The organism is Hyphomonas sp. (assembly GCF_036964145.1).
Lineage (GTDB): Bacteria > Pseudomonadota > Alphaproteobacteria > Caulobacterales > Hyphomonadaceae > Hyphomonas.
In genome coordinates this window covers 170,875-228,545 of the sequence record NZ_JBALUC010000002.1, presented here as the reverse complement: position 1 = coordinate 228,545, position 57,671 = coordinate 170,875, and the positions used below count along the sequence as shown (strand labels likewise).

Here is a 57,671-nt window from a genome sequence, read left to right as displayed (position 1 = left end):
TGCAAGTCTAGCTCCCCCCTCGTCAGCGTTGTGTCACGGATTGTATAGCAGGCCTGATCCGGGGCGAGATTGGCGCGATAGGTCAGGATCCATCCAAGTCCACGTGGAGCTGAAATCAAGTCTCTGGAGTGACGTTTAACGTTCATTGGCAGATCCTGACCATTTGTCGAATAAGCTTGTGATCCTTCCGAAAGGGCAGAAAACTAGAGCTTTAGAAAGACCGATTTGGTTTGCAGGTAGGCATCCAGACCTTCCAATCCGTGTTCCTTGCCGAGCCCGGACTGTTTGAACCCGCCTGACGGGATTGAAAGGTCAGAAGCAAGCTGGCAGTTCAACCAGATTTGGCCCGCCCTCATCCGGCGTGCCATTGTGTGGGCAGTGTTCACGTCCTGCGTCCATATTGCCGCGGCCAAGCCATAATGTGTATCATTTGCCCACTGAGTTACCTCGTCGATCTCATCGAAAGGCGTTACAGCTACAACTGGACCAAATATTTCTTCCCGCATGACACGCGCAGTAGAAGGTGCGTTTGCGAGAACGGTCGGCTCGACAAAGAATCCCTCCTCGCCCCATCTCTTACCCCCTGTGACGATTTCAGCTCCCTGGGGCTCTGCACTGTCAAGAAGGGAGGACACGTGTTTGAGCTGCTTGGCGGACACCAAGGGGCCTAGGTGTACCGAAGGATCGAACCCGCTGCCAAGCTTCAGATTCCTGGCATGCAGGCTCAGGCCTTCCACGATCTTGTCATAGACGTTGCGATGAGCATATACTCGCGATCCGGCCACGCACATTTGTCCGGAGCCCTGGAAAACGCCTTGGGCTGCACCAGCAAGAGCGTTTTCTATGTTCGCATCCTCAAAGATAATGACCGGTGATTTTCCACCAAGCTCAAGTGTGAGATGCTTTAGCGTCTCAGCCGACGAGTGAACAATCTTTTTTCCGACCGCAGTCGATCCCGTGAATCCGATCTTGTCGACATCAGGGTGATTGACCAGGGTTTCGCCTGCGATATCTCCCAGTCCCTGAACAATATTGACGACCCCGGCGGGTATGCCTGCTTCAATCAGGATTTCGCCAAGCATCACGGCGCTCAAAGGCGTTTCTTCTGACGGCTTAAGCACACAGCTGCATCCTGCTGCAAGGGCGACAGCAAGTTTGGCGCAGGCAAAGTAGAATGGGCCATTCCATGGTACGATCAAGGCGGCCACCCCCATCGGTTCACGAATGGTATAAGCATGGAAGTTGCGTTGAGGCGTATCGAGATTCGTGGTGATACCCTGGATCTTCGAGATCCACCCGGCATAGTACCGGAAGACATTGGATGACATGCCGAGCGTCCATTGCGCGACATAGGCCGGCATCCCTTGGTTCAGGACTTCGATTTCGATAATATCGGCGGCTCGACTGTCAATAATGTCGGCGATCTTCCACAAGATCTTGGCGCGTTCGGCGGGGTCAATTTCCAGCCAGACGCGGTTATCAAAGGTGCGTCGGGCTGCAGCCACAGCGCGATTCACATCTTCGGCCGTCGCTGCGGCACTTACGGCAATCTGCTTGCCTGTCGCAGGATCGTAGACCGACAGGGTTTGAGAATCGTTTCCTGAAGTCCATTCTCCATCGATCAGCAACTGCTTCTTATGTTTGAGAAAGCTGGCGGATTTTTCGGAGATTGGCGAGGGGTGCCGGATTTTGTGCATCGTATCATCCCGAGATGTCTGTTTGGTGCTAATGTGCGCACGGCTTCATGCAGTGAAGATGGTTGTGTTCCTAACCTCTCCGCGTGGACCTGAGACCTGTACGTTCTTGAGTCGGGGAGGGCCCGTGAAATTATTCAAACATAATCTGGCGGCACTTCAGACATGGTGAAACCCCGTCATTCATGTCATTTTGAGGGTTCGGCAAATCAATGCGCATGATCCCGTGCCTTGATGGTCCTTTGCGCGCTTCCTCTATGTTTGAATCTGGTTGTCACCCTGGTCGGACCTGACCTGATTGATCAGATCGCGCAATCCTTCGGAAAAGGTCATTTTGCACGGACCCGTAATACTCCTGCGGAGTTCGGCACTCGCGGCATTGCCCTTGGGCACGCCGACCTTCGTCTCGGTCCGATACTGTGCCTTTCGACCGTAAGCTGCGCCGATCTTATCCAGTGTCTCTTGTGATGAAACGGTGTCATCACCGCACCAGTTGACAGTCAGAGCCGAAGTCGCGGCTGCGTCGAGAAGCGGTTCCATATGAGCGATCATGTCTGTGATGTGGATCGGTGAGTGAAGATTCGGATCCCCAGGTAGAACTGTCTCCACGCCATTCAGGACATTATGGCACAAATGACCATGATAGGCGCTCACCGGGCCCAGGACAGTGTTGAGTCTGGCAATTGTGACAGGCAAGTTGAAGGCGCGGGCGCAAAAGCGAGAGACTGCCTCCAGACCAAGCTTGGTGACCGGACTGGTTGCGGCATAGGCAGAGCTGCCTCGACCCAGCGGATCACTTTCCTTGAATTTGTGATACGGGTCTTCATGTGCAGAATAGATCCCCATTGAGGATGCAATCAGGGCCGCCTTGGCGCCGACACAATGCTGCAGAAGCAGTCCGGCGCCAACGACATTGACGGCGATGGCCCTGTCGAGTTCACCAAGACCGGCTCGCATCCACGCGAAATGCAGAACGAAATCGGGCTCCTTGGGAACGTTTGAGAAGTCACCCGTCGCAAAATCGGCAATACAGGGTTTTATGCCAGCCGCGAATATCCGGGCTCGGTCGCGTTCATCGGAAAAGCGCGCAACGCCATATACCTCGTTGCTTTGTGCCAATACACGCGCGAGCGGCTCGACAGCTTTGCCAGTCACCCCCGTAATAACAATTTTTCTGTCAGTGATCATGTGTGGTCCGGGGCTCTCTTAATGCCAGTGCTCCGGAGAGCCCTGAAGGGGACAAGACACGCCATCAGCGAGGGACTTGCGTCAGAACTCGGGATGAGCCGAAGTTCAGCGTCCGGCGTTCAGCACGCGTACCCTAAGACGGGATCGGGAATTGCGTTAATGCCATGATGGCCATGGACTGTTTGTGAACCACCTTAGCCCTCTGGCCGGCGAACTCTATAGTGCAACCAGCCGATATTGGCATCGGATGGCCAGACCGTCGGCAGGTCTGGGCAATAATTATTACCGCTGTGTAGTGCGATGGGGTGTAAGAGGTGAATGAAATGCAGAGCGGGCATACGAGTTACCGCTGGTATGTCCTGTTCATTCTGACGGCGATATTTACCACTCACTATATTGATCGTGCGGTAATTTCTGTCCTGATCGAGCCGATCAAAAAGGAATTCGGTCTATCCGATTCCGCGCTGGGTTTATTGTCGGGTCTGGCCCATTCCGGCGCGCTCGCTGTGGTCGCCCTGCCAATCGGGCGGCTCACTGACAGCACGAACCGTGTGCGGCTCATCGCAATTGTGGTGACCGTGTGGAGTGGGCTGACGGCTCTGGGGGCACTGTCAACGGGATTTGTTTCGCTCCTGCTGATGCGCATCGGCGTAGGCGCGGCTGAAGCCGGAGGACCTCCAGCCAGCGTTTCAATCATCGGAGATCTGTTTGACCGCGAAGAATTGCCCAAAGCCATGGGAATATATTACCTGGCCATGGGCTTGGGAACCGGGCTTATCTTCCTGGTCGGCGGATTTGTCGCTCAATATTATGGATGGCGTGCCGTTTTTCTGATTGCAGGTATTCCCGGCTTTGTTTTTGCCCTTCTGGTGTTGACCACCATCAGGGAGCCGGCGCGACGCGCTGCAAACAATTCCAAATCAGCAAAACCCTCATTCGGTAAAGCTATCCGTGAAATGTCCCGGAACAGAGCGTTGCTATATATTGTAATTTCCGGAACGTGTGCCTCTCTTGCGCACGCATCCCTAATCACATGGCTGGGACCGTTCCTGATACGGGTGCGAGAGTTCAGCCTTGGTGAGACGGGAATTATCATGGCGGTGGCGACAATCGGCGGCAATACGCTTGGCTCAGTCGTGGCCGGATTCGCAACACCGGCATTGGCTCGCGGAAGCATCACAGGAACCTACCGATTTCCGGCACTATTGTTATGCCTGTCCCTGCCCGTGTGCTGGCTCATGGCGACGGTGCCGGGTCAACCGGCCACGATTGTGCTCGTCATCATGCTCAGCGTCATTCTGGGGGGGTGGTCCGGTCAGGTGACCGCTGTTGTTCTGGCATCATCCCCCACCAGTATGCATGGAACGGTCAGCAGTTCATACTGGATGCTCGCCAATCTCGTTGGCGTGGGCGTTGGGCCGGTCGCGATCGGGCTGATCAGCGATATGGCCGGCTCGCTTGGCGTGGCCATGACGATTGGCGCGTCGATCAACCTTTTTGCGGCATTGTTCTTTTTCATTGCTTGCCAAAATTTGAAGGCCGGGAGTGCCGAGGCATAGTTGCTGATACCTGGCAGCCTACAGTTATTTATGCCTGTCTTGAGTTCGCGTGAGTAGAATCAGCATTTCAGGGGAGGGGCAACAAATGCTCTCTCCGGGAGAGCGCGTTCCGATTTCGGTGAAAGGGGACGCCCTGGCTTGGATCTGAGAATATACAAACCACTATATGGTTGCAGGGGAAATATGCTCGTCACCCAATATGTGCAGAGAATCATGATTATTTGCTCGGCAGGCTGTGTTTTGTTTGCTCTCTGCAGCTGTTCTCCTGATTCTGCGCAAACTGACGGAGGGCGGGCAACAGGTCGCCCGGATCCGATTGATTGGCCAGGCTATGGTGGCAGCTCAGGCGAGCAGCACTTCAGTCCGGCAAGCGAGATCAGTCAGAATACTGTAGGTCGTCTCGGGCTTCTGTGGTCGTATGATCTCGACATCGAAAACTCCGTATCGCAACCGCTGGCGATCAACGGGATGCTTTACGTCACGACCGGTCGAAGCAGAATTACGGCCTTTCGCGCCGTCTCCGGTAACGTTGTCTGGCAGTTCGATCCGGACGTAACGGAGACAGCCGGACGGAAGCTCAGGTCAAGTTGGGGAAGCCGTGGCATCGCCTATCGGGAAGGGAGACTGTACACGGCGACCGTGGATGGCAATCTAATTTGTATGGACGCCGAGAGCGGTCAGCAATTATGGTCAGTGCCGACCGTGGATCCGGCAAGCGGGCTGTATGTCACCGGTGCGCCTCGCATTATGGACGAGATGGTAATTATAGGGAATGGCGGCGCAGATGTCAGTGATGCCCGTGGATATGTCACGGCTTATGACGGCAACACCGGCGAACAACTCTGGCGATTCTATACAGTGCCGGGAAATCCGGCCGACGGCTTTGAAAATGATGCCCTGGAGCTGGCTGCCAAAACATGGAACGGCGAATGGTGGCGTTATGGCGGCGGTGGCACTGTCTGGAATGCCATCACCTATGATGACAAGTACAAGACAGTCTATCTCGGGGTTGGAAATGGGGCACCGTGGAACCACGAGATCCGCAGCGAAGGCGAGGGTGACAATCTGTTCCTCGCTTCGATCGTGGCGCTCGACGCCGACACCGGCGCTTACAAATGGCATTATCAGGTTAATCCAGGCGAGACGTGGGACTATAATGCGTCAATGGATATCGCCTTGGCAACGCTCACAATCGGTGGTGAAACGCGCGATGTGCTCCTTCAGGCGCCGAAGAACGGTTTCGTTTACGTAATCGACCGGGTAAATGGCGATTTCATCTCGGCTAGACCCTTCGTGAAAACGACCTGGGCTTCAAAGATCGATCCAGAATCGGGCCGTCCGGTCGAAGACCCCGCGGCCCGGTTTCCAGATGGCGGAAGTTTTGACCTTTTTCCTGGAACGTTCGGCGCTCATAGCTGGATGCCGATGGCATTCAGCCCGCAAACCGGATTGGTCTACATACCGACCAGCTTCATAGGTTCGCGGATTTCGAGCGGCGATGTCAAAGCTGACGACTGGGCACGCTATCCCGGGTTTGGGTCGGATGGCGGCATGTCGGCCGCGCCGATCTGGGACGAGACGAACCCGTCAAGAAGCGCGTTGACGGCTTGGAATCCCGTTGATCAGGAACTTGCCTGGCAAGTGCCGACAACCGGTGTAACCGGCGGCGGTGTGATGGCAACTGCGGGCGGTCTCGTCTTCCAGGGCGAAATCAATGGGACATTCAATGCGTATGATGCTTCGTCGGGGGATCGTGTCTGGTCATTTGACGCCCAGGCACCCATCCTCGCTCCCCCCATTGCGTTTGCTGCAGGAGGCAGGGATTATATAGCAATTCAGACGGGCAGCAGCACTGGAGCGGCTGCGCTGGGAACGTTCTTCGAAGACATAAGCATTGACTACCGCAACATGGCCAGGCGCGTACTCGTCTTTGCTCTGGACGGTGACGCCAGCCTGCCTGCCCGAAAACCGCTCCCATTGGTTGCAATCGAAGACCCGGACTTTGACGCCGGATCCCGTCCTTTACTGGCTGGCGCAATTGCTTATGGTCGCCGATGCGCGCATTGCCACGGCCTTGAGGGTGTTGCGGCAGGATCAGCACCGGACTTGCGAGCTTCGTATACTATTCTGAACGACGAGACATTTACCGTGATTGTCCGTGAAGGTGCATTGGTAAGGAATGGAATGCCACAATTTGAAGAGCTCGCGGACGAGACCTTACTCGATATGCGTCACTATCTTAGATTTGAAGCAAGCCAGATGCGCCAGTGACCCCGGGGCCGCCCGCCTACAAATAGATGCAGTCCGTGTCGTCCATATCAGAGGAATACTAGCGGGAGCGACTCCAGTGCGATCACGCCCGAGCCCGAACTTCGGGGGATTGTGGCCTCCTTCAGGCGAAACATCGGAAGACGTGTCGTCCATGCGGTGAGGGCGGCTGTCAGTTCCCGGCGGGCAAGATGCGATCCGATGCAGCGGTGCGGGCCGAACCCGAACGCGCTGTGCCCGGCGCTCTCGCGATCGAGGTCCACTTCTGAGGCATGCGGGCACTCATTCGGATCGCGTGACGCGAGAGTTGTGGGCAAGGCGAGCAAGTCACCCGCGCGGATCCGGACACCTGCAATTTCGACATCCCGTGTCGCCCGGCGCCCCGTGGTCACGACATTGTAAACACGAAGTAACTCCTCAACAGCCCCAGGTATGAGCGAGGGATGGTTGCGTAACCGCTGTTGCTCTTCTGGGTGTCGGGCCAAATGCAAGAAATGGTAGCCGAGCGTACTCGTAACGGTGTCCAGACCGCCGATAAACATCATGACGCAGATCCCCATCACTTCATCGTCAGTCAGCGGCCTGCCAGCGACCTCCGCATGAACAGCAAAACTGATCAGGTCGTCGCCTCTGTTGCGCCGACGGTCGTCAATCTGACCTGCGAGATAGTCGCGCAGCTGCCGGATCGCCGCAATTTGTGCGTCACCGGAGTTTTGCAGAATATTTTCCTCGATCTCGATGAAATCTTCCATCCCGTCGAGGGGCAGACCCAGCAACTCGAGGAAAATGCTAACCGGGTAGGGGCGCGCAAATACGGGGACGAAATCCACCTCCTTCTGGTCAGTAAGTGCTGTGGTCATCTCTTCTGCCCGCTCAAGGATCACCAGTTCCATGCTTTTCATCGACTTTGGCGAAAAGACGGGATTGAGCAACGTCCGAAACTGGCTGTGGATCGGAGGGTCAAGATCTACGGGAATAAGCGTCCAATCCTCTCCAATTGCCTTCGCGAATGGCCTGAGACCACCACTGGCAAATGTTTGAGGATCCTTCAGGACCGCGCGAATGTCTTCTGCCCGGGTAAACACCCAGACCCCCTGGCCCCCCATGCCTCGCGGAAAAGGGGTGTAGAAGGCGCGGTGGTGGTCTCTGAGCGAGTCGAGACGTTTGTGAGGATCATTGGAATATTCTTTGTCACCACGAAAGTCGAACGGAACAATGAGTTCAGCCGGAATGTGTGGTGGTGCCTTTGGCATGAAGGGGTCAGTCTGCATGTTGTCTGTTCCCAAGTCTGATGGACGAGGAATAGGAACTGTTTCGTTGCAACATTAGTGTGAATTTCTGACCGCTTAGGGGAAACCCGCCTAGCTGAACTCCAGCTTCAACATTGTCTTCGGGGTCAGTTCGGTTTTCGTTGGGGGCAAGGGTTGCAGTCTAAACAAGTAGCGATTCAGGATTTTGACGCCGGGTGCCGACAGAGGATTGACCTGGCATTCTGTGAATGACGCGTAGGCGACCGAGGACGACATCGGGCTCATTCGCAGCTCGCAAGGGGAAAGACAGTGAACTTGAAGCTTGAGGATCGCCTTTTCATCAACGGGGAATACTTGCCTTCGGGGTCTGCGGGACGCGAAGCAATCATCAATCCGGCGACTGAAGAAGTGCTAGGGGAAGTCTGCGTGGGCGGGGCGGAAGAACTGGATGCCGCCCTCGATGCTGCACGGGACTCGTTCAGCGCCGGTGTCTGGCGCAAGCTCCCGCTAAGGTCGCGCATCGAAACGATGAAACGATTCTACGATGCATTGGAGCGACGCCGCGAAAACATCGTGGCGCTTCTCGTTGCCGAAGCCGGCTCGACTGTTGGGCTCGCGAATTTCGGGCAGTATGGCCTCCCGATGAAGCATTTCCGCTATTATCTGGAGGCTGCCTCACGCGACTTCACATGGATGAGCACACCTGAACTGACCCCATCGGCAGACGGTCGCACCGTGCTCGGTACAAGTATCGTTAAGTACGACCCGGTTGGCGTCGTCGCCGCGATTACTCCTTACAATTATCCGTTCATGCTGAACATCGTAAAAATCGTGCCCGCCTTGCTGATGGGCAACTCTCTCGTCCTCAAACCGTCGCCATACACACCTTTCTCAGCACTGTTTTTGGGCGAGATTGCACGTGAGGCCGGGTTGCCACCTGGCATATTGAATATTGTGACCGGCGGGCTCGATGTCAGCCGTGACCTCACCCGTGATCCGCGCGTCGACCTCATTACCTTCACCGGTTCGGACCAGGTGGGTGCGTCCATCATGGCCCAGGCAGCGCCGACCCTGAAGCGAGTCGTCATGGAACTCGGAGGTAAGTCAGCATTCATCGTTCGAGCCGATGCGGACATAAACAGGGCGGCCGCGATCGGTGTTGGTAGCTTCACTGGCCATTGCGGACAGGGATGCGCCATCCTGACCCGGCATATTGTTCACAACTCCGTTCGAAAGGCCTATGTCGCAAGGGTTAAGGAGCTCGTTGAAGCGATCATGATCGGAGACCCCTCCGATCCCAAAACAATGATGGGCCCATTGATCCGCGAGTCCCAGCGCCAGCGGGTTGAATCCTATTTTGATCTGGGGCGCGCTTCCGGCGCCCGCCTCGTCACAGGAGGCGGACGCCCAAAAGGTCTCGAGCGCGGTTTCTTTGTTCAGCCCACGGTTTTCGATAACGTTGATAATCGTTCGCGCTTGGCACAAGAGGAAGTCTTTGGGCCGATTGCCGCAGTGATAGGGTTTGATGACGATGATGAAGCTCTCGACCTCGCGAATGACAGCCAGTTCGGCCTCGCCGGTGCGGTGATTTCAGCGGATGCGGGCAAGGCGTACGAAATGTCTCTGGAGATGAGAACCGGTGGCGTGGCGATCAATGGAGGTGCCGGCACAATGCTCTCGGATGCCCCCTTTGGTGGCATCTCGCGGTCCGGATTTGGGCGCGAGAACGGCGTCGAAGGTCTGAAGGAGTTCACCTACGCCAAGAGCATCCTCATCCATGCCGGCTGACCCGTGACCAGACTAGTCTCGAACCGGTGGGCATGCGTGATGCCTTTCGGATCTCAGGGAACGATGGCAGACGGCGGTTTGCCTGCTTTACCGCGCGACTTCCAACTGCGCGTCGTCCATTCGTCCGGTTTATGGCGGTTCGGCTCCGCAGCGCATAATGAAGGCCATTTTGACACACCGGAGCTTAACATATCCGCAGGCCAGAAATTTCTGGTCAGGTGCCCGGTCCGCGCCTGTCAGGAACACATCCTGTCTCTCGATGAGGAGGTGGAGATCAGGGGCGGAGCACCTGCCCACCATCTACACACCAGGTCTGTCCGGTCACCCATGATGCGTCATCTGACAGGAGGAAGAGGGCAGAATTCACAATGTCCTGTGTGTCGCCAATGCGGGATAATGGCATCTGGGCGAGCAGCATCTTCAGGACGTCCGGCGGGACATTGTTCTGTGTTGCTTCAGTGTCAGTCGGCCCTGGCGCAATCGCGTTGACCCGGATGTTCTTCGCGCCCAATTCCTTCGCGAGTGCAATCGTCAGACCGTTCACGCCGAGTTTTGCCAACCCATAGTATCCACCCGCCGACCAGGCTGCTGAGGAGGACTGGTTGAGGATGACCCCACCGCCACGTTCCGCCATCGTCTTGTGAACGGCCCGGGCCATAAGCAGTATGCCGTTCATGTTCACGTCCATGAATTTCTTGTAGTAGGCCAGATCGACATCCATCCACGGCGCACGCATCATGTTTGCGAAGATCGCAGCATTGTTGACGAGAAGATCGATGCCGCCGAATGCCTTGCACGCGCTTTCAGCGACCGCGATGGTCGAGCTTTCCGAGCTCACATCGGTTTCAGCAAACAGTGCCTTTCCGCCAGCGTCAGTAATCGAATCCGCGACTCTCTTACCGGTTTCGGGGTTGAGTTCTGCAATGATTACCGCGGCGCCTTCTTTGGCGAGCGCACGGGCATAATGCGCGCCAATACCCTGACCGGCGCCCGTGACAATTGCTACTTTATCTGTGAATCGCATGGGTGCTCCATTCTCATGTGCCGGGCCTCCGGCCTGATCTATCGGCCAGTGGAGAGGAAAGTACCAATTCCGATTCATATGACCTGGCGGCGAGAGCGCATAAATCGCAGGGCGCAAACGCGTCATCGGGGGGCGGAATATATGCAGGGCTATTCGTTGCGGACAAGAAGAAGGCATGTGGACGGAAGTCAGCCCCCTGTAGAGACGCCACCACTCAAGCATCGTCAGCGATCTGCCGACGGTGTCCGCGTCCCTATATCAACCCAGCCCGGCAATACCTGGACGGGTTCATCCAGTTGTGACCAGATTCTGCGAAAAACTGTGCTGGATTCGATTGCCTATACTCGGGTGAGGAAAATACGAGCTCCCTGTGCGAATTCGATCCGGGACCGGGCCCCATATCTGAAACGGCGACTTTCTCAAATAATTGTCCACTTTCAGGGGAGCAGACCAATTTGCTCTGCAGGTCGGGTGCAGGGTCTGATAGACGATGTTCCTACTATGCAGGAGTTTGTCTACGATATCATTTCTGATGAAGAGTCGATCCTTCCTGGACGTCTGAATGGAATGATAATCTGAGTAACGCGGAGGCATGGTGTCTGCTCAGGACAATCAAATGCTGGCATATCATCTGTGTGAACTGAAATGAATATTGCTGCACATTTTGCTGCACATTTTGCTGCACACGAATTTCAATTACACATTAAAATCAAACACTTATGATAGTCTGACATGACGGAGCAAGGACTTCCTCTCCGCCAGCCTGCCTCTCGCAAGTTCCCGATGTGTCCCTGAATATACTGAAATTATTTGGTATTTGGGAGGGTCCATGTTCTCGAGAATCTTGATTTTCTGCACAAAAGGATTCGAACATGCATGATCGCAGCTGGCGTAGATGACTGTATCCGCCGGGACCTGTTCGACTATGTCGAACCCCGGATCGTCAAGCTTGAGGGCGAAATAAGGCGACTCGCCATCCTTGCTCTCCGCGCACAAGGCCGCGCCGAATTCTGCGGCCCGGCGAAGATCCGGTAGTCCGGACCGGTCTCTGCCTTGTCGGTCACCCTAGCCCATCTGGGCCTTCGCATGTCTCTTTTGCTGGCTCTGGCATGAAGGGCCTTGCGGGCCCGCTTGAACCCGGCATCCGAGCTGAGGAACATCTCCTGTATGACGGGCACCAGGGTTTCGGGTTTCTCTTGCGCGCCATAGGTTTCGACATAGATCGGTGCCCCCAAACTCAGCGCGGTCGGAAGGAGGCATCGGTCAGGTTGGCACCCATTTCAAGGTTTCAGGGTTTTCAGCACATCGAAGGGGCTGCTCGTGTGCGGCTGGGCGGCCGGTTTGCCAGCTTTGCGGGCTGGCGCTGAGGGGGACTTTCGGGACGCAGGGCGTGCGACGGCGTCGGCAGGGGATTTCATGCTGAGGCTGATCCGCTTCTGCTCGATATCCACTTCCAGGACCCGCACCTGTACGACGTCGCCCGCCTTGACCACATCGCGCGGGGAGTCGACGAAACGATCCGATAGCTGGGAAATGTGGACCAGCCCGTCCTGATGGACCCCGATATCCACAAAGGCGCCGAAGGCGGTCACATTCGTCACGACGCCTTCCAGTTTCATGCCAGGATCGAGGTCGGTGATCGCATGCACGCCGTCCTTGAAGCTGGCTGTCTGGAAATCCGGCCGTGGATCGCGGCCGGGTTTTTCCAGTTCGGCGATAACGTCCCTCACGGTCGGGACCCCGAAGACCTGATCGGCAAAATCCTCTGGCTTGAGCCGCGACAGGACAGGCTTGTTGCCAATCAGGGATTTGACCGTTTGCCCGGTCGCCTTCGCAATCTTTTCCACAAGGGGGTAGGATTCCGGGTGGACGGCGGAGCCGTCGAGCGGATCCCTGCCATCCACAATCCGCAGGAAGCCGGCCGATTGTTCGAAGCTCTTGGCGCCCATGCGGGCCACTTTCATGAGCTGCCTGCGGGTCTGGAAGGGCCCGTTCTGGTCACGGAAGGCGACGATATTGCTGGCCAGGGTCGCGTTGAGGCCGGAGACATGGGTGAGCAGGGGGGCAGAGGCGGTGTTGACGTCCACCCCCACCGCATTCACGCAATCCTCGACGACCGCGTCCAGGGAGCGGGCTAGGGCGTTTTGGTCGACATCATGCTGGTACTGGCCCACCCCAATGGCCTTGGGATCAATCTTGACGAGTTCCGCGAGCGGGTCCTGCAGGCGCCGGGCAATCGAGACCGCGCCGCGCAGGCTGACATCAAGGCCTGGAAATTCGTCGGCGGCCAGCTGTGAGGCAGAATAGACCGAAGCCCCGGCTTCGGACACCATGAGGCTTGCAAGTTTGAGGTCAGGGGCCGTCTTGCCCAGTTCGGCCACGAGCGCATCGGTTTCCCGGCCTGCCGTGCCGTTTCCGACCCCGACAAGATCGACCCCATGCTTGGCGGCGAGCCGTGCCATCACGGCCAGGGCGCCGGCCCGGTCATTGCGCGGTGCATGAGGATAGACCGTGGCGGTGTCGAGCAGTTTTCCGGTCGCATCAACGACGGCAATCTTGCACCCGGTGCGGATGCCCGGATCGATGCCCATGACGGTCTTCTTCCCGGCCGGCGCGGCCAGGAGCAAATCCTTCAGATTGCCGGAAAAGACTTGGATGGCCTCGGTCTCGGCGCGGGCCTTCAGCCTTGCCAGGGAGTCAGACGCGCCGGATTTGGCGAGCTTGGTCGACCAGGCTTTTTCCGCCGTGTCCTGCATCCAGCGATGCCCCGCACGGCCAGACGCAGGCAGGCTGAATTCCTGACAGATGCGGGCGATGGCCTGACGCGGCGTATCCGCCTTGCGCGCCTGGAGTCCGACGCCCACTTTCAGCACGCCCTCCTTTTCCCCGCGCAGCATGGCGAGCGCGCGGTGCGAGGGCATTTTCTCGAGGGGTTCGGCAAACTCGGCATAGTCCCGGAATTTCTCCGCCTGCTTGCCCTTGACGAGGCGCGATCTCAGCTCACCTGCGGTCCAGACGGTCTCGCGGGCATGGCGCGCCAGGCTCGGCGTCTCGGCCATCCGTTCAATGAGGATGTCGCGTGCGCCTTCCAGCGCCGCTGCCACGGTCGCGACCCCTGTCGCGGAGTCCATGAAGGCAGCCGCGAGGGTTTCCGGATCGCCTGCACAGGCGAGCAGCTTGTCCGCCAGGGGCTCAAGCCCCTGTTCGCGGGCGATCATCGCCCGGGTCCGGCGCCTCGGCTTGTAGGGGCGATACAGGTCTTCCAGCTCGACCTTGCTCTCGGCCGCCCACAGGGCGCGTTCCAGGGGTGGCGTCAGCTTTCCCTGTTCGGAAACAGACGCCAGAATGGTCTCGCGCCGCGCCTGCAACTCGGTCAGATAGGCAAACCGTTCGGCCAGCTTTCGCAATTGGGTATCATCCAGGCCGCCCGTACGTTCCTTGCGGTAGCGGGCGATGAAGGGAATGGTCGCGCCCTCCTCGATCAGGGCAATGGTGGCCTCGACCTGCGCCGCGCGCACACCGAGATCGCGCGCAATGATCTGCGCCAGAGGGAAGGAAACAGGCAAATCAGGCAGCTTCACGGCAGGCATAGACAGGCAATCCTTGCAGGAGACAGGTTCAGGAAGACATGCAGCCCGCCGGAGCGTCACTGCAAGCCCCGCATCTTGAAGATCAAGGTTAACCAAGTCTTGCGACAGCCATGCCGACGGCCAGAAACTCAGATGCCGCCCTCAGCTCATGTCTGTTATGGGCGCAAAAGCAGATGTCAGAAATAGCGATTGCCTATCCAAAATCGGCAATCCTTGATCAACCTCCCTGCGGTGATCGCCAATTCCAGCAGGGCTGTTCGCATAATGCGTCACGCTCAGGTGACGTAGGGCTAATGGAGTTTGAACCGATAGAGATTCCTCAAGCTCGCGAACCGTAATGAGGCGCGAGGGCCTATACTTCCGCTGACCGGGTCTGGCTGCCTTTCTACAAGCCCGACCCGATCTCCGGCTAAGCTCTCTCACGCTGCCGTTCGTCATCTGACGTTCTTCGAGAGTGGACCCGCTGTAAGCGTAAGGCGTTCGCAAGCGCTGACCCCGTCTTCACGTCTCGCTTGAGCGGCTCACATTTGTCGAGGCGGCGAGTGGGGATGTCTCCGGTGTGAGATCAAGACCTGTCGCGAATGAAATAATCATTGTCGCCAATTCACAATTGTCGCCAGTGACTCTCCCTTATCGTCCCATCGCATAGTGGCGGCCCTCATCTGGCCGACAGAGACTTATTGATTGCGAGGGCGGCGATGCTGAACTGGATGAAAAACAAGGCCGAAGACAAAAGCATGGAAAGTGCTACCGATCCAGATCTCTTCTACGCCCTGCATCAGAACCAGCAGGTCGAGAGGTTGGAGAAAATCGGTCGCGCAGCGCTAGGTGAGTGGGACATCAACGACGCTGACGTAACGCTTATTAAATACCGGGAGAACGCGGTCTTCAAAGTCGAGCCGGCGAAAGGGGGCCGCTTCGCAATGCGCGTCCACCGCGCCAATTATCATTCAGGCGCCGAACTCGCTTCGGAACTCGTGCTGATGGACGCTCTGCGTCAGGCCGGGATTGCAACGCCTCAACCAATCGCGACCCTGGAGGGGCACCAATTCGTCACCTATCAGCATTCGGAAGTTCCCGAGCCGCGCCAGATCGACATTCTGGGCTGGGTCGATGGCGTTTCTATCGGGGCGATTGAATCCCAATCCGGCAAAGCGGATGATCATTTTCGCGAGAACCATGTGATGGCGGGCCAATTGGCCGCCCAGATCCACAATTTCACCGAGCGCTGGACACCCCCTGCCGGTTTCACGCGCCGGCATTGGGATGAGGAAGGCCTGTTCGGCGATGATGGCCATTTCGGATGCTTCTGGGAATATGAATTGCTCAGCGATGACCAGCGCAGCCTCCTTCTGGACGCCCGCGAGAAGTTGCGCGGCGAGCTTTCCAGTTTTGGCAAAAGTCCAGACCGGTATGGCCTGACGCAAGGGGATTTTCTGCCCGAGAATTTGCTAAAGGAGGGAGACACCCTCCGGATCATAGATTTCGACGACTGTGGCTTCGGCTGGCATCTGATGGATCTGGCAACCTCGCTGTTCTTCCTCGCCGGCACACCGGGTATGGAGACCGCCCTTGAGGGCCTGCTCGAAGGATATCGTTCGCGACGGCCTTTGCCGGATGAGCATCTTGCCTTGCTCCCGGGAATGATTCTGGCGCGAGGCTTCAGTTACATGGCATGGGCACAGAGCCGCGCAGAAACGGAAGCGGCGAAAGAACTTGGTCCAGAGCTCGTCGAAGGTGTCTGTGCGCTGGCTTCCGAGTATCTGGCCGACGCAGCAGCGACACCGCCCACTACCGAAACACGTCCGGCGAGCGCACCGAAGACGCCGCGTCCGCTGGCGGGCAAGGTTGCGCTGATTACCGGGGCACGGTCTGCTCGCGGCATGGGCTTTGCCACCGCCCTCAAGCTGGCTGAAGCAGGTGCCGACATCATCATGACGGCGCGCACCAGCGGTCAGATTGATAACCGGCTGGCCGTCACAGGCGACGAGCGGTTCAAGGCCTTCGAGGATTTGGTGCCTCAGGTGCTGGCCCACAAGGTCAGATGCATGGCACTACCAATGGACGTATCGAATCCTGAGCAGGTCAAGGCGGTCGTTGCCAGTGCGGTCGAAACCTTTGGTGGTGTGGATATCCTCTTCAACAATGCAGGCACCGCCTTCGCCAGTGCCTTCACCGAGACGACATCGGAAGAGTTCCAGAATGCCTTCAATATCAACGTCATGGGAATGATTGAGGTCAGTCAGGCAATAATCACATCGATGATTGAGAGGGGCGGGGGCAATATCATAAACAATGCCTCCATCTACGGTCTCGGAGCTGCCCCGTTTGTCTCGGCTTATGTGATGACCAAGCACGCGATTGTCGGCCTGACCAAGACCATGGCGCTGGAGCTCGGCGAATCTGGCATTCGCGTGAACGCGGTCTGTCCGGGCATGGTGCTGACGGAAATGGGCGACAAGGAATACGAAATGATCGCTGGTCTCGAAGGATGTTCCTTTGAGGAGGCGAGGGATGCCTTGGCCCAGCAGAATGCCCTGAAACGGGGAGCCCAGCCAGAAGAGGTCGCCAACGTGGTGACCTTCCTCGCGACCGACTCGGCTTCTTTCATGACGGGCGTCGCGCTTCCAATTTCGGCCGGCCAGCCAGCCGGGTTGTGATCTCGATTTCCCAATTTTCGCAATTCAAGGATGCACACGATGACGAGCCGTAACGAGACCGTTCAGCTGCACGAGACCTATCTCTCCAAGCACAAGCTTCCCCTTTTTCGCCAGTTTGGCTGGGATGTGGTGGAAGGCAAGCGGGAGGGTGTCTTCTTCTGGGACCTTGATGGTAAACGCTATTTCGACTGCCATGTCTGCGGCGGTGTCTACAATCTCGGCCACCGCAACCCGAAAGTGGTCAAGGCCGTACGCGACGCGCTCGACCATCTCGATCTCGGCAATCATCATCTGATGTCGTCGGAGCGCTCGCGCCTTGCCAAAAAGCTGGTCGAGTCAGCCGGGCAGACATCCTCCGGCGAGCGCATGGGGCGGGTAGTCTTTTCGTCTGGCGGTGGCGAGGCCATGGATTTCGCGTTCAAGATGGCCAAAGGCTATACCGGAAGGTCGACCATACTCTGCCTTGAAGGCGGCTATCATGGCCATACCGGGCTCTCCATGGGCGCAGGCGACGAGAAGTATACTGATGCCTGGAACTACAAGCCCGAAGGGTTCGTGAAGGTCAGCCTGGAAGACCTCGACAGGATCGAGACGTTCTTCGACGAGCATACGGCTGCCGTTTCCCTGGAGACGATCCCGGCAACACTGGGTATGAACGTCATCCCCAGACAGACGATGCAACACATCCGCAAAGTCACGCATGAGCATGGTATTCTGCTGATCCTTGATGAAATTCAGACCGGTTGCGGACGCTCGGGCCGCACCTGGGCCTTCCAGCATTATGACATCATGCCGGACATCTTCGCCACCGGCAAAGGTTTGTCGGGCGGCATCTATCCTATCGCAGCGACCGTCTACAGGGATGAGATGGAACGGGTCTACGAGCAGAATCCGATGATCCACTTCTCGTCCTTCGGTGGCAGCGAAATAGGATGCGCCGCCGCTGAAACCGTGATCGACCATGCGACGGATCCTGACTTCCTGGCACATGTGAACGCGCTGTCCGGCTTTTTCCGGCATGCGGTGGATGGCCTGTCCGAACGGTCCAACAAGGTGGCCGGACTGCGTCAGATCGGGATGTTCCAGGCAATCGAGTTTGTTGATGTCTCGACCTGCATTTCGGCCGTCGCGCGCCTGAACGCAAATGGAGTCTTTTGTGTCTTCTCCAATAATGACCGGGTCTGTGCGCAGTTCATGCCGCCCCTCATCATGACCATGGAGGAGGCTGAAGAGTTGATGGGACTGGTCGAGCAGAGCATCAATGAGGCGGGCGCACTCGATCTGGCATCATCAGATTACTTCAGCACACAGATGGAACCCCGTATCCGAAACGTCAATCGCCACCTTTAGGGGCAGCCATGCGGAAATTGGGTTCAAATCCTGCCTGTCAGTCGCATTTGGACGATCTGTTGTCGCAATATTCCTAATCCCCCCAGTCCAACCAATCGTAGCCTTTCCTCGTGGCGTCCATGGGACTGGGGTGGGCGCAGAAACCAAACAAGGGGTCTTTAATATGTACAGGATTGTTCATTTGCTGAGTGCTGCGGTCCTCGCCCTGGCACCTTCCGTTCTCGCGCAGGCGCAGGAGCCCGAAACGCCCGTGGAAGAAGAGGCGATCAACCGGCTCAGCACGGTTACCATCACCGCGCAGAAGCGGGAGCAATCGCTGCAGGAGGTCGGAATATCGGTTACAGCGTACACCGGCGAGCAGCTGAATGATGCGAACCTGTCTGATTCAAACGACCTTGCCCGGCTCGTACCGGGTCTGAATATCGGTCTGCCGACCGGCGCCGGAAACCAGCCAGCCATCTTCCTTCGGGGGATCGGTCTGAACGACTTCGCGACAAACAATCTTGGCCCAGTCGGGGTCTATGTCGACGACCTGTTCATATCCTCGCCCGGCGCGCAGGTGATGCAGGTCTTCGACCTGGCGCGGGTTGAAGTGCTCAAGGGCCCGCAGGGCACGCTCTACGGCCGCAACACAACTGGCGGCGCGATAAAGTTCGTGACCGCCCGGCCCACCAACACGGTTGAGGCTGGCCTGACGGGGCAGTATGCCGAATTCGGCACCACGAAAGTAACTGGTTTCCTCTCCGGACCAGTGTCGAGCGCAGTGCGCGGCAGGGTGGCGTTCGAGAAGAATGACTCTGACGGATACATTACAAACCGGTTTGACGGGTCGGATGCCGGCGGAACCGACAATCTGTCCTTTCGCGGCCTGCTCGACGTCGACTTCTCTGCCAACCTTTCAGGCCAGTTCGGCGTTTATGGGTCTGTCATTGATCAGCCGGGGCCACGCTATCGCAGCCAGGGCGTACTCAGTCCGCTCGATGCCGCGACACCGTGTGATACACCGGCCATTATCGTCAATGATTGCGTGAATGTGCTCGGCTTTCAGAACCCTGACGGTTTCTACGCCGTCGATCAGAACACACCGGCACACCTGGATGCCGACAGCTACGCCGCCCAGGCCAAACTGGTTTGGGAGTTCGACGGTTTCAGCATCGCCTCGATCACTGGCTATCAGTCACTGGACAAGGTCTTTCTCGAGGACAGTGACTCTTCGCCTGCGAATATCCTGACGGTTCAGTATGGCGTGGACTCCGAGGACATTAGTGAGGAGATTCAGATCTCAGGCGGCCAGGACAGGTTAAACTGGTTGCTGGGCGGGTTCTATTCCAATTCCACACTCGATCAGGACCAGCGCCTGGATCTCTACAAGGCGTTCCGTCCACTGATTGAGTCGGTCGATCCGCAAGCATATCCAGACGGATTCGACCCGGCTGGCGCCGCGATCGGCGTACCAGCGCTCGACTACCGCACGGTGAATAGTCTGGAAACAACAGTCTACGCCCTCTTCGGCCAAGCCGATTATGAGTTCACCGAAAAGTGGCGGGGCACACTCGGTCTTCGCTACACCAAGGAAGACAGGGACTTCACGCAGGCAGCGAGCTTCGATGAAGCCGCACTGGGTGCGATTCCCCTTTTCGAATTCAGTGACGAGCAGAGCGATGAAGAAATATCCTGGAAGCTCGGGCTCGACTATCTGCCCTATGAGGGCGGCCTGCTCTATGCCAGCGTCGCCAATGGCTTCAAGGGCGGTGGCTATAATGGCGGCTTCCTGTTCGACGTTAGTGAGCAGAAGCCTTACGATCCGGAAACGGTGACCGCTTATGAGGTGGGTTTGAAAACAGACCTCGCCGACGGCTTGGCGCGCCTCAACGCAGCTGTTTTCTACAATGACTACAGCGACATGCAGATCTTTACCGTTGTCTCGGGCGGCGGTCCGGTCGCGTTCCAGGTGCTCGACAATGCGGCCAATGCCGTGACGCAGGGGGCCGAGATCGAGTTGACCGCACTGCCAGCTGAAGGGCTGAACCTCTCCCTCGGCCTCGCTTATCTCGATACAGAACTCAAGGACTATCAGACCGAAAGTGGGGTCGATTTCTCTGGAAACGCACTGGTCCAGGCGCCGGAATGGAGCGCCAATGGCACGGTCCGGTATGAGCGACCTCTCTTCGGGTCACTCCGTTACTCTGCACAGGTTGATTTCAGCTTCCAGGACCAAGTCTATTTCACCTCCGACAATACCGAGCCGCTCTCACAGGATGCGTATTGGCTTTGGAACGCTCAGGTCGGGGTGGAAAGCAACTCGGGACGCTGGCATGCAGCCCTGTTCGCTAAGAACATTGGCGGTGAAGAGTATTACTCGCACGGTTTCGATCTGGTCGACACAATCGGTGCGAACCAGCTGATGCTCGGAGCGCCCAGTCAGATCGGGGTAGAGCTGGGCGTACGTTATTGATCGCCAGCGTCGCCGACCCGGTCTTTCCCTTGCGCCTCGCGAAACCGTGACGGTGTCATGCCTGTCTGCTTCCTGAAGGCCTTGATGAAGGCACTCGTGTCGCAATAACCCAGCAGGTAGGCAATTTCACTGATCGACATGGACGTTTCTGTGAGGTGGTGGGTGCCGGTTTCGTGCCGGACCCGCTCCAGAAGGCCGGTAAAACTGACGCCTTTTTGCTTGAGTCTGCGCTGCATCGTGCGCGTCTGGAGCCCCATGACTCCAGCGATATTCTCGAGGGTCGCCGTACCCCGCGGAAGAAACTGGCGGATATGGTAGACGACATCGCCCTCAAGGCTTTCGCTTTTAGGCACGGCGGATGCCATGTCCCGCAGATGGCGCTTGATGACCGGGAAGAGTTGCAGATCCGCGAACGCGATCCGCTTATTCTCATAGATGCGGGGATAGAAAATCGCATTTGTCGGCTGATTGAAGAGGGGTCGTACACCCAACACATGCTCGTATGCATCCATGCCTGCGATGGGATCATGCTCAAAGAAGACATCAGACGGCGTTACCGGACGCTCGTTCAGCCGGTCGACGATGTTTTTTACATATGAAATTGAAAACTCGGCGTCTTGCGCCCGGTCCTCCACAGCTGGATGGGTAATCGCATATTCAACACCGATATCGTCTTTCGTCAGGCGGAACGCGAAATGCGTCCCGGTCTGCCAGATGGTGGCATGAGAGACGACATTTCTGAGCGCATCGCCAATCGTCGGAGAATTGAGCACGAGATAGCCGAAGGCCCCCCAGCGAGCCGGATCCTGGCGGCCCCCCACATTCAAACCGATTGTTGCGCATTGAGTCGTCTCTTCAGCGACCTTGAGAAGACGGGTGAACTTCGCCAGTTCAATCATCTGGTAAGGATCGCTCGAAACCCTGACATCGATACCTGCATCGAGGAAGACCGGTTCAGCTTCCAATCCACATTTCCGAATAAAAGCCGCGATATCACCCGTGGCAGCCGCACTGACGACGGGTATAGAGGAGGTTGCGCCTATGTCTTTCATAATCCGAACTCGTCTTTCACGGCTTGTGGAATGGAAAACCACACAGGGCTTCCAGTCCAGCAATAACTCCGTCTTCGCCTAACTTATCTTCCCACCGCACACGAAAGTGTCGAACACGTCTTGGAGGTTGTGGGCCACTAACGAAGGAGGTGCCGGTGGAAGTTCAGCGCTCTCATCATTGCTGATGATGAGATTTGGCATGTTTCATAATTTTCTCATCAGCGCCCGCTTCCGGGATTTTTCTGACAACCACTGTGGGCGCAAAACGAGACATAAATTATCTACATTTATCCGGGCATAATTTGCTCATGCTAGCGGGCGGGCGTAAGCGTTGACCTGCTTGGACTCGATCGGGAAGCTAAGAAAATGTTATGAGGAGTCAACTTGCTAGCCGGGCCGTTAGGCAGACTCTCTTAAGGCCTCCACTGAGTAGCCTTGAAAAGATACGTGACGGGACTAGGCGCTCCGACCGATATAGCCCAAGCTGGTTGCGACACGGACGGCTTGGGCTCGACCGGAAACCGACAGCTTTTGCCCTGCATTGGTCAGGTGAAACCGAATCGTGGGGATGGATATTCCCATGATTGTCGCGATCTCGCTGTCAGTCTTGCCGATGGCGGCCCATTTCAGGCACTGAATTTCTCTGCGTGTCAGATCGACCAGTTCTGGGAGGGCAATATGTGAGTCATTTTCCCTGTAGGCGGAGAGAAATTTGAGCGTCAGTTGATGCATGCTTGCAGCGTGCGTCCTGAATGTTTGCGCAATGTCGGACACTGCCTCATTGGCCGCCCAGACGATCGCGCCAAGCACGCCGTAAGGCATGTAGCATGGACAGATGATGGCACTGGCAACTTCATACGCATCATAATCAGCGTTCTGGTTGAAGACGTCCAAAGCGCGGTTCGGCCGCCAGCTCCTCAATGTTTCGCCATCGAAGTAAAATGGTTCCGCCGAAATTCTGGCTGCCTGGATAAAGCCTGACCGGAGCGCGAATGTACGGTCATCCCAGTAGTGAAGATTCGGATCGAACCATTTGAACAGGCTCGAGGCGTAAGGCGTGCCCTCTTGATCGCGCATGGGGTTGGGATCGCTGACATCTGCAGAGGCGGCAATGTAGGGAAGACCTGAACGCTGCCCAATCTGGACAACTTCCATTGCCAGATTGTGGACGTCATTGTCGGTGGAGCCTGAACCGGCTTCCGAGGGAGGAGAAGGTTTCATACCTATTGGTTCTGGTAGCTTGAGCCTTGGCAGTCGTACTCGCTAGAGTTTCAGGCCAATACAGGAGATATTGGATGAATCTGGGCCTATCTGAAAAAGATATCGCTTTCCGCGAGGAAGTGCGAGCTTTCCTTCGCGACAATCTTACGCCTGAGCTAGCCGCCGCTGGTAGAAAGGCGACGAGTGTTTTTGTGGAGCCTGAGTACACGCTCGCCTGGCAAAAGAAGTTGCACACGCAAGGCTGGGCGGCGCCGAGTTGGCCGCAAGAGTATGGCGGACCCGGCTGGACAGAAATGCAGCGCTACATCTTTGCCTCGGAATGCGCCATTGCCGGAGCGCCCCCACTGGCCCCCATGGGCCTGAACATGGTTGGCCCCTGCATCATCGGATATGGCACACCGGACCAGAAGGCATTTTTCCTGCCACGCCTGTTGGCGGGGAAGGACTATTGGTGCCAAGGATATTCGGAACCGCAATCAGGGTCCGATCTGGCGTCTCTGTCTCTCAAGGCAGAACGGGATGGTGACCACTATGTGCTCAATGGATCAAAGATCTGGACGACGCACGCGCATCACGCAAACCGCATGTTCTGTCTCGTGCGAACCGACACCACAGGTAAACCCCAGCAAGGAATCACCTTCCTTCTGCTAGAGATGTCGGCGCCCGGCATAACCGTCGATCCGATCATTACATTGGCGGGTGAGCATGAATTGAACCAGGTCTTCTTTGATGACGTCCGCGTACCGGTGTCAGGCAGGCTTGGGGAGGAAAATGATGGCTGGACCGTTGCGAAATACCTGCTGGAGTTCGAACGCAGTGGCGGATCGTCGGCCGGACTTGAGGCGGCGCTGAATCGACTTCGTGCCCATGTTCTGGAAAGCGGCCTCGAAGAGCCGGGATTACGAGCCCGGCTTGAGACAGCCGCCATTCTGCTCGACGCCATCCGTGTGACCGAGCAGCGCATCGTGGCATCGCTCAGCGCGGGGCGACCGCCGGGCCCAGCCGCATCGATGCTCAAGGTTCAAAGAACGGAGATGATGCAGAAGATCGACGAACTAGCAATCGAGGCTGCGGGTCCCCATGCGGCTGTTCATGAGCCAGTGACTTGGCATCCGGAATCCAATCTGGATCCGGTCGGGCCAGAAGCCCTGAGTGTCGCTACCGCGAAATACTTCAACAATCGCGCGGGCTCTATCTATGGGGGCTCGAACGAAGTCCAGCGCAACATCATGGCCAAGGCCGTTCTTGGTCTCTGAACCGGACCTATCAACCTTGATAGCTTGCCGGGCATGGTCCTTTCCGGGGAACCTTTGCTGACAGCTCCGCAAAAAAAAGGAGCGTTGGGAGGAAAATTTGATGAACCGGACAACATATCTGAAATCGCTATGCATGGGTGTCTCATTCGCCGCGCTCGGGGCAAGTTTGCCCGCCATTGCGCAAGAGGCAGACGCGCCCTCTGCCGAAAGCAGCGAGGAGTCGCAAGGCTCCATGAAACTGGAGTCTATCACGGTTACGGCCCAGAGGCGGGAGGAATCCGCCAATGACGTGCCCATGTCGATTCAGGCGTTTGGTGGAGAGCAACTCGATAAGCTTCGGGTCAATGAGGTCGATGACCTGCAAGCGCTTGTGCCAAGCTTTTCTGTTTCGCAAAGCTATCAGGGTGTTCCAACCTATACCTTGCGCGGGATCGGCTTCAATACGATCAACATGTCGGCAACGTCCACTGTCGGCACCTATGTCGATGAAGTTGCCTATCCGTACCCCTTCATGAACTCCGGACCGATGTTCGATATTGAGCGTATCGAGGTATTGAAGGGCCCACAGGGAACCTTGTTTGGTCGCAATACGACGGCCGGCCTGATCAATGTTGTCACGAACAAGCCTGTCGATGAATTCCAGGCGAGTGTTTCCGCCGACATCGGAAATTACGACACGTGGAATCTCGAAGGCATGATCAATGTGCCGCTGGCGGAAAATGTGCAGGCGCGTTTCGCGATCCGCAGCGAGAATAGTGATGAAGGCTGGCAGGAATCGATTTCTCGGGGAGAAGACCGGGGAACGGTGGACAAGCTCGGTTTCCGTGCGGCGCTGGCGATACAACCGACAGACAAGCTCGACATTGACCTGTCTTATAATGGGTGGGTCAACAAGTCCGACACGATCGCCGGCCAGGCGATTGGCCTGACCCCCAATACGGACCCCACATTCATCGTGCCGGGAACCAATGGCCCTGCGACGGCATCCGGTTTCAACCAGCCGGGCCTTGTTGACTTTATCAACAACAATTTTCCAACCAGCGCCGAACAGGCCGACTGGGCGCCTTCTTACCTGCGGTCAGCCGATATCGGAGCGGGCGAAGGCATTGATGGTCCGCATGAAGAGAATTCCAGTTTCGATGCCATCAAGCTTGGTGTGAGCTATGAGTTCGACAACGAAATGCGGCTTGTCTCGCTCACAGGCTACAACAAGCTGGACCGTGAAGCCGTGCTGGATTGGTCAGGTGTGCCGTTTCAGATTCTGCTTCAGGACATTGAAGGTGAAATCAAATCCTTCAGCCAGGAACTTCGTCTGGAAGGGGGAACCGACAAGGTCGACTGGTTGGTTGGGGCCTATTATGGCAAGGACGAGACCACGGATAGCAACCGCACAATGTTGCGGGACAACGCCAATTCCAACTTTGTAAGCACAGCGGCCTACCTGCTGACGGTCGACCCGACCGCACTTGGTTTCCCGCCTCAAATGGCTGGTCTGGTTTCCATGGTGAATGTGGACCCTGAAACAGGACAGCCCTATTCAGCCGCCGAATTGCTCTCTTCCTTCCAGACTTATTATGACACGGGTGAGTTTGAATCGACGACTGCAAGCATCTTTGCAAATGCCGACTGGGAACTCACACCTGAGTTTTCCTTGACCACTGGTATTCGTTACACGGATGACAAGCAGGAATATGTTGGATGTTCGGGGGACGTGAACGGTTCGATGCAGCCAAACGTCAACGTCTTCAACCGCGTCTTCTTCACCGCGATCTACGGTCTGGCCACGCCGCCAGCGCCATTGCTCGAAAACGGATGCAATACTTACGATCTGGAGACAAACTCGTTCAGCGCAGTGACATCGGACGTCAAGGAAGACAACGTTTCGTGGCGAGTCGTCGGCAACTGGACGCCGGCCTCGCTGGAAGACACGCTTTTCTTTGCGTCGGTGTCCAATGGCTACAAGTCTGCTTCAACCCCGGTGAACGCAGCGTCGAAATCGGAACAGAATTCGCCAGCAACGCAGGAAAGCCTGCTGGCGTATGAAGTTGGCGTCAAAGCTGGCCTGTTCGACCAGCGCATGCAGGCAAATGCGTCGCTGTTCTACTACGATTATACAGACAAGCAGGTCTCTTCCTTCTTCCCGGATCCGATCTATCGTGCCTTGTCTCGCCTTCAGAATGCTCCGGAAGGAGAGGCCTACGGCCTGGATGCGGAGCTGACATGGTTGGTGGCAGAACACCTGACGGCCATTGGCGGCCTGACCCTGCTGCAAACGGAGTTCGGATCATTTGAAACGTCTGATGCCTTTGGCTTGCCGACGAATCGTCAAGGTGATCCGTTCTTGTATAGTCCGGAAACCACCGCGAGCTTGACACTGATGTATGACCGGCCCGTATCGGACGCCCTTGGCTTCAGAAGTGCGTTGAGCGGGCGTTGGCAGAGCGACTCTACCGCCGGCAACCCAGACGATCCGCAATATGACATCGACTCCTATGGCGTACTGAATGGCAGCATCGGAATCTACTCACTCGACGACAATTGGGAACTTTCCGTCTGGGGCAAGAACCTGACAGATGAGTATTACTGGCAGCAGATTGCCTCCAACGCCAATGTCGTACTGCGGTTTGCCGGGCGTCCGCGCACGTATGGCGCATCGCTCAGCTATCGTTTCTGATTTCCTCTGAAAAACTGGCTGCGCTTCCACTTATATGGGGCGCAGCCTTCTTTTTCTGGATTGAATTCAGGAACGCCGCGGAGGGAAATGGGGAGGTCCTCAGAAGGTCTCCTTGGGGCCGGACAAATCAAAGTATCCAATCGGGACTATCAGGAGAATGCAAATGCGTAATGAGGGTGCCCTGACGAGCGCGGACTTTGACCAAATGCCCACATTGGGTGACATCGCGCGCTATCATGCCCGCAAACGGCCTGATGCCATCGCGCTCAGCTTTGAAGGGCGAGATACGACGTTTCGTGCTTTCGATCTCTTTACGAACAAGGTGGCAAACGCCCTGGCAGCCTCTGGCGTGAAGCCTGGCGAACGACTTGCTTATATTGGCAAGAACAGCGACCACTATTTCGAACTTCTGTTCGGTGCCGCCAAGATGGGCGGTGTAACCCTGCCGATAGGATGGCGTCTCGCTCCGGCGGAGATGGCCTATATCATCGGCGACGGGAAGGGATCGCTGATATTCGTTGGTCCCGAAGTCGCTGAACAGACCAAGGCGGCGCTTGCCGAATTGAAACATCCTCCCAAAATCATATTCATGGAGGATGCTGGGCCCGACGGTTTTGTCAGCTGGAGGGATAGCCAAAGTGACGAAGATCCGGGCGTCTCGATTGCGCCGGGCGACGTCGCGCTTCAATTGTATACATCGGGGACCACAGGCAGGCCAAAGGGCGCCATGCTAAGCCATGATAATCTCCTCGGCGGTCGCCGGGAATCTGTGGAAGCACACCTGCCCTGGAATGAATGGGGGCCAGACGATGTCAGCCTCGTCGCGATGCCAGTGGGCCATATTGGTGGCACCGGCTGGGGAATTGTGGGCTTGTTCAATGGCGCGAAAGGCATCGTCGCGAGAGAGTTCGATCCGTTTCGTGTGCTTGATTATATTGAGCAGGACGGCATTTCGAAAATGTTCATGGTGCCCGCTGCGTTGCAGATTGTGGTACGGCAGCCCAATGCCAGAAGCGTGGATTACTCCCGCCTGAAATACATTTTGTACGGGGCCTCACCCATTCCTCTGGATCTATTGCGGGAATGTATGGAAGTCTTCGGCTGTGGGTTCTGCCAGCAATACGGCATGACCGAAACGTGCGGAACGATCATCTACTTGCCACCGGAGGACCATGACCCGAACGGAAACCAGCGGATGCGGGCGGCAGGCATCCCCATGCCAGGGGTGGAGATTCGCATTGAAGACAATGACGGGAATGTGCTTCCACCCCATCAGGTGGGCGAGGTGGTGACCCGGTCCCGCGCCAATATGAAAGGCTACTGGAACCTGGATGAGGCGACGCAAAAGACGATCACAGTGGACGGATGGCTTCATACAGGAGACGCGGGATACCTTGATGAGGACGGCTATCTCTACATTCATGATCGCGTGAAGGACATGATCATTTCAGGCGGAGAGAACATCTATCCCGCTGAAGTCGAGAATGCCGTCTACGGACATCCGGACGTCGCCGAAGTGGCGGTAATTGGCGTCCCGGATGAGAAATGGGGTGAGGCGGTCAAGGCCGTTGTGGCGCTGAAACCCGGCGCGGCGTCGGATCCGGACTCCATCCTGTCTTTTGCGCGCACGAGGATTGCCGCGTTCAAAGCTCCCAAAAGCGTTGACTTTGTCGAGGGGCTTCCCCGCAATGCGTCGGGAAAGATATTGAAGCGGCAACTTCGAGAGCCCTATTGGGGCGGTAAAGACAGGGCCGTGAACTAGAAAAAACTGTTTGGGAGAAGATCATGGCCATTCAAACCCGCTTTACCGAAGAATTCGGCATTAAGCACCCTATCGTTCAGGGAGGCATGCAATGGGTCGGATATGCAGAGATGGTGGCGCCCGTCGCAAATGCGGGAGGGCTCGGTTTCCTGACGGCGCTGACACAGCCCACGCCAGAGGATCTTGCAAAAGAGATCGCACGCACGAAGAAGATGACGGACAAACCCTTCGGTGTGAATCTCACCATCCTGCCCGCGATCAAGCCGCCTCCCTATGCCGAATACAGGCAGGCGATCATCGAGGGAGGGATCAAAATCGTCGAGACAGCGGGCTATAAGCCGCAGGAACATATCGACCATTTCAAGCAGCATGGCATCAAGGTGATCCACAAATGCACCGCCGTGCGTCACGCGCTGTCAGCCGAGCGGATGGGCGCCGATGCCATATCGATTGATGGGTTTGAATGTGCGGGTCATCCAGGGGAGGACGATATTCCCGGCTTGATCCTGATCCCGGCGGCGGCACGCAAGGTGAGAGTGCCCATGCTGGCTTCCGGAGGATTTGCGGATGGCGCGGGGCTCGTGGCAGCCTTGGCGCTCGGCGCCGATGGCATCAATATGGGGACCCGGTTTTGTGTCACGCAGGAGGCGCCGATTGACGATGCCTTCAAAAGACAAATGGTTGAGAATGATGAGCGCATGACCAATCTCATTTTCCGGACGCTGCACAATACGGCCCGGGTCATGAAAAATGCCGTGAGCGATGAGGTCGTGGAAATCGAGCGCAAGGGCGGTGCAAAGTTTGAAGATGTTCAGCATCTTGTTGCGGGAGTTCGCGGACGAAAGGCCATGGCGGATGGAGACACTGATGGCGGCATCTGGTCGGCCGGCATGGTGCAGGGGCTGATTAACGATATTCCTACCGTGAAGGAACTTATCGACGGTATCATTTCTCATGCAGAGTCGATCATTCATGGCCGCCTGGACAGAATGACAGTCTGATTAGCGCGGAGATCTGGTGTCTGATCAAGACAATGAGGTGCTGGCACATCATGCGTGTCAACTGCGATAAAAATTGCTGCATATAAAATTAAATTATGCATTACAAACAAATACTTAGGGGTCGTTGCATGGCGGAGCAAGGTCTTCCTCTCCGCCATAGGCCATTCCATTGGAAGTCCTAATCGGAGCCTAATGGATTGGGCGGATATTGCGCGCTGTTTTTTGCGGGGGGCTAACCGGGACGCGCTAGGGTTAATCCTGCGCGCCGAGGAACCCAATGACCCGTCACTCAGAAAAATCCGGACAGCCTTCCTGGGCCAGTTCGCTCGACACCCTTTCTGACTCCATCCCAAGCCCGGACCGCTTGCAGCATTCGGTTATTTTCTATTGCTCCGTCATGGTGCTGGTGACCATGTCCGCCACTATCGCCAGTCTCGCATCGTTCGGCCAGTATACCGTCGATATTGGCACGGTGATTGATGTCTTCACGATCCTCGCAGTAGGCAGCGCGGCCACGTTGGCTTTCAGGCGGCAGCGAATGCTCCTGCAAGGCTTTCTGCTGTGTGTCAGTGTTCCGGTAAATCTGCTGGCCATGCTCATCCTGGATCATCAGGGTATCTTTGAGGGCATGCTGCTATTGAGCATCACGCCGATCATCTGGGGACTGTTCACGACAATGTGGATGAGCTTTCTCTACACAGCGTTCCTTGTTGCGTTCATCAATTGGTATATGGGGCCTGCCGGCCGTCTTGAACTGGTCGTGAATGGTATGGATGACACCCTGTTGTCAGCCATCGCGCTCAGCCTGATCGCCTTCGCCTGTTGCGTGGCTGCCGTCCTGCCAAAACAGCTCGGTCGCAATGTCTATGTCACGCTGAAAGAGTTAGCCCAGCGCGAGAACATGCATCGCAGCCGCTCGACCTCCTATGCGGAAATGTCGTCAGACTGGCATCTTGCCGTCGATCCGACAGGCAAGATCGTCCATTATTTCGGCAAGGGTGATGCGCTTGGCCGTCAGTGGCGTGATGTGCTAATCGGATGGGAGACCGACGAGGATGCATTCAACATCGCGCTCCAGAAACGGCAGCCATTTTCCCGGATCAAGGGGGTGTTGCATGCGGATGGGGTCAATTGCCGGGTGGAGTTCAGCGGGCGTCCGCAATACTCCGAGAGGGGTGAGTATCTCGGATATCTCGGTATTGCGCATGATATCAGCATACGCGAAAAATTCGAACAGAAGCTGAAGCAGCAAGCAACGACCGATCTCCTGACGGGGCTAGAAAACCGTCATGCCTTCAATTCTCTGGTCGAGGCCCGCAAGACCGAAAACGAGCCGGCCCTGTTGAGCATCCTCTATATCGACCTCGACAAGTTCAAGGAGTTGAATGATCGCCACGGGCATAGCGGCGGCGATGCGGCCCTGATAGAACTCGGTGAGCGTTTCAAGCGCCTTGCCGAAGAAGATGATGCGGTGCGTGTCTTTCGGATCGGGGGCGACGAATTCTGCTGTGTCCTCAACCGATCTGCGCAATTGCCTGAAGTTTCCGCGCTGGCAGGGCGTATCCGGTCGCTGGTCTCGGATCCTATTTCGTATGATGGGCGGCTGATTGATCTGACGGCGTCGATTGGTGCGGCCATCAGGATTTGTGGCGAAGGAATTGAGGATGTGCTTGAACAGGCCGATGCGGCTGTTTATGAAGCCAAGTCCAAAGGGGGCGATTCCTGTGTTGTTCCGGATGCGGATGTCCGTGAGCGCCTTGAACGCCGCGTGTCTATTCACCGGGAGCTCATTTCGGCCATCGATAAGGGCGAAATCAGCCTGCACTACCAGCCAATTGTACGCGTATCGGATTGTCGTTTGGTCGGTGTTGAGGCGCTGGCGCGGTGGAGCCACCCGAAATATGGGCCGATCAGCCCGTCCGAATTCATCGAGATCGCGGAAGCGAGCCGTCACATCATTGCCTTCGGACAGTTTGTGCAGCGCCAAGCGTGTGAGGATGTCCTTGGCTGGATGTCCCGAACAGGTGAAGAAATACGCCTCAGTGTGAATGTCTCACCGAATGAGCTGTTGTCTCACGGCTTCGCGGAATCCGTGGCCGAAATGCTTGGGGTCACTGGCTTCCCGCCAAGCCTGCTGGAACTCGAAATTACCGAACGCGGGGTCCTGAAGAATATCGAGGCCTCATGCGAAGTGATCGAAACCATACGCGAAATGGGTGTCACGATCGCGCTCGATGATTTTGGAACCGGCAATTCGTCGCTCAGTCGTCTGGAACATCTGCCTGTGGACCGGGTGAAGATTGACCGCTCGTTCTTCGTGCGCGCTGAAGAAAGCGACCGGGCACGTCAGATCCTGGGTATCCTGTCCGGTATGAGCCGGGTGTTGAATATCAACGTGATTGCCGAAGGGGTCGAAACCGAGGAGCAGTTTCGGTTCGTGAATCTGGCCGGCTTCGGGGAAGTGCAGGGGTATCTGTTTGGAAGGCCCGGGCCGATTGAGCAATTGGGGGTTGGTCTGAAACCGCCACGTCGAAACGACGTTTTAGCCTAGCCGCCATATGGCGCTTGCCGAAAGCGCTTAGGGTACAAGTACGAAATTGATATCAGATCCGGCTGCAGACCGATTGCCAGGATACGGGCTTCCGGGCGAGGGAGTGGGACGCAATTTCGACCGGGCAATCCTCGACCGTTCCAGCACCCAGTCCATCACATCTCCGGGACCACCCAGATAGGGCGTATTGTGCCGTCCGACGAGGGGCAGAATTCGGATGTCGTTCCGGCGATTGAAATGACGCTCACGGTCGGCCTGATCCTCGCACCAGTGCCAGCGGTCTTCTGGTGTGAGCAGAGAGGTCTCACCGAAGCGCAGGGGACGCCGCAAGATATAGGATCGGTCCTCCACATAGATGATGTGGGACAGGGCGGTCTCCATATAGGACGCGATAGCGCCGCCATGTGTGGCGGGATCCAGAAGAAGCCTGAGGGGCTCGACTTGTTCGGCTGCGATAGGCCAAGCGGCCCGTTCAAGACGGTGCGTTATCTCGTTCTGGTCCATGTCATCATCCCGGTTTTTTATATCGGGCAAACATGGCAGATATCAGGAGGATGGGTTTGATGCGGCGCAATTCCCTCGCGCTGATTCACGCGCCCGAGATTGCTTCCTCGATCTGCGGAATGGTCTGATGGGCAAGGTCGCGATTGAGTTCGGCGACCACCGAGATTGAGCCTGAATCCATCAGCATGGGTCGCAGCTTCCCGAGGGACCGGGGATCTGCAGCGATAACGAGGTTGGCCGGAGTGGATTGGCTTACGACTTTCAGTGTGGCGTCTGCCACGGATGACAGGAATCGCTCCTCGCTGACATCATGCCAGTCGGTCTGCTCTGTTGCGGCCTTTCCGCCGGTGGGCGTCGTGAAACGACCTGCCCGGTCGCTCGCCTGTTCACGGGCTGGCGGATTGTCTTGCTCGATGACCTGAACCACTCTCAGGTCCAACAAGTCATTATCTCCCTTGTTTTCAAGTAGAAGGGCTTTTGCCCCATCGCTGACCAAGACGAATGTTCCGGTTGGCAGGTGCATGATGTTTGTCTCCCATTCTGATCGCCCAGCATGACGCGTCGCCAGTCTGACGGATTGATACCTGTCAAGGCAAGGGCAGGATTAGCTGCCGGAGGTGAGGCTTTGCTGGACGCGCGGCCGAAGGTTTTCGATGACGTCGCGGGCATCGAAGGCCCGAACACCTCCTTTCGGCTTCTCGCCCTTGCGCATGAGGATGTAGGCGTTGGCTTCGAACCGACGGCGCTCACGCACGGTTGAGTCATATGACCAAGGATACCCATAGGCATAATAAGGAAACCGGTGATAGCCCTGCCGGTAATAGCCGTAGACGGACCGGTCTGGTCCGGTAGACGTGTAGGTGCGGGTGACGTCTGTGTCTCGCTCCACAACAAGGAAGTAATCGAAGCCATTTTCCAGAGTCAGTTCCGCCGCGCGATAGAGGAGAAAGGCTTCGACAGTTTCGCGCGAGGTGGAACTATTGCCGTGGAAGACTACACGATAGCGATTGGTTTCGATGCGCTGTTCGGCATATCCGTAGCGACCGTCCATTGGCGCGTAGGGCGTAGATGTGGCGCACGCGCCGAGAATGAGCGCAACGGTTGCAAAGGCAAAATTGAAACGGGACACCAGGCCCTCCTTGTGATGGCATTTTCCAACTGTGCCGCCCTCATCAGCTCACGCTTTGATATCGCTCAATTGGTTCTTTCGGTCAGGGCCTAGGGTCAGCTTACTGGCAGGGAGACACTGCATGCCGCAGTTTCAATTCAGGGACCGCAAGGATGCAGGCCAGCGGCTTGCCGAAGTATTGCGTGCGCGCGATCTTGGCGAGCCGCTGGTATTTGCGCTGCCGCGCGGGGGCGTGCCCGTCGCGGCGGAGATTGCGGCTGCACTCGGGTGCCCGCTTGATCTGGTCCTCGTGAGGAAACTGGGCGTGCCACAACAGCCCGAACTCGCCTTCGGGGCTGTGGTCGATGGCCAAAATCCGGAGACGGTGCTCAACAAAGACATTGTGCAAGCGGCGGGGCTGAACCAAGCCGAGATCAATATGGTGCGCGAGCGTGAACTGGCGGAGATCGAACGCCGCCGGCGCCTCTATTTCAAAGATCAGCCCCCGCATAATCCCCGTGGCCGGAATGTCGTCGTGGTGGATGACGGGCTGGCAACCGGTGCGACCGCGCGCGTGGCCCTTCATGCGTTGCGTCGGGCAGGTGCGAAACGGCTCATCCTTGCGGTGCCGCTCGCTCCGGCCGAGACGCTGGAGGCTTTGCGCGGTGAAGCCGATGAGATTGTCTGCCTGTCAACGCCGCACCCCTTCCGGGGCGTGGGGGGATCCTATGCGGCCTTTCCCCAGCTGACCGATACAGACGTGCTCGGTATCCTGGAATCCTTCGAGAGACGGTCCGCCGACAGTCCGGGGCTTTAATGAACGCGGATACGCATATGGAGGTAAGCCCCGCCTCGCTGGACGAGACCATCGCCTTTCTGTCCAACCCGGCTTCCTATCCCACGCCCACGCAAACTGTCTTGCCCCAGGAAACGCATATGTCCTGGGTCTTTCTCACCGATACGGAAGTCTGGAAGCTCAAGAAGCCGGTTTGCTTTCCCCCCCTCGACTTCAGCACGCTGGACGCCCGCAGGATAAATTGTGAGGCCGAGATCGTCCTGAACCATCGCCTCGCACCAGACGTGTATCTGGGCACCCACGCGCTCACCCGCAGCGAAACCGGGGCACTTGCCCTGGATGGAGAGGGGCCGGCGGTGGAATGGCTGGTTCTCATGCGTCGGTTGCCAGAGGCGCGGATGCTCGATGTCGTCTTGTCAAACGGAGGACCATCAGAGGCAGAAGTCGACCAGGTCTCGTCGATCCTGACAGGCTTCTATCGAACCCAAGCCGGCATCGACATGCCGGCTGATGCATTCGTGGAGCGTTATCGGCGAAGGCACATGAAAAACCGCGAGCTGATCACTAATTTCCGGCATTTGCTCGACTGGCGGAGGGCAGAGACCGTGATGCGCATGGTGGAGCGCTTTCTGGATGAGCGCCATACCGTGCTGACTGCGCGGCTGGCAAGCGGCCGGATCGTCGAGGGACATGGAGATTTGCGGGCTGAACACGTGTGTTTGACCGATCCACCCCGGATCATTGATTGCCTTGAATTCGATCGCGACCTGCGTCTTGTGGACCCCTTCGAAGAGATCACCTTTCTGGGGCTCGATTGCGCTCGGCTTGGTGCGCCATGGATTGGGGAGCGGCTGTACCAAAACCTCACGGAAGGGCTCGGGGACGTGCCGCCCGGCGCGCTGGTTGATTTCTATATGGGGTTCCATGCCTGCATCCGGGCCCGTATTGCCTTGCGTCATCTAGAGGATGCCGAGCCCAAAACACCGGAGCGTTGGCCTGTGATGGCCGAGGCCTATTTCACCGCGGCCTGGCCGGCCATCGAACGCCTCAGTAAATCTGGAGGTCGGTAAGCGATTTTTGTCCGGAGAGAGCCTCGATAGCGCGAGCGAACAGGGGTGCGATACTCACCGTTTCAATCCTTGCGCGATGCGCCTCAGCCAATCGAAAATCCGGCACGCTGTCTGTCACCAGAATTTGGTCGAGTTTGCCTGTCTCGAACAGGGCGGTTGCCCCTCCGGTGAACAGGCCATGCGTGGCATAGGCGGCGACCTTGCTTGCACCGTGCGCGCGAAGGGTTTCTGCCGCGCGTACCATCGTGCCGCCGGACGCGATCATGTCATCCAGAATGATCGTGCAGGCGCCGTCGACCTCGCCAGCAAACAGGGTGCCAGAAACCTCTCCGCCGCTGCGTCGTTTTTCCAGCAGGGCGAACCCGACGTCACGTTCGAGCGACCCTTCGAGATACTCCCGGAAGACCTGAGCGCGTTTTACGCCGCCCGGGTCCGGGGACGCGACGACCAGGGGCGCATCGCCTGCAAAGTGCAAGGCGTGATTAGCGAAGTCGGCATAGGGGGACAGATTGTCGGCTGGAATTCGGAAAGCGTTCTCGAAAGCCATGAGATTGTGTATTTCCAGCGTCACGATGTGGTCGATGCCCGCCGCTTCCAGTAGCTGGGCCGTCAAACGGGTTGCCACCGGATCGCGTGGTTTGGTGCGCCGGTCCTTGCGGGCATAGGCCAGAAAGGGAATGAGTGCGGTCACGCTCGTCGCGCCGCTCTGCTTCAGGGCGCCTGCGAAGAAGAGTAACCGAACCAGTTTTTCGGAGGCGGGCTGGTCCGGGCCGGAATGCAGACTTTGGATGACAAAGCAGTCACTTCCCCGCACCGCCGTCAGAGGACGGATCTTGTGTTCACCATCCTCGAATTCACGTTCCTCGTGGGGGCTCACAGAGTGTCCAAGAGACGCCGCCACTCGCTCACCGAATTCGGCTGTGGCATTCAGGGCAAAGACATGGCGGGCCGTCATGTGCGGAACTTGGCCAGCCGCTCGGCTTCGGCGCGGAGGGCCGCGATGCGTTCGGAATCGGCGGGATGCGTGGAGAGAAATGTGGGCGTTCCGCCGCGGTCGGCCTGATCTGCCATCCGGGACCACAAATCTATGGCGGCCTGGGGATCATAGCCGGCAGCTGCCATGTAACGCAGGCCGATCTGGTCCGCCTCCAATTCGTGTTTGCGGGAAAAGGGCAGCAGCACGCCTAGTGTTGTGCCGATGCCGAAGATGCTCTCCATATTCGTATCGTCCGGAATGACAACGCTCATGATCCCGCGGGCGGCAAGGTCCTGACTGGCGCGCTCGGCCGCATGGCGGAGTTCAACATGTGCGATTTCGTGGCCGATGATGGCGGCGAGTTCGTCATCTGTGCGGCAAAACCGGACCATGCCTGCATTCAAGCCGATCTTTCGTCCGGGCAGAGCGAATGCGTTCAGGGCAGGATCGTCGAAGACGACGACTTCCCAGCTGGATCGGTTTTCACCCTTGGCAGCCAGTATGCGATTGGTGACGCGCTCAGCTTTTGCGCGGAGGGCAGGATCGCGGGCTTCGGCGGTCTGGTTCCGGTATTCTGTCCAGCTGTCGGCTCCCAATTCCTGCATCTGGGGTTCAGAGACAAGAAGCAATTGTTCGCGCTGGATGGCCGGATTGTAGGCGCAGGCCTGCAGGGCAAGAAAAAGCGCTGGCCAGATGCTGCAGGAGGGGGGGCTGAGATAGCAAGACACCTGACCAGCAAGACGCATTTTCGATATGTCCTTCATATCCAAAACATAATGCCAGATACGGGGTATTGAGGATTGATGGCCGTCAAACGACGGGCGGGGGGATCAGCGGTCATCCTCATATCCGAGATTGGCCAGCCCACTGCGCAAATAGTCACTCGCCAATGGCGTTTCCTCGACATATTGGGCGACATGAAGATGAGGGGTTTCGGTCGCTTGCCGGCGCACGCGGTGCCAGTCTTCGGGCGTGCCGTCATCCCGCCCGAGCCAGATCAGAGCAAGCAAGTCCTTCTGTGCGTCGACATTCAGACCTTCAATAATATCGCGGAGTTCGTTTTCTACGGGGTCGGTCGACTCCGGGCTGCCGTCGTCTGTCCGCCGTTCAGCTTCGAGGATTGGATCATCCTCCTCATTGTCGTCCAGATCTTCATCGTCGGTGGGATACAGGCCATCGCCCTCGGCAGCATATTCGCGGGACAGGTCCGCGATGAGATAGGCAAGGGCCGGGTCCAGGGTGATATCAAATGTACGGTCTGCCATGACGGTCTCCTTCAGTCGCCGCGCTGGTGGACGGCGCGGGCCATGGGGCCTTGGTCACCGGTATCGGGCCGGAACGTGACCGCATCACCAATCGTCAGGTCCTCGAACTTGGAAGTGGTCACTTCACGTGCATGTAGATAATAATCCTTTCCGTCTTCTCCGATGATGAAGCCAGCAGGTTCCCCGGCAATGAAGCGGGCAATGGTGCCGGACAGGCGGGATGGGTGCGCACCGACTGTGCGCGGATCGGGCTTCTGGGATTTCAATTGCCGTTCGGCAGCTTTGAAGGCGTCGCGGATTGCCACCATCACATCGCTGTGTTCGCCAGCGTCATCTTTCATGCTGGAGACCGCGATATCTTTGCCGCCGGGCAGGGTAATGTGAAGGGAGACATGGGCAAGGTCGCCGGTTTGCCGCCTGCGGGCGCCGCCGTCTACCATGACCTTGCACGAAATCATGCGTGGAAAGTGCGCTTCCAATGTTTCGACTTCCTTGTCGATACGGCTACGGATGCGGTCGGTCGGTTCGAATGACCGGAACGAGATTTCAGGCGCTACCTGCATGGAGGGGTTCCTTTGCGGTTTTGTTGGTTTTCTGTGTCCGGAAGGTTTTTGCCAGGTCGGCTGCGCCACGGACATTGAGTACATCTGACGGTCCGAGCCAGCCCCGGCGTGCCTGCACGATGCCGAGGGTCAGGCGTTCGAATTCTGCTGGTCGGATAGCTTCGGCGGTAACCGAAATCTGCGCGCCGGCCTCCTGAGCGGTGTGGCAATGTAGATCTGTCAAATCCATGCGGGCCGGATCAGCGCTGAGTTCAAGCGCGGTGCCAGCTTGTGCTGCCGCTTTGGCCATTTTTGCCATGTCCACATCGAACGGCTCGCGTTCCCCTACGCTTCGCCCGGTTGGATGTGAGAGGATGGAAAGTCTGGGATGTGTCACTGCCTGGACCAATCGCTTGGTCTGTTCTGCCTTTGTGAGGTCAAACCCGTCGCGAACGGCACCAATGACGAGATCGGCGCTTTCCAGCAGCGTGTCTGACGCATCAAGACCACCCTGTTTGGTCAGGCCGACTTCGACAAGTCGAAAGCAGCGCAGGCCAGGAATATCTTTGCAGCGCGCATCGGCTTCCCGGAAGATGTCTTCGACGGTCTTGCGCTTGGTTTTCGCATCGATGCGCGGCCCAATGGCGACATAGGAAAGCCCGCAGGCATGGGCGGCCTTGAGCAAGGCTCCGACATCACGGACGGAATTCGCGATGACATGCAAATCGCCCTTCAGGTCCTGGCGTGTGACAAGGATCGGCAGTTTGTCTTCGGCGGCCAGTTCGATTTCGCCCCGGTTCTCGCGCAGCTCTGGCGGAATGAAGACAAGACCGAGCGCGTCATAGATTTCAGTCTCCGTGGCCCCCGCCACGCGCTGATTTCCCTTCCAGACTCCATACTCATTGAGCTTCAGGCCCTTTGCCTTTGCGCGGACACGGAGCGCGATCGAATGGGGTTTGGAGCCCGTGAAATATTGCAACATGGCACCCCAGCCTTCAGTCTCCGTGGTGCGCAGATCCACCTGGATGCCTTCTTCGAGAATAAAAGTCGCCTTTGCCTCGCCGCGCAGGACAAGGCGTTTGACACGAGACCAGCTTGCGAGGTGATCAATGGCGGCTGCCGGGGTATGGGTCTCGGCCACGATGTCGAGATCGCCCACTGTGTCGCGGCCCCGGCGAAAGCTGCCTGCGATTTCAAACCGGGAAATATCGGGGCAGGTGCCGAGATAGGTGCGTAAAGCGTCCGCAATTGGCATGACGGTGCCGAGCGGGTAGCGCCGGGATTTGAGCGGCATCTGCTTGGCGAAGACCTCTGCCAGACGCGCCTCGCTTCCCGGCCCGAAGCCGGTGACGGTTCTGACCTTATGGTCCAGCACGGCCCGGTGAAGTTGTTCAGGAGTGGAAACACCCAGTTCCTGCCAGAGCGCTCGCGCTTTTTTAGGGCCAATTCCTTCCACTTCGAGAAGGTCCAGGCTGGGGATGGGGGCCGAACTACGCAGCGCGTCGAGGCTGCGTATGTGTCCCGTATTAACCGCTTCATGGATCAGGGCGGCCAAATCTGTGCCGATAGTTGGCAGCGCGGTAAGGTCTGCGTCGTCCGCAACGAGGCTGGCCATGGTTTTGCCGTAGCGCCGGACCGTACGGGCGCCATTGCGATACGCGCGGACCCGGAATGGGTTGGCATCGTCAAATGCAAGGAGCGTGGCGATTTCCTCCAGCATGTCCGCGATTTCAGCATTGGTGACCATAACCGGCAATTTAGCGTGATGGCCGACGTAACGGATTGATTGGCATCAAGCCAGGTTGGGCGGAAAGCGCTAGGAGGGGGAACAGGCAAGATTCAGGAGGATCTCCCATGAGCACGACCGGTTTGAGCCAATTCGATGACTCTCTTCACCACACCAATTCATGGCTCAAGGACATCATGGAGGATCTCGGCTGGGCGGATCGGCCAGCTGCCTATAGCGCGTTACGGGCCTCGCTTCATGCACTGAGAGACCGCTTGACCATCGAAGAAGGCGCCCATCTCGCAGCACAATTGCCCCTGATGCTCAAAGGCGTGTTCTATGATGGCTGGAAGCCGGCCAATTGCGGCGGGAAGAATCGATCAGTCGATCGTTTCCTGGCGCCACTGGAGGACATATTCGGCGATGATGACAGCAAGGACGGGCAGGCAATTGCCGAAGCTGTATTCCGAGTGCTGAGGAAACATGTTTCCGCAGGGGAGGTCCGGCATATCGAGCACGCTTTGCCGCAACCGATCCGGGAGCTTTTCTCGGTTGCTTGATGCCGGTCAAGGACTCGCTTTCCCAAACAGGCGAAGTTCAAATCGCGCGAGACAAGGCTGCGCCAGACAAGAAAGGAGTTTGAAATGGATGATTTGACTCTCAAGGGATTCGTTGAAGACGAACTGGAATGGGAGCCGCGCATTGATGCGGCGGATATCGGCGTAGCGGTGGAAGATGGCGTGGTCACGCTGATGGGCCATGTGTCCTCCTTTGCGGAAAAACTTGCGGCCGAGGATGCCGCCAAGCGTGTGAAAGGTGTTCGCGCGATTGCGCAGGAAATCGAAGTGCGCCTTTCCGGTCGACCGAAGACGGATGATGACGAGATTGCCCGCAAGGCTGCGGATGTGCTCGATTGGGACGTATCGGTGCCCGACGGCAAGGTTCAGGTGCGCGTGCAGAATGGATGGGTAACACTGTCCGGCGAAGTGGACTGGAACTATCAGCGCGACGCGGCGAAGTGGCGTGTCGCAAGCCTGCCGGGCGTGCGGGGCGTTTCCAATTCGATCATGGTCACAAAGCGCGCAACGCCCAATGACATCAGGGACCGGATCGAGAAGGCTCTGGTGCGCCATGCCGAAACCGAAGCCAAGGGTATCCGCGTCTCGGTGGTGGATGGCAAGGTGACTCTGGATGGGTCGATTGACGCTTGGCATGACCGGGAGGTGGCCGAACAGGCCGCGTGGGCCGCGCCAGGGGTAACAATGGTCGAAGACCGCTTGCGTCTGGGCTAACGCAGATTCTGTTCGTATGCTTCGGGGCTGTCAGAACATGGCGGCCCTGAAGTGTATGCATGAGTGACCGATACTGGGCGCTTTTAGATTAATAGGGGCATATGAGAGGAGTTTCGAATGCGGATCGAAAGAGCAGTTCGCCAGCTTGCGCTAGGCGCTATCATTTTGGCGGCAAGCGCATGCGCGAGTCCGACGCCGTACCAGCCGGCCATAGATGGGTACGGATACAGTGATCGCGCCCTGTCCGAGAACCGGGTCGAAGTCATCTTTCACGGGAATATGTGGACCGCGCAGGAGGATGTGGAGCGCTACCTGCTATACCGAGCGGCCGAGATTGCCGAGCGGGAGAGCGCGCCCGCCTTTCGGGTCGCGGATCAAGAAACGGAAATTGAAGAAATCATCGTGCCCGATCCATGCCATTCGCCTTATTACCTGACCTATTTTGCCTATTCGATCACAGAGGTAGAGGAAGAATTCGTGGCGCGTGCGGAGATCGAATTGCTGCGCGCTCCGCCCGTCACACCGGATGCCGGCATCTTCGAGACGAATACGGTATTATCCGACCTCGCCGATTGCACCGGATACTGACTTAGCTGGAAATCTCCGCTCGGGCATTTGCGGTTACATAGCAATCTGAGAGGTCGCCGCACTCTGCCTCCGGAGATAGCCGGATGGTGGCGACAGCTTCATACTCCCGCTCCGGTTTGGAGTGCCATGGGCTGTCCAGTTCGTAGACCCCGAAATAGTAGGGGAACATGGCGTCCGTGGACTGGTGGTAGATACAGGTCGTGTTGGGGGACGTGCGCAGGGTAGTCGTGCAGGCCGTTTCGCGCCCGACAATGCTGAAGCTGCCCGCGTCTTGCTCCTCTGCAATGTCGACCATGCGGCGGAACAGGCTGGCCTCGACCTCGTCCTGGCTGGTGCTGGAATTCCCGCGAAAGCTGACCCGTACAAGCCCGTCTCCGACGTCCTCGCTCATATAGCCATGCAGGTCAGTGGCAGGCTGGTAGGGCGTCGGCGCAGTGGTACAGCCAGCAATCAATACAGCCGCGACCCACGCAAACGACGCTGACGGGATTGAATTCAGTATTGCCATGATCACTTTGCCTCCGGTTTGAAAGATCAACATCTTCGTAGGTAGTCAATTCCGTGAGCGAGCCTTTGACGCGCATCAAGCGTTTGACGCCCGCGTCACGGCCCCGTTGGAAGCAGCCATTTGTGTTTCATGCTTTCCAGGGACTCGGCGATATCCGTATCCGTTACCGTGAACGTATCGGCATGGCCGAAGCCGAGGCTGTAATCGAGTACGGAGAGGACGCTCGGCGTCAGCCGGAAGAAGGAAGGCATGACGCCTTCCATCGGATCCATATTCTCGATCTGCGGAAAGCGCTTCAGCATCAGGCCGATAACTTCAGCGCTTTCTTCCTGAGTGGTCATTTCGGCCGCATGCGCTGCCATCGACAGGCCCCGAATATGGTTCCAGTCCTGATAAGGCGGTGTGATGGTGAGAGAAACACGCGCGTCCCGGCGCATGTTACGAGCCTTCTGGGAATCGCTCCCGACACCGATGAACAGCGTCAGACCATCATGGACGAACGACACGGTCGTGTTCTGCGGGAAGCCATCGGGCCGGATCGTGGCGATCGCGGCATCGCGGTTGGCCTCAAGAATTTTGACGGCTTTTGCTTCAAGGTCGGCTTTCATCAGAATATCTCCCACGTCTTACGCCTCTTCAGGATCGCCGGATCCGAAAGGCGCGTGTTGACGCGTATCAAGTCATGGCTTTGATCCGGCGCAAGTTGCCAGGTGGACGATCCGGCTAGCTGAGGGGCGCATAGGCAAAAGGAACACGACATGGCCCGCATCGCACTGATTACCGGAGGGACAACAGGCCTCGGTGCAGCCACGGCGGACGCCTTGGAGGCAGACGGCTGCAAGGTCATTGTGACTGCCCGCTCGCCTGATAAGGCTAAAGCTTACAAGGCACCTGTAGGACGCGCTTGCTATGGCTGGGACGTCAGTGATTTCAATGCGTGCTCGGACAGTATCGCAGCCATCGAAGATGAGATCGGCCCGATAGATATTCTCGTGAACAATGCGGGTGTCACGGCGGATTCGATGTTGCACAAGATGTCGCCGGAGCAGTGGCAGTCAGTCCTGCGTGTGGATCTGGACTCCATGTTCAATACGACGCGCCAGGTCATATCCGGCATGCGCGAGCGAGGGTTCGGCCGGATCATCAACATCTCCTCGGTGAACGCTCTCAAAGGCCAGTTTGGCCAGACGAACTATTCCGCAGCCAAGGCAGGGGTCATCGGGTTCACCAAAGCCTTGGCTTTGGAGAGCGCGCGCAAGGGGATCACGGTCAATGCCATCGCGCCCGGCTATGCCGATACGGCCATGGTGGCCGCGGTGCCTGACGATGTGATGAAGAGCGTGCTGGAAGGCGTACCGCTTGGCCGTCTTGCCGAGCCGTCCGAAATCGCGCGCTGCGTGGCGTTCCTGGCTAGTGACCAGTCCGGTTTTATCACGGGCTCTACCTTGCATGTGAATGGTGGACTGTATCTCGCCTGAGATGGTTGATTGGCGTGGCTCTGTCCGTCAGCGAATGCGCCGTATGGCCAGACGCAGCTGTTTTTCCACCTCAAGCAAGCCAAACACGGCAGCCCCGGCGCCAATCACAATGGCGGCATAGAAAGGGGAGAGCGGGACGGTGCCAAATATCGTTTGAGCGGAGGGAATGTAGGTGACGGCCAGTTGGCCGGCCACGACAATAAAGAGGGCGGTCCAGACGGCAGGGGTCCCGCGCAGCCCAGCCAGCGTACTGGACGCGCCATGAAGGTAGCGGACAAAGAACAGATACGCGACCTGAAGCACGACCAAGGTGTTGAAAGCCACAGTCCGGGCAAGTTCCACGGACCCGGTCTGGTCCAGCGTATAGGTGAACACGGCAAACACTGCGGCCGCAAAGAGGGCAGTCGCAACCACGATGTCCGCCAGCAATCCGGTATCCAGCAGGGTTGCGTCCCGCTTGCGGGGCGGCTGCTCCATGCTTTTGGGCTCCAGGGGCTCCAGGGCCAGCGCGAAGCCAAGCGCCATTTCGGTAATCAGATTGATCCACAGGATCTGAATCGGGGTCACCGGCAGGGTCAGCCCGAACAGAAGGGCGAGGATCACGACGCTGGATTCTCCGCCGCCGGTGGGGAGTGTCCAGCGGATCAGCTTGCGGATATTGTCATAGATGCGCCGGCCCTCTGTCACGGCCGCCGCGATCGAGGCGAAATTGTCATCGGCGAGCACGACAGCAGCGGCTTCCTTTGCCGCCTCGCTGCCCTTTCGGCCCATCGCCACGCCGACATCGGCCCGCTTCAGCGCAGGGGCGTCGTTCACACCATCCCCGGTCATGGCGACGATCATGTTCTGGCTCTGCAGGGCCTGGACGAGACGCAATTTGTGCTCAGGGCTCGTGCGGGCGAAGACATTGGTCTCCAGGGCCGCATGAGCAAGTTCCACATCGTCCAGCGCGTCGAGATCCTTGCCTTCAAGGACGTGGCCGGGATATTCGAGCCCGATCTCTCTCGCAATGGCCGCCGCCGTGCCTGCATGATCGCCGGTAATCATCTTCACCCGAATACCCGCCGCATGGCAGTCGGCTATTGCCTTGACGGCTTCGGCACGAGGCGGATCTTTCAGGCCAATGACCCCGAGGAAGGTGAGGGTGCCCTTAAGGTCGTCCTCTGAGAGTTTCTGGTCCGGTTCGGCGTCGGCCATGGCGAAGGCAAGCACTCTCTGGCCCTGCGCCGCCAAGGCAGACGTCCTTGCCTTGATGAATTTGTGGTCAATCGGAACAGGTGTGCCGTCCGGCCCCATCATCTTTGTGCAGAGCGAAGAGATCACTTCGGGGGCGCCCTTGGCGCGCACATGCTGACCGGTTCCGTTTGTGGTCAGCGTAGCCATGAACCGATGGCGGGCATCGAAAGGCAGGACGGCGGTGCGGGGATGATCGCGTCGGACATCGTCGAGAGGGCCCAGAATTTTTCCCGCAAAGGCCAGAAGTGCGCCCTCCATAGGATCGCCGCTGACGGTCCAGGTTTGGGCGTCTTTGACAAGTCGTGAATCATTACACACCGTGGCTGTGATCGCGAGCTGCTCCAGAACGGACTGGACCGGCTCTGACGGTGCCGGCGATATGTCGCCGGTTGGCGTGTAGCCGTCTCCTGTGACATCGAAGGCCTGACCCGCAACAATGATCGCCGTGGCCATCATTTCATTGTGGGTCAGTGTGCCGGTCTTGTCAGTGCAGATGACCGAGACAGCGCCGAGTGTCTCGATGGCGGGCAGGCGACGCACGATGGCATTCTTGCCGGCCATGGCCCTGACGCCGATCGCCATGGTGATGGTCAGGACAGCCGGCAAGCCTTCCGGGATGGCCGCGACTGACAGGCCAACAACCGACATGAAGGTCTCGGAGAAGTCCGCATTTCGAATGAACACACCGAAGGAGAGCAGGGCCGCGCCAATCAACAGGATGAGGATGGTCAACCATTTCGCAAAGGCATTCATCTGGCGTAGCAGGGGAGTCTGGAGCCGGTCGACAGAGGAGAGCATGCCGCTGATGCGACCAATTTCGGTGTTTATGCCGGTTGCCACGACCAGTCCCTCGGCCTGGCCAGCCGTGACAATGGTGCCGCTGAAGGCGCAGCCTGTCCGATCCCCTAGCGGGGCATCTGCTTGGGATACGCCCACAGACTTGTCGACGGCTACGGATTCCCCCGTCAGGATGGCTTCCTGTATCCGAAGATGGCTCGACTTGATCAATCTGAGGTCGGCGGGAATACGGTCCCCCGCTTCGACGAACACGACATCGCCTGGAACCAAGGTTTCGGCTTCCACTGTCACACGCCGTCCATCCCGGTAGACAGCAGCATGTGGCGAGAGCAGAGACTCGATGGCTTCCATGGCCGCTTCTGCGCGGCCTTCCTGTATGAAGCCGATCACGGCATTGGCGAACACGACGAACAGGATGACTGCCGTGTCGATGGGATGGCCAAGCCACCATGTGATGGCGGCGGCTCCGATCAACACATAGATCAGCGCATTGTGGAAGTGACGGAAAAACCGCAGCAGGGCGGGGGTGCGCCGTCCGCGCGGTGTTCGGTTGGGGCCATATTCCTCCAGCCGGGCGTCGGCCTCAGCCTGGTTCAATCCCTTGCGGGATGTCGACAGCCGAGCAAGCGCGTCGTCGAGAGGCTCGGCGTGAGGCGGAGTCACAAGGGGGCTGGGCTTGGACCGATCAAGCATGGTCATCATCCGGCGATCCTGAACTGTCTAAGGAATAGTTACACAGGCAGGCGCCTCGCGCGTCTCCGTAGAAGTACGGATGGCGATGGAGTTTGATCCGGGTCAATGCAATACAGAGCTAGCGTAGAATAATACGTCTTACGGATCACAAAGAGAGCGGGCCCCATGATATTCAAGACCATCTTCGCCCCTTTGGCCTTCGAGGAAACCGCAAATCTGGTGACAGACACTGCACTGTCGCTGGCGGGAACGTTCAAGGGGCATGTGATGGCACATCATGTGCGCCAGCGGTTCACCGAGTATCCTCCCATGGAGTTCTATCCGACGTCCGGGGCTGCAACAGTACTGGCGATGGAGGGGCATGACGAAGCCGCAATCGTCTTTGCCCGGACCATGCGCGCGCAATTTGAAGAGCGCTGCGATGCAGGCGACGTTCATATCGTACCAGTGTCGGAGGCCCTGAAGCAGAATGGGGTTACCGCATCCTGGACCGAAGAGATTGGCCAGCTGCCAGTAAGCTACAGCATGGCGGCGCGCGTGGCAGACCTCGTCGTGATGGCCATTCCGGCCGCAAAGGAAGTCTATCCGGAACGGGAGCTCTTCGAATCGCTGCTCATGCAATCGTCCGCGCCTGTCTTCCTGACGCCGCGTTCGGGCCTTGCTGCGATGCCGCGTCGGCCCCTGGTCGCCTGGGATGGCAGCCTGCAAGCCTCCCGGGTCGTGCGGTGCGCCCTGCCCATGCTGCAGGAGAGTGAGGAGACAACACTCCTCACCATTGGGGAAACGGATGTGGGCACACCTAGCCTTGAAGCCGCGAAGCTATGGCTCGAACGCGCTGGGGTTCGTGTGAAAACCCGGTCCGTGGAATGGCCGGATCGCCCGATTGCGGAGCGTATCCTCAACCAATGCGATGCGACCAATAGCGATCTGGTCCTGATGGGCGGCTATTCGCATTCACGCCTGCGTGAGAACATCATGGGCGGGGTGACCCTGCACATGATCCGACATGCGGATCGACCACTCCTGATGGTTCATTAGGACGGGGAAATGAATGTATTGGCACGCTCACAGGCGCTGGCTCCAGATACCGACACCGGCGTGCTCCTCTCGGCCCGTGGCCTGACCAAGGTTTACGACACAGGCGAGGTGAAGGTTCAGGCGCTTCGGGGCATCGACCTTGATGTGCGCCGGGGTGAACTCCTGGTCATGCTGGGGGCGTCGGGCAGCGGGAAGTCGACCCTGCTGAACATTCTTGGCGGCCTTGACCGCCCGACCGAAGGCGATGTGCAATTTGAAGGCAAGTCGCTGACCCGTCGGTCTGATGCCGGCCTTACCCGGTATCGGCGCAACCATGTCGGTTTCATCTTCCAGTTCTATAATCTCGTGCCAAGCCTGACGGCGCGCGAAAATGTGGCCTTGGTCACGGAGATCGCCCGCGATCCCATTCCCCCCGAAGAAGCCCTGGATATGGTGGGTCTGGCGGCACGTCTTGATCACTTTCCGGCAGAATTATCCGGCGGCGAGCAGCAGCGCGTCGCTGTGGCGCGGGCAATTGCCAAACGGCCGGCACTCCTCTTCTGCGACGAACCAACGGGCGCGCTGGACAGCAAGACCGGTGTCCAGGTGCTGGAAGCGCTCGACCATGTGAACCGCGAACTGGGCGCCACCACAGTGGTCATCACCCACAATGTCGGCATCGCGGATATGTCGGACCGGACCATCCGGCTGTCCGATGGACTGATCGTGGATATTGACGAGGTGGGCCGAGCGAAAAAACCCACGGAGCTGTCATGGTAAGCTGGATTTCCGCGCTGGACCGAAAGCTCCTGCGGGATCTGTTCCATATGCGCGGGCAGGGCCTGGCGGTGGGGGCCATCGTTGCCTGCGGAGTCGCCATCATGGTGATGGCCCTGGGCGCCATCTCGTCCCTCGAACTGAGCCGGGACACATATTATGACCGGTACCGCTTCGCCGATGTGTTCTCGAATGCGAAACGCGCACCCGAACGCCTCGCAAGCGAGATTGCGGATATTGAGGGGGTCCGCACTGTCGAGACGCGAATTTCCCGCATGGTCACACTCGATATCGAAGGCATGCGCGAGCCGGCCAATGCGCAGCTTGTCTCCCTGCCTGAAAATGGCGTGCCGAGGCTGAATGGTGTCCTGCTGTATTCAGGGCGCTTTCCCGATCCCAGCCGGCCGGACGAGGCGGTTGTTTCCAAGGCTTTCGTGGACGCGCATGGCTTCACATTGGGAAGTAATGTCCGTGCAATCATCAATGGCCGCGCGCGTGATCTGGAGATTGTAGGAATTGGGGATTCTCCGGAACATGTCTATATGCTCGGACCGAGCGGACTGTTGCCTGACGAGAAGCGCTTTGCGGTGTTCTGGCTCAGCCGACGGGCACTGGAGGCTTCCTTTGATCTCGATGGGGCGTTTAACAATGTGAGTGTCTCCCTCAGTCCGGGCGCCAATCCGCAAGGCGTGATTGACGGGCTGGATGCATTACTTGCGCCTTATGGGACGGGCGGTGCCTATGGCGCGGAAGACCAGTTATCCAACGCCTTCATCGAAAGTGAGATGCAGCAATTGGCATCCATCGCCGCGATCATTCCGCCAATCTTCCTCATCGTGTCGGCCTTGCTGATCAATGCCATTCTCGCGCGCCTCATCGCGACCGAACGCCAGCAGATCGGATTACTGAAGGCCTTCGGTTTCGACCAGCGGGAGATTGCCTGGCACTATGTGAAAATGGCGCTCGGCATGGTGGTTGGCGGAATTCTGGTCGGGTTCGTTCTCGGCGCGGCGCTCGCGCGGCTCATGACCAATCTTTACGCGAACAGTTTTCGGTTCCCGGACATGATTTTCCGGCTCGATCCATCTGCGTTCGTGATCGGAGGCGGATCAGCCGCGATCGCGGCCATTATTGGGGCCATTGCCTCGGCGAGATCAGCGGCAAATCTCGCGCCTGCCGAAGCCATGTCGCCAGCCCCGCCGACGGTCTATAGCAAGGGAGTGCTCCAGCGCGCTTTTGCGCGGATCCATTTCGACGAGCCGACCCGGATGATCCTGCGTCACGTCACACGCTGGCCCATCCGGGCGGCCGTGACAGTCGTCGGGGTTGCGGCCGCTCAGGCCCTGCTGGTCGGGACGTTATTTGCCTTTGATGCCATTGACGAGATGCTGGAGCAGCATTTCAACCGCACCGACGCTTATGATGCGGCGATCAATTTCGTTGAGCCGATGAATTACAGTGCCGTGCGAGAAATCGAGCGATTGCCCGGCGTGCTGTCAGTCCAGCCGAACCGCGATGTTTCCATTCGGATACGCCACGGCCAGCTGGACGAGCGTGTGTGGCTGGTCGGTGTGGACCCCACAGGCCGACAGCGCCGGCTTCTGGATGACAACCAACGTTTCATGGACATGCCGGAACACGGCCTCGCATTGTCGTCCCAGCTGGCGAGCATGGTCATTGCGGGCGTGGGGGACCGGGTCACGCTGGAAGTGCTGGAAGGGGAGCGGCCCGTGCTCGACGCGCCGGTGACAGGCATCGTGAACGAAGCCATGGGCTGGCCGGCCTTCATGGACGTCGACGCCCTCGGAGACCTGCTCGGGGAAAGCGATGTGGTCAGCGGAGTCTATGCGATGATCGATCCGGACCGGGAGGCCGCGTTCAGCGAAGCGGTTCTTGCGCGCCCCGGCATCGCGAGCGTGGCCCTCCAGCGCGCCTCGATCGAGAGCTTCAATGAAACCATGGAAGAGAACATCAATATCATGATGACCATCTATGCGTTGATCGGCGGCGCGATTGCTGCGGCAGTTGTATATAATGCGGCCAGGATCAGCCTGACGGAACGGGGGCGGGAACTTGCCAGCCTGCGGGTCCTCGGCTTTACCGAGGGCGAGGTGTCCTACATCCTGATCGGAGAGCTGGGCTTGCTGGTCTTCCTCGCGCTCCCCCTCGGCGGGCTGTTGGGCATGGGGCTCGCCTATCTGGTGGCCTCCTCCATGGCGACCGAACTGTTCCGGATTCCCGTAACCATCGATCCGTCTACACATGGGATGGCCGCCACTATTGTTGTCGTCTCGTCTATTGCTGCGGCCCTGTTTGTTCGCCAGCGTGTTAAAACCCTCGACCTCATCGCCGTTCTCAAAACACGGGAGTGACCCCATGGCCCTTCGCAATCGTCTTCTTTTCTGGGCAGCCATTGCCCTCATCGTCCTGGCCCTGGCGGTCTGGGCCTTTTCCCCAAGGGCGATTGATGTGGATATCGTGGCGGCCCGCCTTGGATCGATGACGGTGTCCGTCAGCGAGGAAGGCGAGACACGTATCCATGACGTGTTTGAAATTTCCGCGCCGGTGGCCGGACGGCTCGAACGCATTGATCTGGACGCTGGCGACTGCGTGTATCAGGGGGAGACAGTGGTCGCGGTCATCCGTCCGGTGGCGGCCCCCGTGCTCGACAGCCGGTCCCAGAAGCAATTGTCGGCCGTCGCGGATGCGGCAGCAGCAGCGGTGACGGCGTCCAAGGCGGAACTGGACCGGGTGCGAGCCGAACTCGACCGCGCCACCACCGATGCCAACCGATACCGCCTGCTGGCGCCGGGTGGGGCGATCTCACGGCAGGTGCTGGAACGGTCCGAGGCCGAGGAAAGAACCCTGCAGGCTGCGGCCCGCGCGGCCGAAGCGGCGCTGGCCATGCGCCGTCAGGAACTGGCCGCCGCCCGCGCAGCCCTGCGTCCCAGCAGTGACAGCGAGGAAGGTGAACTGATTGATGTCATCGCCCCGATTGATGGCGTCCTGTTGCGCCGTTTGCGCCAGAGTGAGGGTCCCGTCGCCCAGGGTGCGACGCTGGTCGAGGTCGGCGATCCGGAGGAGATCGAGATCGTGGCAGACCTGTTGTCAGAGGATGCCGTCCGGATCTCACCCGAAGACCCTGTTGTCATCTCCGACTGGGGCGGACCCGTCCTGCACGGAAAGGTCCGGCGCATAGAGCCCTTTGCCTTCACGAAGGTTTCTGCGCTCGGCATCGAGGAGCAGCGCGTGAATGTCGTGATCGATCTGGTGCCCGGCCAGCCGGCGGACCGGATGGGGCATGGGTATCGTGTGGATGTGGCCGTGGAAATCTGGTCGCAGGAAGATGTGCTTACCGCGCCCATGACCGCGCTCTTCAAACAGGACCGGGCCTGGTCCGTCTACCGTATCGAAAAGGGTCGCGCCCGGCTGCGTCAGGTCGAAGTCGGCCACATGAACGGACAGGAGGCGCAAATCCTGGCCGGCCTGGAAGAGGGCGATATTCTGGTGGAGCACCCTTCAAACCGTATCGAGGATGGCGTGCTTGTGCGGGCCCGCGAAGCATTGCGGCCCATCTCGAATGGCCCGGATGAAACTGAGTCCGAAGCGGTTCAATTGTCGGCTTCATGGGATACGGCTGTCAGTGGGTGCGACTTCCTGATCCGCTAGAGCAGGGAGGCGCATTCGCGCGCAATAATGCGTTCTTCATCAGCCACGATGCGGACGACCGGCACCGAAGCATCCTTGGGTGAGAGGATAGCCGCATTGGCCGCGTTCGATTTCGTCTCAAGTTCAGGGCCCATCCAGCTCAGATGGCTTATGATCCGGTTGCGGATTTCCGGCGCGTTTTCGCCGACGCCTCCAGAGAAGGCGATGGCGTCGAACCCGCCCATCGCCACAGCCAAAGCGCCGGACTGGCTGGCGATCCTGTAGCAATAGAGATCAATGGCTTCCTCTGCCTCCGGCGCGGCGCTCTCGAGCAGGGTTTTGGCATCGCCGGAAATGCCGGAGACCCCCAGCAGGCCGGATTTCGTGTAAAGGAGATCCGCCACCTCATCCACAGGCATGCCGCGATCCTTTATGAGGTGTAGCACGACCCCCGGATCGAGGTCGCCGCAACGGGTTGCCATGGGCAGGCCGTCGAGTGCGGTCAGCCCCATTGAGGTGGCAATACTGCGGCCGTCGAGCATGGCGCAGGCACTGGCGCCGCTGCCGAGATGGAGTGCGAGGAGGCGCTTCGGCCGCGTCCCGAGAACCGAGCCGATGCTTTCTGCGATGTGCGCATAGGACAGGCCATGAAAGCCGAACCGCAAGATGCCCTCATCGCTGAGGGCGCGCGGCAATGCATAAAGCTCGGCAATGTGCGGCATGGTTCGGTGAAAGGCTGTGTCGAAGGATAGCGTCTGGCGCACTTCAGGAAGGGCGTTTTCGACGGCCTGAACACCTGCGAGATTGTGCGGCTGATGGGCCGGCGCAAAGATTGCGAGGGCCTGGAGGCGGTCAAGCGCGGCGTCACTGACCAGGACAGGGCCTTCAAACTCTGTGCCGCCATGCACGATGCGGTGCCCTATGCCGGCAAGGTGAACATCCTCATCCTGCCGGGCGAGCCATTTCGCCAATGTCGCGATCAAGTCCCGAGACTCGGTGACGCCGTCCACAGCACTTTGGAGTGTCTTGAGCTTGGAGGGATCGGAAGTGTCCACTCGTCGCGTGCCGGCCAGGTCACGCACGGCGCCGCGTAGCAGGCAGTCTCCCAATTCGCCGCTCGCCTGGATTTCGAACATCGAGAATTTCAGGCTGGAAGAGCCGACATTGAATGTCGCGACCGAGCGGCGGCTCATGGCGCGCCCCGCTGCCAATGGGCAACCGCAGCAGCAAAGGCACAGGACGCCATGCGCTCCTCTGCGCTATCGGCCCGGCTTGTCAGGATGATTGGCGCCGCTGCGCCGAGGACGATGCCAGCTGCGGATGCGCCGGCCAGATAGTCCAGCTGCTTGGCCAGCATGTTGCCGGCCTCGATCGTGGGCACGATCAGGATATCTGCATCTCCGCCGACAGGAGAGCGGAGCCCTTTCGTTGCCACGGATTCTCGGGAAACCGCGAGATCAAACGCGAGCGGGCCGTCGAGGATGCCTCCCTTGATCTGGCCGCGATCAGCCATCTTGCACAAAGCGGCTGCATCAATAGTGGAAGGAATGGTCGGGTCCACTTCCTCGGTTGCAGAGAGAATAGCCACCTTGGGCGGGTCAATGTCGATGGCGCGCGCAGCATCAATGGCGTTCTGGGTAATCCAGCGCTTGGCCATGAGGTCCGGCGCGATGTTCAGGGCGCCATCGCTGATGAGCAAGGGCTTCCGATACCCTGCGGTCGAGAGCAGGAAGACATGGCTCATGCGTCGCTCGGTGCGCAGGCCGCCCTCACGCTTGACCACTTCCGCCATCATTTCATTGGTGTGAAGCGCCCCCTTCATCAAGGCGTCTGCCTTGCCTTCATGAATGAGGTCCACGCAGCGAGCCGCGGCGCCGTGACTGTGTGGAGCGTCCACCTGTTCGATGCCGGACAGATCAAGTCCCGCCAGCTCCGCAGCCGCAGCGATCTTTGCGGCTGGTCCCACGAGGACAGGCGTCATGATGCCTGCAGCGGTTGCATCGAGCGCGCCCTTGAGGCTGGAGGCATCAACAGGATGAATGACTGCGACGCGCAGGGCCGGACCGGGCAGGGAGGCCGCCTTCGAGATGAGCCAGTCGAACTGGCCTTCCATGTCACTTGTCATGATGGCAGGCAGGTCCGGGCCATGTGTGGCTTGTTGCGGTTCACGCGTTCGCTCCCTCTAAACATTCTCTTCGTCCACTCAACTGCCAGCCGCCTCATCCTGCAAGTCCGGATAAGTACGTGTACTCCGGGTTATCCCGTATTTCCCCGCAATTGAGTCTGGGGTTCAGTAACGTCTTATAGAAGCAGTCCAACAAGTATTCCGGCACAACCGCAACAGGAGGATGCATCATGGCCCAGACAAAATCCCAGACAGAGAAAGCCGCTTCGAGCCCGAAGGCGAGCCAGAGTTCTTCCAAGGGCGCGACGGGCTTCATCCCCAATAGTGCAATTCCGATCCCGGTTGCGGATACGATGCAGTTCAGCGCCGATACGATGAAGCATTTGATGGAGAGCAGTCAGGACATGGCGCGATTCTACAATAATCGCCTTCGGAAGGATATTTCCTTCATGAGCGAACTCGGCAGCTGCAAGTCTCCGGTACAAGGCGCTGCGGTCTGGTTCCGTGCTGCCAGTGAAGCGGCGCATGATTATGCCGACCAGTTTGACCGTGTCGTGGCGATCACGCTTAACGGATCGGCGTCCGAGTAGGGCCAAACCTGAACAGGCCTGGTCAGACGCCTGGGTGCGTCATAATCGGATCGGATCATTTGAATAATACGCAGCATCTGGACTCTGTCCTAAGGCCGGTCACGACTTTTCTGGACGAAGCCTTGGGACGAGTGGATGCCAGCCGCGTCCTTTCAGAAACGGCCCAACCGCTGATTCAGGCCATTGAAGCCGTGCCCGGAGCCGGTCGCGTGGCTGTGTTTCTAAACGGGGGTATTGTCGGGCCTCTCTTTGTATCCGGCCCTTCGTTTGAGATACATGAAATCGAGGCTCTATCGGCGGTCATCGCAGACATTGCCACTGAGCCGCCGAGGCGTAGTATTGAGACACGGGCCTTGTCCGACGAGTCTGAACTACACCGTGCGCGGCTTTTTCCATTAAGAGTCTCCGGCGAACAGCCTGCCGCCCTGCTTGTCATAGTGCGTGACCGGGCCGATCAGAAAGACCATTCCGTCTTTGATACCTTCATGGACCAGATCGCTCAGATCGCCGGGATCATCGTGGAAGACCGCCGGTTGCGATCAAAAATGACCGACCAGCAATCGGTGCTGGAAGCGTTGCTGGGCGCAGCCCCGGACGCAATCATCCGGATCAACCGCTCAGGCACTATTCTGGATTTCCTGGGGAGTGCGTCGCGGCTGTTCGGATGGCGGGCCGAAGAGATTGTGGGCAAATCGCTGACAGTACTGATGCCGGAACCCCATTCGTCGCGGCATGGCAATTATATTGATGCTTTCCTGCAAACAGGGGAGCGGAGGCTTCCCGATTTCGGACGCCGGCTCCAGGCTTGTCACAAGACAGGCAAGACCTTCCCCATCGAAATTGCGCTGAGCCAGCTACCTGGGCGCGAGGACGTGGAATTCATCGGCATCGTGCGGGACATTTCACACCGCGTGGCCCGGGAGACCGAAATTGATGCTCTGCGCGAAGCCCTCGATGCGGCCGCCTTGCAGAGCGCGCTCGGTGAGTTTGCGTCGATCATCGCGCATGAACTGAACCAGCCATTGACCGCGATCGCCAATTACATGGATGCGTTGGAGTTGCGGCTTGCATCACCCAGTCCGGAAAATCTCGATACCGCCATCGAACTGGCCAAACGGTCTGGCGCGCAGGCACGGCTTGGCGGGAAGGTGATTGCCAGAACACGCCGCATGGCTCTGAGAGGCGAAACCGAACCACGCATGGATAGTTTCCACGAAGCGGTGGCGGAAACCATGTCGATGATGGCGCACGCTCCGGCCGCCAAGGGGGTAATGATCCGCTACCGGCAGGAAGGGATGGACGAGCCTTCCCTGTTCGACCGTGTCCAGATCCAGCAGATCGTCATGAACCTGTCGAGCAACGCCTTGCGGGCCATGGCGGGCATGGACAGGGCCGAGCTTGCTGTAACGTCCCGTCAGACTGAAGAGACGCTTGAACTTGTCGTTCGCGACACGGGGCCCGGCATAGCTGAGGCCGACAGGCCGAAGATTTTCGAACGGTTCTTCCGCCGAAGCAAATCAGGGATGGGGCTGGGTCTCTCCATTGTGCGCCGGATAGCCAATGCCCATGGGGGAGATATACGCCTCACCGATTCAATCGGGAGTGGCGCCGAGTTCACCCTTACTCTTCCCCGGCGGATAGTATAGTCTGTTGCAGACCAAGAGGAGCAGCAGTGCGTGACAGAGGCCAATACCTGCAAGGTTATCGTGGTTGATGATGATGCAGGTGTCAGGGATTCTTTAGATGCCCTTCTTAGCGCCAAGGGCTATGCCTGCCTGTTGTACGCGAATGCAGAAGGTTTCCTGAAGGCGAACGACCCGGAAGACCCGGCAATCATCCTGATGGATTATTCGCTCGGAACAGAGTCCGGACTGGACGCGATCAAATCCGTCCGGGCGCAGGGCGACGTCCGCCCAATCATCATGATTACTGCGCATGGTGACATAGAACTTGCGGTCGATGCCATGAAAGCGGGGGCCACGGATTTCATCGAGAAGCCCTGGGACAGGAATGCCTTGTTCGAGGCAATCGACCGCGCAACAAAACAGGCCCAGACAGCAGCTGACCGCGCCAATGGACGACGGCGCGCGCTGGAAGCGCTGGAAAGTTTCACGCCCCGCGAGCGGGATGTCTTCGACCAGCTGATTACAGGGGCTTCTAACAAGCTTGTCGCGCGAACGCTCGACCTCAGTCCGCGTACGGTGGAATTCTATCGGGCCAATGTGCTCGAAAAGGCGGGAGTCGCCAGTGTCGCGGAGCTGGTTCGGCTGGCCTTCATGGCGCGCGGCGCAAACCTCTGACCGAAATCAGACGGCAATGCCATTCCGGTCGAAACTGCCCTGTTCCGACCGGCCGGCCAAACGCGAGAGGCAGTTGTAATTCAGGATACGGAACCTGTCCGGACGGGGTAGGTCGATCACATTTGTCTGCTTGAACCGGTTCAGCATGCGGCTCACGGTTTCGAGCGTCAGGCCAAGATGGTCTGCCATGTCGCAACGGCTCATGCAGATTGGCGTGTAACCATCCGCGCGCGGGGCGAAATGGGAATCCAGAAACAGCACAAACTCCGCGACACGTTCCTTGGCACATCG

At 58.3% G+C, this 57,671-nt stretch carries 47 protein-coding genes and 1 pseudogene (2 of these 48 only partly in view); 25 read left to right on the top strand and 23 right to left on the bottom strand.

Translation table 11 applies throughout. The features are described 5' to 3' along the window. The 3 genes from V7660_RS06165 to V7660_RS06155 all read right to left on the bottom strand — a co-directional run. Window positions 1-146, bottom strand: the 5' portion of a protein-coding gene (locus V7660_RS06165) for an AMP-binding protein (protein WP_335602248.1). It extends 1,387 nt beyond the left edge of the window; 146 of the gene's 1,533 nt are visible here — the first part of the coding sequence; it begins with the start codon at window positions 144-146; the stop codon falls past the left edge of the window. A 57-nt stretch (window positions 147-203) separates the two neighbouring features. Beyond that, window positions 204-1,697 (bottom strand): aldehyde dehydrogenase family protein, encoded by a 1,494-nt coding sequence (locus V7660_RS06160; RefSeq protein WP_335602247.1) that lies wholly within the window; start codon window positions 1,695-1,697, stop codon window positions 204-206. 252 nt (window positions 1,698-1,949) lie between these two features. Next, on the bottom strand, window positions 1,950-2,882 hold the full coding sequence (locus tag V7660_RS06155) for an NAD-dependent epimerase/dehydratase family protein (protein WP_335602246.1): 933 nt from the start codon (window positions 2,880-2,882) through the stop codon (window positions 1,950-1,952). A gap of 323 nt (window positions 2,883-3,205) precedes the next feature. Between V7660_RS06155 and V7660_RS06150 the strand changes: the two genes are divergently transcribed. Further along, a complete protein-coding gene (locus V7660_RS06150; RefSeq protein ID WP_335602245.1) occupies window positions 3,206-4,441 on the top strand; it encodes an MFS transporter in 1,236 nt (411 codons plus the stop codon). A gap of 183 nt (window positions 4,442-4,624) precedes the next feature. Beyond that, a complete protein-coding gene (locus tag V7660_RS06145) occupies window positions 4,625-6,712 on the top strand; it encodes a PQQ-dependent dehydrogenase, methanol/ethanol family (protein WP_335602244.1) in 2,088 nt (695 codons plus the stop codon). Between the two features lie 47 nt (window positions 6,713-6,759). Here the strand turns inward: V7660_RS06145 and V7660_RS06140 are convergent, their stop codons facing one another. Further along, window positions 6,760-7,980, bottom strand: a complete 1,221-nt coding sequence (locus V7660_RS06140; protein ID WP_335602243.1) for a cytochrome P450 — start codon at window positions 7,978-7,980, stop codon at window positions 6,760-6,762. A gap of 288 nt (window positions 7,981-8,268) precedes the next feature. Between V7660_RS06140 and V7660_RS06135 the strand changes: the two genes are divergently transcribed. Continuing rightward, the gene (locus V7660_RS06135) at window positions 8,269-9,747 is read left to right on the top strand and encodes an aldehyde dehydrogenase family protein (protein WP_335602242.1); all 1,479 of its coding nucleotides are present in this window, start codon (window positions 8,269-8,271) and stop codon (window positions 9,745-9,747) included. A 274-nt stretch (window positions 9,748-10,021) separates the two neighbouring features. Here V7660_RS06135 and V7660_RS06130 read toward each other — a convergent pair whose 3' ends face one another. Further along, window positions 10,022-10,771 (bottom strand): SDR family oxidoreductase, encoded by a 750-nt coding sequence (locus tag V7660_RS06130; protein WP_335602241.1) that lies wholly within the window; start codon window positions 10,769-10,771, stop codon window positions 10,022-10,024. A gap of 876 nt (window positions 10,772-11,647) precedes the next feature. Here V7660_RS06130 and V7660_RS06125 point away from each other — a divergent pair. Beyond that, window positions 11,648-11,806 carry a hypothetical protein gene (locus V7660_RS06125; protein ID WP_335602890.1) on the top strand — a complete coding sequence of 53 codons (159 nt, stop codon included), beginning with the start codon at window positions 11,648-11,650 and terminating at the stop codon, window positions 11,804-11,806. A 95-nt stretch (window positions 11,807-11,901) separates the two neighbouring features. Here the strand turns inward: V7660_RS06125 and V7660_RS06120 are convergent. Both V7660_RS06120 and V7660_RS06115 read right to left on the bottom strand, forming a co-directional pair. Next, a pseudogene (locus V7660_RS06120) lies at window positions 11,902-12,006 on the bottom strand (DUF2274 domain-containing protein); the annotation flags it as partial. A gap of 45 nt (window positions 12,007-12,051) precedes the next feature. Continuing rightward, window positions 12,052-14,361 carry a Tex family protein gene (locus V7660_RS06115; protein WP_335602240.1) on the bottom strand — a complete coding sequence of 770 codons (2,310 nt, stop codon included), beginning with the start codon at window positions 14,359-14,361 and terminating at the stop codon, window positions 12,052-12,054. 737 nt (window positions 14,362-15,098) lie between these two features. On the opposite strand from V7660_RS06115, the gene V7660_RS06110 reads away from it, so the two are divergent. The 3 genes from V7660_RS06110 (at window position 15,099) to V7660_RS06100 (ending at window position 20,826) form a co-directional block, all read left to right on the top strand. Next, window positions 15,099-17,021: an SDR family oxidoreductase gene (locus V7660_RS06110; RefSeq protein WP_335602239.1), complete on the top strand. Its 1,923-nt coding sequence runs from the start codon at window positions 15,099-15,101 to the stop codon at window positions 17,019-17,021. A 39-nt stretch (window positions 17,022-17,060) separates the two neighbouring features. Continuing rightward, complete coding sequence (locus V7660_RS06105) at window positions 17,061-18,371, top strand: class-III pyridoxal-phosphate-dependent aminotransferase (RefSeq protein ID WP_335602238.1); 1,311 nt, start codon at window positions 17,061-17,063, stop codon at window positions 18,369-18,371. Window positions 18,372-18,534: 163 nt separating this feature from the next. Then, window positions 18,535-20,826, top strand: a complete 2,292-nt coding sequence (locus tag V7660_RS06100) for a TonB-dependent receptor (RefSeq protein ID WP_335602237.1) — start codon at window positions 18,535-18,537, stop codon at window positions 20,824-20,826. Here V7660_RS06100 and V7660_RS06095 read toward each other — a convergent pair. Further along, window positions 20,820-21,941: an AraC family transcriptional regulator gene (locus V7660_RS06095; protein ID WP_335602236.1), complete on the bottom strand. Its 1,122-nt coding sequence runs from the start codon at window positions 21,939-21,941 to the stop codon at window positions 20,820-20,822. The two genes, V7660_RS06100 and V7660_RS06095, sit on opposite strands and share 7 nt — an antisense overlap. 393 nt (window positions 21,942-22,334) lie before the next feature. Continuing rightward, a complete protein-coding gene (locus tag V7660_RS06090; RefSeq protein WP_335602235.1) occupies window positions 22,335-23,099 on the bottom strand; it encodes a helix-turn-helix transcriptional regulator in 765 nt (254 codons plus the stop codon). Between the two features lie 74 nt (window positions 23,100-23,173). Here V7660_RS06090 and V7660_RS06085 point away from each other — a divergent pair, with 74 nt between their 5' ends. The 5 genes from V7660_RS06085 (at window position 23,174) to V7660_RS06065 (ending at window position 32,343) form a co-directional block, all read left to right on the top strand. Beyond that, complete coding sequence (locus tag V7660_RS06085) at window positions 23,174-24,355, top strand: acyl-CoA dehydrogenase family protein (RefSeq protein WP_335602234.1); 1,182 nt, start codon at window positions 23,174-23,176, stop codon at window positions 24,353-24,355. 100 nt (window positions 24,356-24,455) lie between these two features. Beyond that, window positions 24,456-27,029 (top strand): TonB-dependent receptor, encoded by a 2,574-nt coding sequence (locus tag V7660_RS06080; protein WP_335602233.1) that lies wholly within the window; start codon window positions 24,456-24,458, stop codon window positions 27,027-27,029. A 163-nt stretch (window positions 27,030-27,192) separates the two neighbouring features. After that, window positions 27,193-28,791 (top strand): fatty acid--CoA ligase, encoded by a 1,599-nt coding sequence (locus V7660_RS06075; protein WP_335602232.1) that lies wholly within the window; start codon window positions 27,193-27,195, stop codon window positions 28,789-28,791. A 23-nt stretch (window positions 28,792-28,814) separates the two neighbouring features. Continuing rightward, window positions 28,815-29,792, top strand: a complete 978-nt coding sequence (locus V7660_RS06070; RefSeq protein ID WP_335602231.1) for an NAD(P)H-dependent flavin oxidoreductase — start codon at window positions 28,815-28,817, stop codon at window positions 29,790-29,792. A 277-nt stretch (window positions 29,793-30,069) separates the two neighbouring features. Continuing rightward, complete coding sequence (locus V7660_RS06065; protein WP_335602230.1) at window positions 30,070-32,343, top strand: putative bifunctional diguanylate cyclase/phosphodiesterase; 2,274 nt, start codon at window positions 30,070-30,072, stop codon at window positions 32,341-32,343. 27 nt (window positions 32,344-32,370) lie between these two features. Here V7660_RS06065 and V7660_RS06060 read toward each other — a convergent pair whose 3' ends face one another. The 3 genes from V7660_RS06060 to V7660_RS06050 all read right to left on the bottom strand — a co-directional run bounded on the left by V7660_RS06060 (window position 32,371) and on the right by V7660_RS06050 (window position 33,976). Next, window positions 32,371-32,847 (bottom strand): hypothetical protein, encoded by a 477-nt coding sequence (locus V7660_RS06060; RefSeq protein ID WP_335602229.1) that lies wholly within the window; start codon window positions 32,845-32,847, stop codon window positions 32,371-32,373. 85 nt (window positions 32,848-32,932) lie between these two features. Then, window positions 32,933-33,370 (bottom strand): host attachment family protein, encoded by a 438-nt coding sequence (locus tag V7660_RS06055; protein WP_335602228.1) that lies wholly within the window; start codon window positions 33,368-33,370, stop codon window positions 32,933-32,935. A gap of 81 nt (window positions 33,371-33,451) precedes the next feature. Beyond that, the gene (locus tag V7660_RS06050; RefSeq protein WP_335602227.1) at window positions 33,452-33,976 is read right to left on the bottom strand and encodes a CC0125/CC1285 family lipoprotein; all 525 of its coding nucleotides are present in this window, start codon (window positions 33,974-33,976) and stop codon (window positions 33,452-33,454) included. A gap of 121 nt (window positions 33,977-34,097) precedes the next feature. Here V7660_RS06050 and V7660_RS06045 point away from each other — a divergent pair, with 121 nt between their 5' ends. Further along, a complete protein-coding gene (locus tag V7660_RS06045; protein WP_335602226.1) occupies window positions 34,098-34,772 on the top strand; it encodes a phosphoribosyltransferase in 675 nt (224 codons plus the stop codon). A 17-nt stretch (window positions 34,773-34,789) separates the two neighbouring features. Then, the gene (locus V7660_RS06040; RefSeq protein ID WP_335602225.1) at window positions 34,790-35,821 is read left to right on the top strand and encodes a hypothetical protein; all 1,032 of its coding nucleotides are present in this window, start codon (window positions 34,790-34,792) and stop codon (window positions 35,819-35,821) included. Here V7660_RS06040 and V7660_RS06035 read toward each other — a convergent pair. The 5 genes from V7660_RS06035 to V7660_RS06015 form a co-directional block, all read right to left on the bottom strand. Continuing rightward, the gene (locus V7660_RS06035; RefSeq protein ID WP_335602224.1) at window positions 35,799-36,776 is read right to left on the bottom strand and encodes a ribose-phosphate diphosphokinase; all 978 of its coding nucleotides are present in this window, start codon (window positions 36,774-36,776) and stop codon (window positions 35,799-35,801) included. The two genes, V7660_RS06040 and V7660_RS06035, sit on opposite strands and share 23 nt — an antisense overlap. After that, window positions 36,773-37,543, bottom strand: coding sequence for a M48 family metallopeptidase (locus V7660_RS06030; protein WP_335602223.1), 771 nt, complete (start codon window positions 37,541-37,543; stop codon window positions 36,773-36,775). Before V7660_RS06030 ends, V7660_RS06035 begins: the two co-directional genes overlap by 4 nt. Before the next feature lie 84 nt (window positions 37,544-37,627). Then, the gene (locus V7660_RS06025; protein ID WP_335602222.1) at window positions 37,628-38,062 is read right to left on the bottom strand and encodes a DUF3775 domain-containing protein; all 435 of its coding nucleotides are present in this window, start codon (window positions 38,060-38,062) and stop codon (window positions 37,628-37,630) included. Between the two features lie 11 nt (window positions 38,063-38,073). Then, window positions 38,074-38,625: an HPF/RaiA family ribosome-associated protein gene (locus tag V7660_RS06020; protein ID WP_335602221.1), complete on the bottom strand. Its 552-nt coding sequence runs from the start codon at window positions 38,623-38,625 to the stop codon at window positions 38,074-38,076. Continuing rightward, window positions 38,609-40,351 (bottom strand): helix-hairpin-helix domain-containing protein, encoded by a 1,743-nt coding sequence (locus V7660_RS06015; protein WP_335602220.1) that lies wholly within the window; start codon window positions 40,349-40,351, stop codon window positions 38,609-38,611. The genes V7660_RS06020 and V7660_RS06015 overlap by 17 nt, the downstream gene beginning before the upstream one ends. A gap of 107 nt (window positions 40,352-40,458) precedes the next feature. Between V7660_RS06015 and V7660_RS06010 the strand changes: the two genes are divergently transcribed. From V7660_RS06010 to V7660_RS06000, 3 genes are all read left to right on the top strand, one after another. Further along, entirely contained in the window at window positions 40,459-40,890 is a 432-nt protein-coding gene (locus tag V7660_RS06010) for a DUF2267 domain-containing protein (protein ID WP_335602219.1), read from the top strand. Window positions 40,891-40,974: 84 nt separating this feature from the next. After that, on the top strand, window positions 40,975-41,622 hold the full coding sequence (locus tag V7660_RS06005; protein WP_335602218.1) for a BON domain-containing protein: 648 nt from the start codon (window positions 40,975-40,977) through the stop codon (window positions 41,620-41,622). Between the two features lie 117 nt (window positions 41,623-41,739). Beyond that, the gene (locus V7660_RS06000; RefSeq protein WP_335602217.1) at window positions 41,740-42,210 is read left to right on the top strand and encodes a CC0125/CC1285 family lipoprotein; all 471 of its coding nucleotides are present in this window, start codon (window positions 41,740-41,742) and stop codon (window positions 42,208-42,210) included. A gap of 1 nt (window position 42,211) precedes the next feature. Here V7660_RS06000 and V7660_RS05995 read toward each other — a convergent pair whose 3' ends face one another. Together V7660_RS05995 and V7660_RS05990 are read right to left on the bottom strand one after the other, a co-directional pair. After that, on the bottom strand, window positions 42,212-42,718 hold the full coding sequence (locus tag V7660_RS05995) for a CC0125/CC1285 family lipoprotein (protein ID WP_335602216.1): 507 nt from the start codon (window positions 42,716-42,718) through the stop codon (window positions 42,212-42,214). Between the two features lie 95 nt (window positions 42,719-42,813). Beyond that, the gene (locus V7660_RS05990; RefSeq protein WP_335602215.1) at window positions 42,814-43,326 is read right to left on the bottom strand and encodes a pyridoxamine 5'-phosphate oxidase family protein; all 513 of its coding nucleotides are present in this window, start codon (window positions 43,324-43,326) and stop codon (window positions 42,814-42,816) included. Between the two features lie 150 nt (window positions 43,327-43,476). Here V7660_RS05990 and phbB point away from each other — a divergent pair, with 150 nt between their 5' ends. Next, on the top strand, window positions 43,477-44,196 hold the full coding sequence (gene phbB / locus V7660_RS05985; RefSeq protein ID WP_335602214.1) for an acetoacetyl-CoA reductase: 720 nt from the start codon (window positions 43,477-43,479) through the stop codon (window positions 44,194-44,196). Window positions 44,197-44,223: 27 nt separating this feature from the next. Here the strand turns inward: phbB and V7660_RS05980 are convergent, their stop codons facing one another. Next, the gene (locus tag V7660_RS05980) at window positions 44,224-46,932 is read right to left on the bottom strand and encodes a cation-translocating P-type ATPase (protein WP_335602213.1); all 2,709 of its coding nucleotides are present in this window, start codon (window positions 46,930-46,932) and stop codon (window positions 44,224-44,226) included. Window positions 46,933-47,088: 156 nt separating this feature from the next. Between V7660_RS05980 and V7660_RS05975 the strand changes: the two genes are divergently transcribed. The 4 genes from V7660_RS05975 to V7660_RS05960 are packed head-to-tail and all read left to right on the top strand — an operon-like array spanning window position 47,089 to window position 52,386. Beyond that, the gene (locus V7660_RS05975; protein WP_335602212.1) at window positions 47,089-47,961 is read left to right on the top strand and encodes a universal stress protein; all 873 of its coding nucleotides are present in this window, start codon (window positions 47,089-47,091) and stop codon (window positions 47,959-47,961) included. A 9-nt stretch (window positions 47,962-47,970) separates the two neighbouring features. Continuing rightward, window positions 47,971-48,720, top strand: coding sequence for an ABC transporter ATP-binding protein (locus V7660_RS05970; protein WP_335602211.1), 750 nt, complete (start codon window positions 47,971-47,973; stop codon window positions 48,718-48,720). After that, entirely contained in the window at window positions 48,714-51,089 is a 2,376-nt protein-coding gene (locus V7660_RS05965) for an ABC transporter permease (RefSeq protein WP_335602210.1), read from the top strand. Before V7660_RS05970 ends, V7660_RS05965 begins: the two co-directional genes overlap by 7 nt. Before the next feature lie 4 nt (window positions 51,090-51,093). Further along, window positions 51,094-52,386, top strand: coding sequence for an efflux RND transporter periplasmic adaptor subunit (locus V7660_RS05960; protein WP_335602209.1), 1,293 nt, complete (start codon window positions 51,094-51,096; stop codon window positions 52,384-52,386). Here the strand turns inward: V7660_RS05960 and V7660_RS05955 are convergent. Beyond that, on the bottom strand, window positions 52,383-53,558 hold the full coding sequence (locus tag V7660_RS05955; protein WP_335602208.1) for an acetate/propionate family kinase: 1,176 nt from the start codon (window positions 53,556-53,558) through the stop codon (window positions 52,383-52,385). The genes V7660_RS05960 and V7660_RS05955 overlap by 4 nt on opposite strands. Continuing rightward, window positions 53,555-54,502, bottom strand: coding sequence for a bifunctional enoyl-CoA hydratase/phosphate acetyltransferase (locus V7660_RS05950; protein ID WP_442910031.1), 948 nt, complete (start codon window positions 54,500-54,502; stop codon window positions 53,555-53,557). The genes V7660_RS05955 and V7660_RS05950 overlap by 4 nt, the downstream gene beginning before the upstream one ends. Window positions 54,503-54,720: 218 nt before the next feature. Here V7660_RS05950 and V7660_RS05945 point away from each other — a divergent pair, with 218 nt between their 5' ends. The 3 genes from V7660_RS05945 (at window position 54,721) to V7660_RS05935 (ending at window position 57,380) form a co-directional block, all read left to right on the top strand. Then, on the top strand, window positions 54,721-55,080 hold the full coding sequence (locus tag V7660_RS05945) for a hypothetical protein (protein WP_335602207.1): 360 nt from the start codon (window positions 54,721-54,723) through the stop codon (window positions 55,078-55,080). A gap of 353 nt (window positions 55,081-55,433) precedes the next feature. After that, complete coding sequence (locus tag V7660_RS05940) at window positions 55,434-56,726, top strand: two-component system sensor histidine kinase NtrB (RefSeq protein WP_335602206.1); 1,293 nt, start codon at window positions 55,434-55,436, stop codon at window positions 56,724-56,726. 30 nt (window positions 56,727-56,756) lie between these two features. Then, window positions 56,757-57,380 carry a response regulator transcription factor gene (locus tag V7660_RS05935; protein ID WP_335602205.1) on the top strand — a complete coding sequence of 208 codons (624 nt, stop codon included), beginning with the start codon at window positions 56,757-56,759 and terminating at the stop codon, window positions 57,378-57,380. A 6-nt stretch (window positions 57,381-57,386) separates the two neighbouring features. On the opposite strand, the gene V7660_RS05930 is transcribed toward V7660_RS05935, so the two are convergent. Further along, window positions 57,387-57,671: the end of a Crp/Fnr family transcriptional regulator gene (locus V7660_RS05930; protein ID WP_335602204.1), read on the bottom strand. It continues 390 nt past the right edge of the window; 285 of the gene's 675 nt are visible here — the last part of the coding sequence; its start codon lies beyond the right edge, outside the window — the gene reads right to left on this strand; the stop codon is at window positions 57,387-57,389.

What these genes read in the sequence shown, in the direction of transcription:
- V7660_RS06160 (WP_335602247.1), bottom strand. Translation starts at nt 1,697, where the DNA reads ATGCACAAAATCCGGCACCCCTCGCCAATCTCCGAAAAATCCGCCAGC.
- V7660_RS06155 (WP_335602246.1), bottom strand. Translation starts at nt 2,882, where the DNA reads ATGATCACTGACAGAAAAATTGTTATTACGGGGGTGACTGGCAAAGCT.
- V7660_RS06150 (WP_335602245.1), top strand. Translation starts at nt 3,206, where the DNA reads ATGCAGAGCGGGCATACGAGTTACCGCTGGTATGTCCTGTTCATTCTG.
- V7660_RS06145 (WP_335602244.1), top strand. Translation starts at nt 4,625, where the DNA reads ATGCTCGTCACCCAATATGTGCAGAGAATCATGATTATTTGCTCGGCA.
- V7660_RS06140 (WP_335602243.1), bottom strand. Translation starts at nt 7,980, where the DNA reads ATGCAGACTGACCCCTTCATGCCAAAGGCACCACCACACATTCCGGCT.
- V7660_RS06130 (WP_335602241.1), bottom strand. Translation starts at nt 10,771, where the DNA reads ATGCGATTCACAGATAAAGTAGCAATTGTCACGGGCGCCGGTCAGGGT.
- V7660_RS06125 (WP_335602890.1), top strand. Translation starts at nt 11,648, where the DNA reads ATGATCGCAGCTGGCGTAGATGACTGTATCCGCCGGGACCTGTTCGAC.
- V7660_RS06115 (WP_335602240.1), bottom strand. Translation starts at nt 14,361, where the DNA reads ATGCCTGCCGTGAAGCTGCCTGATTTGCCTGTTTCCTTCCCTCTGGCG.
- V7660_RS06110 (WP_335602239.1), top strand. Translation starts at nt 15,099, where the DNA reads ATGGAAAGTGCTACCGATCCAGATCTCTTCTACGCCCTGCATCAGAAC.
- V7660_RS06105 (WP_335602238.1), top strand. Translation starts at nt 17,061, where the DNA reads ATGACGAGCCGTAACGAGACCGTTCAGCTGCACGAGACCTATCTCTCC.
- V7660_RS06100 (WP_335602237.1), top strand. Translation starts at nt 18,535, where the DNA reads ATGTACAGGATTGTTCATTTGCTGAGTGCTGCGGTCCTCGCCCTGGCA.
- V7660_RS06090 (WP_335602235.1), bottom strand. Translation starts at nt 23,099, where the DNA reads ATGAAACCTTCTCCTCCCTCGGAAGCCGGTTCAGGCTCCACCGACAAT.
- V7660_RS06085 (WP_335602234.1), top strand. Translation starts at nt 23,174, where the DNA reads ATGAATCTGGGCCTATCTGAAAAAGATATCGCTTTCCGCGAGGAAGTG.
- V7660_RS06080 (WP_335602233.1), top strand. Translation starts at nt 24,456, where the DNA reads ATGAACCGGACAACATATCTGAAATCGCTATGCATGGGTGTCTCATTC.
- V7660_RS06075 (WP_335602232.1), top strand. Translation starts at nt 27,193, where the DNA reads ATGCGTAATGAGGGTGCCCTGACGAGCGCGGACTTTGACCAAATGCCC.
- V7660_RS06070 (WP_335602231.1), top strand. Translation starts at nt 28,815, where the DNA reads ATGGCCATTCAAACCCGCTTTACCGAAGAATTCGGCATTAAGCACCCT.
- V7660_RS06065 (WP_335602230.1), top strand. Translation starts at nt 30,070, where the DNA reads ATGACCCGTCACTCAGAAAAATCCGGACAGCCTTCCTGGGCCAGTTCG.
- V7660_RS06060 (WP_335602229.1), bottom strand. Translation starts at nt 32,847, where the DNA reads ATGGACCAGAACGAGATAACGCACCGTCTTGAACGGGCCGCTTGGCCT.
- V7660_RS06055 (WP_335602228.1), bottom strand. Translation starts at nt 33,370, where the DNA reads ATGCACCTGCCAACCGGAACATTCGTCTTGGTCAGCGATGGGGCAAAA.
- V7660_RS06045 (WP_335602226.1), top strand. Translation starts at nt 34,098, where the DNA reads ATGCCGCAGTTTCAATTCAGGGACCGCAAGGATGCAGGCCAGCGGCTT.
- V7660_RS06040 (WP_335602225.1), top strand. Translation starts at nt 34,790, where the DNA reads ATGGAGGTAAGCCCCGCCTCGCTGGACGAGACCATCGCCTTTCTGTCC.
- V7660_RS06035 (WP_335602224.1), bottom strand. Translation starts at nt 36,776, where the DNA reads ATGACGGCCCGCCATGTCTTTGCCCTGAATGCCACAGCCGAATTCGGT.
- V7660_RS06030 (WP_335602223.1), bottom strand. Translation starts at nt 37,543, where the DNA reads ATGCGTCTTGCTGGTCAGGTGTCTTGCTATCTCAGCCCCCCCTCCTGC.
- V7660_RS06025 (WP_335602222.1), bottom strand. Translation starts at nt 38,062, where the DNA reads ATGGCAGACCGTACATTTGATATCACCCTGGACCCGGCCCTTGCCTAT.
- V7660_RS06020 (WP_335602221.1), bottom strand. Translation starts at nt 38,625, where the DNA reads ATGCAGGTAGCGCCTGAAATCTCGTTCCGGTCATTCGAACCGACCGAC.
- V7660_RS06015 (WP_335602220.1), bottom strand. Translation starts at nt 40,351, where the DNA reads ATGGTCACCAATGCTGAAATCGCGGACATGCTGGAGGAAATCGCCACG.
- V7660_RS06010 (WP_335602219.1), top strand. Translation starts at nt 40,459, where the DNA reads ATGAGCACGACCGGTTTGAGCCAATTCGATGACTCTCTTCACCACACC.
- V7660_RS06005 (WP_335602218.1), top strand. Translation starts at nt 40,975, where the DNA reads ATGGATGATTTGACTCTCAAGGGATTCGTTGAAGACGAACTGGAATGG.
- V7660_RS06000 (WP_335602217.1), top strand. Translation starts at nt 41,740, where the DNA reads ATGCGGATCGAAAGAGCAGTTCGCCAGCTTGCGCTAGGCGCTATCATT.
- V7660_RS05995 (WP_335602216.1), bottom strand. Translation starts at nt 42,718, where the DNA reads ATGGCAATACTGAATTCAATCCCGTCAGCGTCGTTTGCGTGGGTCGCG.
- V7660_RS05990 (WP_335602215.1), bottom strand. Translation starts at nt 43,326, where the DNA reads ATGAAAGCCGACCTTGAAGCAAAAGCCGTCAAAATTCTTGAGGCCAAC.
- phbB (WP_335602214.1), top strand. Translation starts at nt 43,477, where the DNA reads ATGGCCCGCATCGCACTGATTACCGGAGGGACAACAGGCCTCGGTGCA.
- V7660_RS05980 (WP_335602213.1), bottom strand. Translation starts at nt 46,932, where the DNA reads ATGATGACCATGCTTGATCGGTCCAAGCCCAGCCCCCTTGTGACTCCG.
- V7660_RS05975 (WP_335602212.1), top strand. Translation starts at nt 47,089, where the DNA reads ATGATATTCAAGACCATCTTCGCCCCTTTGGCCTTCGAGGAAACCGCA.
- V7660_RS05970 (WP_335602211.1), top strand. Translation starts at nt 47,971, where the DNA reads ATGAATGTATTGGCACGCTCACAGGCGCTGGCTCCAGATACCGACACC.
- V7660_RS05965 (WP_335602210.1), top strand. Translation starts at nt 48,714, where the DNA reads ATGGTAAGCTGGATTTCCGCGCTGGACCGAAAGCTCCTGCGGGATCTG.
- V7660_RS05960 (WP_335602209.1), top strand. Translation starts at nt 51,094, where the DNA reads ATGGCCCTTCGCAATCGTCTTCTTTTCTGGGCAGCCATTGCCCTCATC.
- V7660_RS05955 (WP_335602208.1), bottom strand. Translation starts at nt 53,558, where the DNA reads ATGAGCCGCCGCTCGGTCGCGACATTCAATGTCGGCTCTTCCAGCCTG.
- V7660_RS05945 (WP_335602207.1), top strand. Translation starts at nt 54,721, where the DNA reads ATGGCCCAGACAAAATCCCAGACAGAGAAAGCCGCTTCGAGCCCGAAG.